The 56,606-nt window shown below is 74.7% G+C and carries 50 protein-coding genes (1 of these 50 cut by a window edge); 24 read left to right on the plus strand and 26 right to left on the minus strand.

The window, feature by feature from the left end; genetic code table 11:
• Positions 1-87: 87 nt before the first annotated feature.
• Together AB0B76_RS19060 and AB0B76_RS19065 are read left to right on the plus strand one after the other, a co-directional pair.
• The gene (locus AB0B76_RS19060) at positions 88-990 is read left to right on the plus strand and encodes a hypothetical protein (RefSeq protein WP_360376483.1); all 903 of its coding nucleotides are present in this window, start codon (positions 88-90) and stop codon (positions 988-990) included.
• A 36-nt stretch (positions 991-1,026) separates the two neighbouring features.
• The gene (locus AB0B76_RS19065; RefSeq protein WP_360376486.1) at positions 1,027-2,502 is read left to right on the plus strand and encodes a hypothetical protein; all 1,476 of its coding nucleotides are present in this window, start codon (positions 1,027-1,029) and stop codon (positions 2,500-2,502) included.
• Here the strand turns inward: AB0B76_RS19065 and AB0B76_RS19070 are convergent.
• Positions 2,478-2,975: a hypothetical protein gene (locus AB0B76_RS19070; protein WP_360376489.1), complete on the minus strand. Its 498-nt coding sequence runs from the start codon at positions 2,973-2,975 to the stop codon at positions 2,478-2,480. The genes AB0B76_RS19065 and AB0B76_RS19070 overlap by 25 nt on opposite strands.
• Positions 2,976-3,030: 55 nt before the next feature.
• On the opposite strand from AB0B76_RS19070, the gene AB0B76_RS19075 reads away from it, so the two are divergent.
• On the plus strand, positions 3,031-3,825 hold the full coding sequence (locus AB0B76_RS19075; RefSeq protein ID WP_360376491.1) for a hypothetical protein: 795 nt from the start codon (positions 3,031-3,033) through the stop codon (positions 3,823-3,825).
• Between the two features lie 4 nt (positions 3,826-3,829).
• Here AB0B76_RS19075 and AB0B76_RS19080 read toward each other — a convergent pair whose 3' ends face one another.
• From AB0B76_RS19080 to AB0B76_RS19100, 5 genes are all read right to left on the minus strand, one after another.
• Positions 3,830-5,755, minus strand: a complete 1,926-nt coding sequence (locus tag AB0B76_RS19080) for a branched-chain amino acid ABC transporter substrate-binding protein (RefSeq protein ID WP_360376493.1) — start codon at positions 5,753-5,755, stop codon at positions 3,830-3,832.
• 52 nt (positions 5,756-5,807) lie between these two features.
• On the minus strand, positions 5,808-6,335 hold the full coding sequence (gene pyrE, locus AB0B76_RS19085; RefSeq protein WP_360376496.1) for an orotate phosphoribosyltransferase: 528 nt from the start codon (positions 6,333-6,335) through the stop codon (positions 5,808-5,810).
• A 44-nt stretch (positions 6,336-6,379) separates the two neighbouring features.
• Complete coding sequence (locus AB0B76_RS19090) at positions 6,380-7,189, minus strand: response regulator (protein WP_360376498.1); 810 nt, start codon at positions 7,187-7,189, stop codon at positions 6,380-6,382.
• A gap of 247 nt (positions 7,190-7,436) precedes the next feature.
• Positions 7,437-7,679: a nickel-binding protein gene (locus tag AB0B76_RS19095; RefSeq protein ID WP_360376500.1), complete on the minus strand. Its 243-nt coding sequence runs from the start codon at positions 7,677-7,679 to the stop codon at positions 7,437-7,439.
• Between the two features lie 5 nt (positions 7,680-7,684).
• Positions 7,685-7,936 (minus strand): DUF4242 domain-containing protein, encoded by a 252-nt coding sequence (locus AB0B76_RS19100; RefSeq protein ID WP_360376503.1) that lies wholly within the window; start codon positions 7,934-7,936, stop codon positions 7,685-7,687.
• A gap of 159 nt (positions 7,937-8,095) precedes the next feature.
• Between AB0B76_RS19100 and AB0B76_RS19105 the strand changes: the two genes are divergently transcribed.
• On the plus strand, positions 8,096-8,596 hold the full coding sequence (locus AB0B76_RS19105) for a permease-like cell division protein FtsX (RefSeq protein WP_360376764.1): 501 nt from the start codon (positions 8,096-8,098) through the stop codon (positions 8,594-8,596).
• Positions 8,597-8,603: 7 nt separating this feature from the next.
• Here AB0B76_RS19105 and AB0B76_RS19110 read toward each other — a convergent pair whose 3' ends face one another.
• Together AB0B76_RS19110 and AB0B76_RS19115 are read right to left on the minus strand one after the other, a co-directional pair.
• Positions 8,604-11,123 carry a LuxR C-terminal-related transcriptional regulator gene (locus AB0B76_RS19110; protein WP_360376506.1) on the minus strand — a complete coding sequence of 840 codons (2,520 nt, stop codon included), beginning with the start codon at positions 11,121-11,123 and terminating at the stop codon, positions 8,604-8,606.
• 5 nt (positions 11,124-11,128) lie between these two features.
• Positions 11,129-11,407, minus strand: coding sequence for a DUF2277 domain-containing protein (locus AB0B76_RS19115; RefSeq protein WP_360376509.1), 279 nt, complete (start codon positions 11,405-11,407; stop codon positions 11,129-11,131).
• Positions 11,408-11,497: 90 nt separating this feature from the next.
• Between AB0B76_RS19115 and AB0B76_RS19120 the strand changes: the two genes are divergently transcribed.
• The 6 genes from AB0B76_RS19120 (at position 11,498) to AB0B76_RS19145 (ending at position 24,593) form a co-directional block, all read left to right on the plus strand.
• A complete protein-coding gene (locus AB0B76_RS19120) occupies positions 11,498-12,373 on the plus strand; it encodes a DUF4132 domain-containing protein (protein ID WP_360376512.1) in 876 nt (291 codons plus the stop codon).
• Positions 12,370-17,175: a hypothetical protein gene (locus AB0B76_RS19125; RefSeq protein WP_360376514.1), complete on the plus strand. Its 4,806-nt coding sequence runs from the start codon at positions 12,370-12,372 to the stop codon at positions 17,173-17,175. The genes AB0B76_RS19120 and AB0B76_RS19125 overlap by 4 nt, the downstream gene beginning before the upstream one ends.
• A complete protein-coding gene (locus tag AB0B76_RS19130) occupies positions 17,172-18,329 on the plus strand; it encodes an AAA family ATPase (RefSeq protein ID WP_360376517.1) in 1,158 nt (385 codons plus the stop codon). The genes AB0B76_RS19125 and AB0B76_RS19130 overlap by 4 nt, the downstream gene beginning before the upstream one ends.
• Positions 18,313-21,804 (plus strand): DUF5682 family protein, encoded by a 3,492-nt coding sequence (locus AB0B76_RS19135; RefSeq protein ID WP_360376519.1) that lies wholly within the window; start codon positions 18,313-18,315, stop codon positions 21,802-21,804. The genes AB0B76_RS19130 and AB0B76_RS19135 overlap by 17 nt, the downstream gene beginning before the upstream one ends.
• Complete coding sequence (locus AB0B76_RS19140; protein WP_360376521.1) at positions 21,801-23,675, plus strand: hypothetical protein; 1,875 nt, start codon at positions 21,801-21,803, stop codon at positions 23,673-23,675. Before AB0B76_RS19135 ends, AB0B76_RS19140 begins: the two co-directional genes overlap by 4 nt.
• Before the next feature lie 354 nt (positions 23,676-24,029).
• Positions 24,030-24,593 (plus strand): helix-turn-helix domain-containing protein, encoded by a 564-nt coding sequence (locus AB0B76_RS19145; RefSeq protein ID WP_360376523.1) that lies wholly within the window; start codon positions 24,030-24,032, stop codon positions 24,591-24,593.
• Between the two features lie 2 nt (positions 24,594-24,595).
• On the opposite strand, the gene AB0B76_RS19150 is transcribed toward AB0B76_RS19145, so the two are convergent.
• From AB0B76_RS19150 to AB0B76_RS19170, 5 genes are read right to left on the minus strand one after another with little or no spacing between them, the layout of a single operon-like run.
• Complete coding sequence (locus AB0B76_RS19150) at positions 24,596-25,222, minus strand: hypothetical protein (protein WP_360376526.1); 627 nt, start codon at positions 25,220-25,222, stop codon at positions 24,596-24,598.
• Positions 25,223-25,235: 13 nt separating this feature from the next.
• Positions 25,236-26,576 carry a UDP-N-acetylmuramoyl-L-alanine--D-glutamate ligase gene (murD, locus tag AB0B76_RS19155; RefSeq protein ID WP_360376529.1) on the minus strand — a complete coding sequence of 447 codons (1,341 nt, stop codon included), beginning with the start codon at positions 26,574-26,576 and terminating at the stop codon, positions 25,236-25,238.
• Positions 26,577-26,587: 11 nt separating this feature from the next.
• Positions 26,588-27,337, minus strand: a complete 750-nt coding sequence (locus tag AB0B76_RS19160; protein WP_360376532.1) for a succinate dehydrogenase/fumarate reductase iron-sulfur subunit — start codon at positions 27,335-27,337, stop codon at positions 26,588-26,590.
• Positions 27,337-29,280: a fumarate reductase/succinate dehydrogenase flavoprotein subunit gene (locus AB0B76_RS19165; protein WP_360376534.1), complete on the minus strand. Its 1,944-nt coding sequence runs from the start codon at positions 29,278-29,280 to the stop codon at positions 27,337-27,339. Before AB0B76_RS19165 ends, AB0B76_RS19160 begins: the two co-directional genes overlap by 1 nt.
• 1 nt (position 29,281) lies before the next feature.
• On the minus strand, positions 29,282-29,983 hold the full coding sequence (locus AB0B76_RS19170; protein ID WP_360376536.1) for a succinate dehydrogenase cytochrome b subunit: 702 nt from the start codon (positions 29,981-29,983) through the stop codon (positions 29,282-29,284).
• An 81-nt stretch (positions 29,984-30,064) separates the two neighbouring features.
• Here AB0B76_RS19170 and AB0B76_RS19175 point away from each other — a divergent pair, with 81 nt between their 5' ends.
• From AB0B76_RS19175 to AB0B76_RS19195, 5 genes are all read left to right on the plus strand, one after another.
• The gene (locus AB0B76_RS19175) at positions 30,065-30,973 is read left to right on the plus strand and encodes a LysR substrate-binding domain-containing protein (RefSeq protein ID WP_360376767.1); all 909 of its coding nucleotides are present in this window, start codon (positions 30,065-30,067) and stop codon (positions 30,971-30,973) included.
• Between the two features lie 9 nt (positions 30,974-30,982).
• Complete coding sequence (locus AB0B76_RS19180) at positions 30,983-31,327, plus strand: hypothetical protein (RefSeq protein WP_360376539.1); 345 nt, start codon at positions 30,983-30,985, stop codon at positions 31,325-31,327.
• Between the two features lie 78 nt (positions 31,328-31,405).
• Positions 31,406-32,086 carry a hypothetical protein gene (locus tag AB0B76_RS19185; RefSeq protein WP_360376542.1) on the plus strand — a complete coding sequence of 227 codons (681 nt, stop codon included), beginning with the start codon at positions 31,406-31,408 and terminating at the stop codon, positions 32,084-32,086.
• Between the two features lie 66 nt (positions 32,087-32,152).
• Positions 32,153-32,989 carry an undecaprenyl-diphosphate phosphatase gene (locus AB0B76_RS19190; RefSeq protein ID WP_360376545.1) on the plus strand — a complete coding sequence of 279 codons (837 nt, stop codon included), beginning with the start codon at positions 32,153-32,155 and terminating at the stop codon, positions 32,987-32,989.
• A gap of 105 nt (positions 32,990-33,094) precedes the next feature.
• A complete protein-coding gene (locus AB0B76_RS19195) occupies positions 33,095-34,552 on the plus strand; it encodes a sulfatase (protein ID WP_360376548.1) in 1,458 nt (485 codons plus the stop codon).
• Here AB0B76_RS19195 and AB0B76_RS19200 read toward each other — a convergent pair.
• Both AB0B76_RS19200 and AB0B76_RS19205 read right to left on the minus strand, forming a co-directional pair.
• On the minus strand, positions 34,540-34,959 hold the full coding sequence (locus AB0B76_RS19200; RefSeq protein WP_360376550.1) for a DUF2809 domain-containing protein: 420 nt from the start codon (positions 34,957-34,959) through the stop codon (positions 34,540-34,542). The genes AB0B76_RS19195 and AB0B76_RS19200 overlap by 13 nt on opposite strands.
• A gap of 26 nt (positions 34,960-34,985) precedes the next feature.
• Positions 34,986-35,699, minus strand: a complete 714-nt coding sequence (locus AB0B76_RS19205) for a hypothetical protein (RefSeq protein WP_360376553.1) — start codon at positions 35,697-35,699, stop codon at positions 34,986-34,988.
• Between AB0B76_RS19205 and AB0B76_RS19210 the strand changes: the two genes are divergently transcribed.
• Positions 35,686-36,264: a hypothetical protein gene (locus AB0B76_RS19210; protein ID WP_360376556.1), complete on the plus strand. Its 579-nt coding sequence runs from the start codon at positions 35,686-35,688 to the stop codon at positions 36,262-36,264. The two genes, AB0B76_RS19205 and AB0B76_RS19210, sit on opposite strands and share 14 nt — an antisense overlap.
• 104 nt (positions 36,265-36,368) lie before the next feature.
• On the opposite strand, the gene AB0B76_RS19215 is transcribed toward AB0B76_RS19210, so the two are convergent.
• Together AB0B76_RS19215 and AB0B76_RS19220 are read right to left on the minus strand one after the other, a co-directional pair.
• A complete protein-coding gene (locus tag AB0B76_RS19215) occupies positions 36,369-38,081 on the minus strand; it encodes an Hsp70 family protein (RefSeq protein ID WP_360376559.1) in 1,713 nt (570 codons plus the stop codon).
• Between the two features lie 252 nt (positions 38,082-38,333).
• The gene (locus AB0B76_RS19220) at positions 38,334-39,002 is read right to left on the minus strand and encodes an HAD family phosphatase (RefSeq protein ID WP_360376562.1); all 669 of its coding nucleotides are present in this window, start codon (positions 39,000-39,002) and stop codon (positions 38,334-38,336) included.
• A gap of 109 nt (positions 39,003-39,111) precedes the next feature.
• On the opposite strand from AB0B76_RS19220, the gene AB0B76_RS19225 reads away from it, so the two are divergent.
• The gene (locus AB0B76_RS19225) at positions 39,112-40,575 is read left to right on the plus strand and encodes a hypothetical protein (RefSeq protein WP_360376565.1); all 1,464 of its coding nucleotides are present in this window, start codon (positions 39,112-39,114) and stop codon (positions 40,573-40,575) included.
• Positions 40,576-40,580: 5 nt separating this feature from the next.
• On the opposite strand, the gene tsaA is transcribed toward AB0B76_RS19225, so the two are convergent.
• Together tsaA and AB0B76_RS19235 are read right to left on the minus strand one after the other, a co-directional pair.
• Positions 40,581-40,997 carry a tRNA (N6-threonylcarbamoyladenosine(37)-N6)-methyltransferase TrmO gene (tsaA, locus tag AB0B76_RS19230; RefSeq protein ID WP_360376567.1) on the minus strand — a complete coding sequence of 139 codons (417 nt, stop codon included), beginning with the start codon at positions 40,995-40,997 and terminating at the stop codon, positions 40,581-40,583.
• Between the two features lie 20 nt (positions 40,998-41,017).
• Positions 41,018-41,629, minus strand: coding sequence for a disulfide bond formation protein DsbA (locus tag AB0B76_RS19235; protein ID WP_360376569.1), 612 nt, complete (start codon positions 41,627-41,629; stop codon positions 41,018-41,020).
• An 84-nt stretch (positions 41,630-41,713) separates the two neighbouring features.
• On the opposite strand from AB0B76_RS19235, the gene AB0B76_RS19240 reads away from it, so the two are divergent.
• Positions 41,714-42,256 (plus strand): hypothetical protein, encoded by a 543-nt coding sequence (locus AB0B76_RS19240; protein WP_360376572.1) that lies wholly within the window; start codon positions 41,714-41,716, stop codon positions 42,254-42,256.
• A gap of 1 nt (position 42,257) precedes the next feature.
• On the opposite strand, the gene AB0B76_RS19245 is transcribed toward AB0B76_RS19240, so the two are convergent.
• The 4 genes from AB0B76_RS19245 to AB0B76_RS19260 form a co-directional block, all read right to left on the minus strand.
• Positions 42,258-44,564: an Hsp70 family protein gene (locus tag AB0B76_RS19245; RefSeq protein ID WP_360376574.1), complete on the minus strand. Its 2,307-nt coding sequence runs from the start codon at positions 44,562-44,564 to the stop codon at positions 42,258-42,260.
• A gap of 23 nt (positions 44,565-44,587) precedes the next feature.
• Entirely contained in the window at positions 44,588-45,706 is a 1,119-nt protein-coding gene (locus tag AB0B76_RS19250; protein ID WP_360376577.1) for a glycosyl hydrolase, read from the minus strand.
• Positions 45,703-47,652, minus strand: coding sequence for a glycosyltransferase family 2 protein (locus tag AB0B76_RS19255; protein ID WP_360376579.1), 1,950 nt, complete (start codon positions 47,650-47,652; stop codon positions 45,703-45,705). Before AB0B76_RS19255 ends, AB0B76_RS19250 begins: the two co-directional genes overlap by 4 nt.
• Before the next feature lie 353 nt (positions 47,653-48,005).
• A complete protein-coding gene (locus AB0B76_RS19260) occupies positions 48,006-49,202 on the minus strand; it encodes an MFS transporter (RefSeq protein ID WP_360376582.1) in 1,197 nt (398 codons plus the stop codon).
• A 51-nt stretch (positions 49,203-49,253) separates the two neighbouring features.
• Between AB0B76_RS19260 and AB0B76_RS19265 the strand changes: the two genes are divergently transcribed.
• Entirely contained in the window at positions 49,254-50,000 is a 747-nt protein-coding gene (locus AB0B76_RS19265) for an alpha/beta hydrolase family protein (RefSeq protein ID WP_360376769.1), read from the plus strand.
• A 7-nt stretch (positions 50,001-50,007) separates the two neighbouring features.
• Here AB0B76_RS19265 and AB0B76_RS19270 read toward each other — a convergent pair whose 3' ends face one another.
• The gene (locus AB0B76_RS19270) at positions 50,008-51,345 is read right to left on the minus strand and encodes a condensation domain-containing protein (protein ID WP_360376585.1); all 1,338 of its coding nucleotides are present in this window, start codon (positions 51,343-51,345) and stop codon (positions 50,008-50,010) included.
• 259 nt (positions 51,346-51,604) lie between these two features.
• Here AB0B76_RS19270 and AB0B76_RS19275 point away from each other — a divergent pair, with 259 nt between their 5' ends.
• Positions 51,605-52,018 (plus strand): MarR family transcriptional regulator, encoded by a 414-nt coding sequence (locus tag AB0B76_RS19275; protein WP_360376588.1) that lies wholly within the window; start codon positions 51,605-51,607, stop codon positions 52,016-52,018.
• Entirely contained in the window at positions 52,015-52,422 is a 408-nt protein-coding gene (locus AB0B76_RS19280) for a hypothetical protein (protein WP_360376590.1), read from the plus strand. Before AB0B76_RS19275 ends, AB0B76_RS19280 begins: the two co-directional genes overlap by 4 nt.
• Here the strand turns inward: AB0B76_RS19280 and AB0B76_RS19285 are convergent.
• On the minus strand, positions 52,394-53,350 hold the full coding sequence (locus tag AB0B76_RS19285; RefSeq protein WP_360376593.1) for an Lrp/AsnC family transcriptional regulator: 957 nt from the start codon (positions 53,348-53,350) through the stop codon (positions 52,394-52,396). The two genes, AB0B76_RS19280 and AB0B76_RS19285, sit on opposite strands and share 29 nt — an antisense overlap.
• An 84-nt stretch (positions 53,351-53,434) precedes the next feature.
• Between AB0B76_RS19285 and AB0B76_RS19290 the strand changes: the two genes are divergently transcribed.
• The 3 genes from AB0B76_RS19290 to AB0B76_RS19300 are packed head-to-tail and all read left to right on the plus strand — an operon-like array spanning position 53,435 to position 56,225.
• A complete protein-coding gene (locus AB0B76_RS19290) occupies positions 53,435-54,856 on the plus strand; it encodes an MFS transporter (protein WP_360376595.1) in 1,422 nt (473 codons plus the stop codon).
• 20 nt (positions 54,857-54,876) lie between these two features.
• Positions 54,877-55,623, plus strand: coding sequence for an MBL fold metallo-hydrolase (locus tag AB0B76_RS19295; RefSeq protein WP_360376597.1), 747 nt, complete (start codon positions 54,877-54,879; stop codon positions 55,621-55,623).
• Positions 55,620-56,225 (plus strand): VTT domain-containing protein, encoded by a 606-nt coding sequence (locus AB0B76_RS19300; RefSeq protein WP_360376599.1) that lies wholly within the window; start codon positions 55,620-55,622, stop codon positions 56,223-56,225. Before AB0B76_RS19295 ends, AB0B76_RS19300 begins: the two co-directional genes overlap by 4 nt.
• On the opposite strand, the gene AB0B76_RS19305 is transcribed toward AB0B76_RS19300, so the two are convergent.
• Positions 56,215-56,606, minus strand: partial view of a methyltransferase domain-containing protein gene (locus AB0B76_RS19305; protein WP_360376602.1) — the 3' portion only. The gene runs 388 nt beyond the window's last position; the window shows 392 of its 780 coding nt (coding positions 389-780); its start codon lies beyond the right edge, outside the window; it ends in the stop codon at positions 56,215-56,217. The two genes, AB0B76_RS19300 and AB0B76_RS19305, sit on opposite strands and share 11 nt — an antisense overlap.

Genomic DNA, 56,606 nt, shown 5'->3' on the forward strand with positions numbered 1-56,606 from the left:
CACGTTCGGACAACGCCGGGCACCTCCGATCATCGGAGTCGCCGCTCCCCCGCCCCGGCCGTCCGGCGTGAAGCGCTAGGGTGGCGTATGTCGATGCTCGAAACCCTGGGCGTCCTCGCGCACCGCGGTGGCCTGATCGCGCGGCACCCCGAGCTGACCGTCGGCGTGGTCGCCGCGTATGCCCGCCCGACCGGCCTGGAGCTCGAGCTCCTCGCCCGCCGCCCGCCGGACCCGCGCGGCGCCGGGCAGCGCCAGGCCGACATCCGGGCCGGGCGCACCGGTCCCCCGCCGGCCGGGCGCCGCCTGCTGCCGCCCTTCGACGAGGGCCTCGACCTGCGCGCCGGCTGGCTCGACGACACCGGGCGCGCGCACTGGGAGTTCGGCTCGCTCGAGTCGAGCGGCGACTACGCCGGGTTCCTCCTGCGCACCCGGCTGCTGTTTCCGCTGCGGTACCCGCACGTGTCCGTCGCCCTCGCCTGGCCGGAGATCGGCTTCCCGGAGACCGTCGTGGACCTCGCGCTCCCGGACCGCGCGACGGTCGAGCGCGGCACCGTGTCCATCTGGGACGCCCCGCATCACGCCTCGGACCCGCCCGCGGGCCTGTGGCACCGCGACGCGCACGAGATCCTCGACGAGCCGCACATCGAGACGGGCCGGATCGTGGCCGCGCCCCGGGTCCTGCACCGCGACCGCGGCGCCGCCGTGGTCCTGACCCGCGTGACCGCCGTCGGGGCGCTGCTGTCCCTGGAGGTCGTGAGCGTGGCGACCCGGGCCGTGCCGAGCGAGTGGGGCGCGTCGATCGCGGTGCTGCACGGCCGGGAGGCGATCCGGCTCGGTCCGAACGCGGCCTCCGCGGCGGGCGGCGCCCAGGCCTTCCAGTCGAGGGCCGAGTTCACCGTGCACAAGCCGGACCACGGCGCCCTCGACCTGCTCGTCTCCTGGCCGGAGGCGGGCCTGCCGGAGGCGCTCGCCATGGTCCCGGCCCGGTAGGCGAGTTCGGGAGCGTCCGGGGGTTAGCATGCGGCCGTGACGATGGACGCGGCGATCGCCGAGCCGGACCTCGACGAACCCCCGCGGGCCGCGGCGGGGTCGTCACCCGACCGCCGGGTGCTGGCGGCGCTGCTCGCCGTCTGTGCCGTGCCGATGGTGATCTCGGCCCTGGTGCACCGGTACACCCGGATCCCCGACGGCGACGAGCCGCACTACCTGGTCATCAACGAGTCGCTCAAGCGGTACGGGTCGATCCACGTCAAGCGGGTCTACGACAACTGGGAGTTCAAGGCGTTCCACCCCGGGCCGCTCGACGCGCACCTGGCGGCGGCGCCGCACGGGACGCTGCCCTGGCACGGGATCGGCGGGCCGCTGCTGTGGCACGTGCCGTACCTGCTCGGCGGCCGCCTCGGCGTGCTGCTGTTCATGGTCGCGGTGTCGCTGCTGACCGTCGCGAACGCGTTCTGGCTCGTGCGCGGGCTCGGCCTCGAGCGGCGGTACGCCTTCGTCACCGGCCTCGGCATCGGCCTCGGCTCCACCGCGCTGACCTACTCCGCGAAGGCGTTCGTCGAACCGCTCGCGGCGCTGGCCGTGCTCTACGGCTTCCGGGTGCTCACCAAGCCGGCCCTGCGCATGCACGACCTCGTGCTCGTCTCGGCCGCGCTCGGCACGCTGCCGTGGGTGCACAGCCGGTTCCTGCCGCTGGAGGTGCCGCTGGTGCTCCTGCTGGCATGGCGGCTGTACCGGGAGCGCGCCGGGCGGTGGCGCTGGGCGGCGCTGCTCGGGCCCCTGGCCGCGATCACCGCGGGGCTGTTCACCTACCTGTGGACCGTGTGGCACAGCCTCAACCCGTCGATCAACCAGGCCGGCGACACGTCGCTGCTCTTCGGCGCCGACCCGGCCACGAACCTCGTCGGCGTGCTGCTGGACCAGGAGCACGGCGTGCTGTTCTCGTACCCGATCTTCCTGTTCGTGCTGCCGGGCCTGGTCCTGGCCGTCGCCGGTGAGCACCGACGGCTGCACCTGCAGCTGCTCGCGGTCGTCGGGCCGTACTGCCTCATCCTGCTGACCTCGCCGGGCTGGTGGGGCGGCTGGGCCCCGCCGGCGCGGCTCTGGGCCGCGGTGCTGCCCGTGTTCGCCTTCCCGATCGGCTACGCCCTGCAGCGCGCGCACCACTGGACGCTCACGGCCTGGGCGGTGGCGTGCGTGGGCGTGAGCGTGGGCCTGGACACGCTGTGCCGCTTCAGCCCGAGCAACGGCTTCTCCGCCGACTTCGGGTACCTCGTGCCGCTGCGCGTGCTGGAGGGGTACACCGGCTGGCATTTCACCGGTTATCTGCCGGCCTGGCAGACCCGCGCCGCCGCGCCCTGGCCGTTCCTGTGGTGGGGCCTGGCCGTCGCCGCCTTCGCCGTGCTGGTGCTGCTCGCGGCCCGCCGCCGCGCCGGCCCGCCGCCGGGCCCCGGGCGCGACGGCGGGCGGGAACCTGCTCAGGCGGCGGTCGGGGCGAGGTAGGTCACGGGCCTGCCGCAGTAGCTGGGCGGCAGGGTGACGACGGGGTTGCGGCAGACCTGCACGACGACGCGGTCGATGCCCTTCTCGGCGGCGGTGCCGCCCAGGACGAACGAGAACGTCAGCGTGCCGTTGTCGGCGGTGCGGCTCTGCCGGGCCACCTCGGTGGTGCCGAGGTAGGCGACGAAGGAGACGGTGCTGGCGTAGCCGTCGTCGCGGCAGATCATGCCCGGGTCGATCGGCAGCGGCCGGTCCGCCACCTTTCCGGAGACCCCGACGCCGGGCGTCGGGAACGGGGACACGGGACCCTGCGGCCAGCTCAGGGTGCCGCTGGTGGAGCCGTACCGGCAGCTGTCGCCGGAGTCGGCGGCGAACGCCTGGCTGATCACGGCGGCGTGCGCGGCGCTCGGGAGGACGAGTGCCGCGCCGGTGGCGGCGGCGGCCAGGGCCACCGCTCTTGACATCAGCTTGGACATAGCCAGAAGTCTATATCTGTTGCCGCCGCAGCACTGCCCCGTCTACCGTCCCGTCGTGTCGACGACGTTGTGGGAGTTCCAGCAGCTGTACTTCACGGTGCGCGACGACGCCCCGATCGAATGGGGCGGCGAGGTGCTGCGACCATGGCTCGAGGCGCGCCCGCACGTGCTCGCGGAGCTGCGCGAGCTGTGCCGGCCCGACAGCCGGCGGGCCCGGTTCACGGCCGGCGGGCGGGAGTACACGCCGCTGGAGGGCCTGTACGCGCTGGGCCGGGTCGTCGACCTGCTCATCGCCCCGCACCAGCCGGTCGATTTCGCGGCCGGGGCGCCCCGGTGGGTGGAGCCGCTGCCGTCCGCGGCGGCCTGGGCGGAGTTCCGCGCCGCGATCGGCGCGGTCACCGTCGACGAGCGGGTGTTCCACCCGTTCTTCCACGAGATCGTCGAGGTGGTCCCGGCCGAGGACCCCGCGGAGCCGCCGAGCCTCGTGCGGGAGCTCTGGCCGGGCGCGCTCGTCGGCGGGATGCTGCTGGCCCGGGCGGGCGTGGCCGTGCGCGCGGGCGCCCGGCACCTCGATCCCGAGGTCGCCGCCCGGTCCTGCCTGTACTGGGCCTGGTGGCGTCGCAACCGCCCGAGCGCCGACCTGTCCCACGGCTGGGGGCACAACTCCCAGTGGGGCACGGACTTCCGCCGCGACTACGTGGCCGACGGCGCCCTGCACTACAACGTCGACGTGGTCAAGCCGTACCGGCCGGTCGGCGCCGACCTGGTGCGGTACCGCTGCAGTACCTTGACCGATCTGGGCGACCAGGAGTGGCCGTACCACACCGCCCTGACCGAGCCGGCGCCGTGAACCGTCAGGCGATCGCGGCCTTGGCCGCGAAGTAGCCGTCCGCGCCGGACTGGTAGGCCCACACGTGCAGGCCCGGGACCGCCAGGCCGCCGTTCGTGCCGAACTTGATGTGCCGGCCCAGGCCGTCGTGGTCCCAGGCGTCGACGAAGCGCAGCATCGCCGGGCGGGTCGTCTGCCCCGCGCGCAGGCCCGCCAGCGCGATCTGGGCCGCGTCGTACGCCTCCGGCGCGTAGTACTCGGGCGTCTCGCCGAAGCGGGCCTTGAACTGGGAGCGGAACGCGTCCAGGCCCTGGGTGACCGGAACGCACGGACAGGTGGCGTACGTCCCGTGGCCCGCGTCGCCGGCGGTCGTGCGGAAGGTCTCGGTGATGACCTTGTCCCCGGTCACCAGCGGGATCTGGGGCAGCACCGCGCGCAGGCGCTGCACGAACGGCGCCGTGTCGTCGGCCCAGCCGCCGAAGTACACCGCGTCGGCGCCGCTGCGGCGGACCTGGTCCACGACCGGGGACCAGTCGGCGGCGCCCTCGGTGACGGCGGCCTTCCCGGCCACGGCCCCGCCCAGCGACGTGGCCACGCGGGCCGACACGTCCGTGCCGAAGTGGGTGTCGTCGCCGATCACGAAGACGCGCCGGGCCTTCAGGGTGCCGGTGAGGTACCGCGCCGCCGCGTCGGCCTGGTCGTCGTCGCTCGGCAGGGTGCGGTGGAACACCGTCCAGCCCTTCGCCGTCAGGTCCGAGTCGCTCGCGGACGGGCTGATGACGGCGAGCCCGGCCGGTTCGAAGACCGGCACCGCGGACTCCGCCTCGTGCCCGTAGGTGGGCCCGACGACGGCCACGACGGACGGGTCCTCGACGATGACCTTCGCCGACCTCACCACGTCGCCGGTGATCGCGGTGTCGTACTGCTGCACCCGCACCTGGCACTCGTCCGGGTGCGCGGCGTTGTCCTGCGCCACCGCCAGCACGACGGCGTCGAACTCCCCGGGCCCGTCCCCGGCGGCGTCGCCGGTCAGCTCGCCCATGAACGCGAGCGTCTGCTCGCACTCGTCCGCCCCCCGGGTGCCGGAGGCCGCCGGGCTGCCGCCGCGCGGGATGAAGTCGGCGGCGAGACAGGTGGCGCCGAGCACGACGACCACGGCGACGGCGACGAGGTCCCACCGCGCGCGGCCGGGCCGGGTCACCACGACCGCGGGGTGCTCCGGCTCCGCGGGCTTCGGCGGGGGCCGGTGCCGTACCGCCGCGGCTTTTCCGGGGGTGGCCGGGTCGAGGACGGCGTCGGACAGGCCGCGCGCCTCGGCCAGGCCGGACCGCAGGCCCTCCAGGTCACCGGTGAGCTCGGACAGGCGCGCCTCGGTGTCGCCCGCCCCGGCCGTGTCGTGCATGACGATCAGCTCGGCGACGCGTACGCCGAGGCCCTCGAGGTCGAACACCGCCGCCTCGATGCGGGCCAGCAGGGTGCGCCGGGTGGTGTCGAGCCGGTCGGCCACCGCGAGCTGCTCCTCGAGCGCGTGCACCGACCGGTCGAGCTCGGCCTGCAGCGCCGCGTCGGCGGCCTCGGCGCGCCGCCGCCGGCTCGCGTCCAGGTCGCGCCGAAGCCGCTCGACCGGGATGTCGCGCTGGGAGCGCTCGACCGCCCGGGCCTGGTCGGCGAAGCGGCGCAGGTCGGCGAGGATCTCGGCGGCGTGGTCGTCGACGTCGCCGATCTGCTCGCGCAGCACCGGGTCACGCGGCGCGGCGGTCTGCTCGCGCAGCCGCGCGACGGCGGCCTCGGCCCGCTTCACGAGCCGGTCCGCGGTGACGACCTCGGCCTCGGGCGCCGCCGGTCGTGCCGTCGCGCGGCGGAAGCGGGCGGTGGCGACGAGGCGCCACAGCGCATACCCACCGGCGATGACCAGGGCCAGGGCCAGGCCGATCCCCCACGGACCGATCATGATCGCTCCAGAGACGTCTGCAGTGAAGGATGACGGTACCGCCACCGCGCCACTACCCGCCGGCGACCGCGGCCTCCAGGTCGCGGCGGGTGAGTGCCGGGCGCAGCTGCAGGCCCTCGGCCGCGAGGTTGGCGCCACCGCCCTGCTCGCGGTCGATCGCGCACACCACCGCCGCGATCTCGGCGCCCTCGGCGCGCAGGGCCCGGCACGACGCCAGCAGCGCGCCCCCCGTGGTCACCACGTCCTCGACCACCACGAGGCGGCGGCCCGCGACCGCGGCCCCCTCGGCCGCCCGCTGCGTGCCGTACGCCTTGGCCTCCTTGCGCACGAAGACCGTCGGCAGGCCGGTGAGCTGCGACATCACGGTTGCGAGGGGGATGCCGCCCAGCTCCATCCCGGCCAGGGCGTCGCACTCGGGCAGCAGCTCGGTCATCGCCGCGGCGACCTCGCGCAGCAGGGCGGGCTCGGCCTCGAACCGGTACTTGTCGAAGTACTCGTCGCTCACCTGGCCCGAGCGGAGGCGGAAGGAGCCGGTCAGGTGGCAGGTCTCGTACACGCGGCGCGCGAGCGGGCTGGTCATGCCGCCACCCTCTCATCCGGCGCGGCCGGTCCTCATCGGAATCGTCAGCACAGATTGAGCTCGCGGGCCCAGAGCTGGGCGGCGGTGCGCTGGGGCAGGCTCGACGGGGCCTGCGGGTGCACGAGGTGGTACTTGCGCCGGATCGAGCGCAGGTGCGTGTTCGCGGTGTCGATCGAGACGTACAGGCGCCGGGCCGCGGCCGCCGTCGACAGGTGCTCGCAGCCGATGAGGCGCACCACCTCCAGCTCGCGCGGGGTCAGCCGGTGCTGGCGGCGCCGGGCCACGGCCGCGGCGAAGACGCGCGCCACGGCGGCCCGGGCCTGCTCGGCGGTGAGCCCGCAGCCACGCGCCGCGCGCTCCAGCGGCTCGCCCTGCCCGAGCGCGCGCAGGACCCGCTGGTCGGCCGCGGACAGCTCGGCCCCCGGCGGCAGCGGCCGGCGGCGGACGTCGGCGTGGAGCATCGCGGCGAGCGCGGCCGACAGGTGCCGCCCGTCGGCGTCGACGACGCGGATCGCGGCGACGAGGCCGGCCGGGTCCTCGGACTTCTCGACGTACCCGCAGGCCCCGGCGGCGACCGCGGCCAGGGCCTGCTCCTCGGGCGCGTACCCGGAGATGAGCAGCACCCGCCAGCCGTGCGCGACAAGCGCAGCGACCGCCCCGGCCCCCGACGGGCCCACCCCCGGCATCACGTCGCAGACGGCGATGCCCGGCGGCCCGGACTCGACGGCGGCCGCGACGCTCGCGGCCAGCGGCCGCACAGTGAAGCCGTGCTCGGCCAGCAGCGGCGTGAGCACGGTGACGAGCGGGCCGGCGAGCAGGCGGTGATCGTCGACGACGACTACGGCCCCGGCCACCGCGGCACCACCCCGGTCCCCCGCCCCGGCGCCGCGCGCGCCCGCCGTGTCCACCCCATCGACGCCTATCGTCCCGCGCCGGGCCGCGGCCGGGCATCGGTGCGTCGGCGGATGCCATTCCGCCTCCGCGTCCGGCCGTGCCACTGCGGAACTCCCCGGGGCCGGTCCCGCAGTGGCACGGCCGGCGCGCCCCCGCCCCCTCGGCGTGCCCCCAGTGATGGCACAGGCGGAGATAGGTGCAACGTCGTTATCGCGGCAACTCGTACACCTCGGTCGCCGGATGGCCCGCCCGCTCGTGCACGCGCAGGATCGTCTCCCGGTCCGGCCCGTGGGCCAGGCGGAACATCAGGCCGGAGACGGGGTCGAGCCAGCCGCGGCCGAACCGGACCCCCTCGGCGGCCGCGTGCTCACGATCGGCGGCGAGCGCGGCGGCCAGCTCCTGCGGGGTGACGTCCGCGTAGCCGGCGTGCACGTCCATGAACGTCGCCATCCGACTCAGGAGCCTTCCTGCACCTGGTAGATCTCGTCGGCGACGAGGCCGTGGGCCTCGCGGTGGACGGCCTCGGCGGCCTCGGCCGACGGCGCCTCGGCGAGACAGAAGATCTTCCCGCGCGCCTCGTCGACCCAGTACCGCAGGTAGCTCACGTCGTACTTGGCCTGCGTCTGCAGGTCGGCCATGTGCGCCTTGACGACGTCGTCGACGGCGACGCCGCCGTCGATGCTGTGAATGTCCATGTAGAGCGGCATGTGCCAGCGCCTCCTCGATCCGATGCGGTGTCATGACCGTATGGAACCCGGGGGTACCGGCGGATCGGGAACGACTCCCCAGGTTTGCGCCGCGACTACCCGGTTTGTAACGGGACACACGGCGGATGGGGAATCGGCTATACGTGATGCGTGACCGAGATGCCCCCGATCGCCGACGTCCCCGCCGAACCGATCGCCGTCGTTGCCCCGGACCCGCCGCGGCGGCGCCCGCCGCTGCTCGTCGCGGGTGCGGCGCTCGTCCTGCTGCTCGTCGCCGGCGCCGGGTTCGCCGGCGGGTTCCTCGCCGGCCGCCCGCCCGCGGAGCGCTACCTGGTCGCGGTCTACATGAAGACCGATGCCGGCGACGCCGACAAGGCCGGCGTCCGCAAGGCGCTCGAGGGGCTGCACCCGGACGGCGCCGTCCGGTACGTCACCAAGGAACAGGCGGCCGCCAAGGCGCAGGAGACGTTCAAGGACAACGCCGAGGTCCTCAAGTACATGACCGCGGACAACCTGCCCGAGTCCTTCGAGGCGGACGTGGTGACCCGGACGATCACCTGTGCCGGGATCGCCCCGATCTGGAAGCTGACGGGCGTGGACAAGGTGACCGTCCTGCGCAAGTACCACGGCAAGGTTCCCGGCGCGCAGATCGGCTGCTGACGGGGCGTCACCCCGCCTTGCGGGCGGCCTCGGCGCGGGTGGCCACGCCGAGCTTGCCCAGCACCGCGGAGACGTGGTGGTCGACGGTCTTCACCGACAACACCAGCCGCCCGGCGATCTCGGCGTTGGTCAGGCCCTCGGCGACCAGGTCGAGCACCTGCTGCTCGCGGCGGGTCAGCCCGTGCTGGTTCGCGCGGGTCGCGGTGCGCGGGCCGGCCGGGATCGAGCGGGCGCCCGCGTCGCGCAGGCGCTGCCGGGCCACCCGCACCGCCGCGGCCGCGCCGAGGTCGCCGAAGACGGCCAGCGCGTGGCGCAGGCTGTCCTCGTCGCCGGCGCCGAGGCGGGCCAGGGCGGCGTCGTACGGGCAGCCGAGCGCCTCCCAGGCCCGGGCCGCGCCCGCGAAGTCGCCGGCCACCTCCAGCGCGAACGGCTCGGCGAGCACCCCGCGCGCCGGGCGGTCCGAGCCGGTGCGGCCCAGCCAGGTCGCGACCCAGCCGCGCAGCCAGCCGTCGGCCCGCGCAGAGGCGTCGTCGGCGAGCTCCGCCTCGGCCCGGGCGTCGGAGACCTTGCCCGCGAGCCAGAACGCCTCGGCCCGGCCCAGCCGCGCCTTGACGATCCACTGGGGCTCGCCGCAGCCGTCGGCCGACGCGGCGGCCTCGTCGAGGGCCTCCCACACGCCGTCCTCGTCGCGCCGGGCGCGGATCGTGGCGTTGACGTACAAGGGATAGATCCGGTTGATCGGGGACGCCTCCTCGACCCGGGTCAGCACCTGCCGGCACAGCACCAGGGCCTCGTCCCACCGGCCCATGCGGGCCAGCGACGCCGCCCGCTCGCCGCGCAGGCAGGTGCCGTAGGTGTCGACGTCGTGCTCGTCGCAGTACGCGATCGCCTCGTGGTAGACGGGCTCGGCCTCGCCGAAGCGGCGCGCCCGGCAGAGCAGGCCGTAGAGGTTGGTGTACGCCCGGCCGGCCTTCTCGTCGTGGCCGTGCGCGATCGCCACGTCCAGCGCCCGGCGCATGAGCGGCAGCCACTCCTCGCCCTGCATGAGCCGGGCCACCGACTCGGTGTTGAGGGTGTCGCTGAGCAGGTCGTGGCGGCCGAGCGGGGCGGCGATCGCCTGCGCGCGGCGGGCCAGGTCGGCCGCCTCGGAGTGGCGGTCGGCGAGCATGCGCTGCTTGGCCAGGTGGGCGTAGGCGCGCGCGAGCTCCTTGCCCGGGCCCAGCGGCTCCAGCACCGCGATGGCCGCCTCCGCGTCGGCCAGCGCCTCCTCGCCGCGGCACAGGCTGACCCACGCCGCCGAGCGCATCCGCAGCGCGTTGCCCTCGCGCCGGCCGTCGCCCGCCGCGCGCCACAGCACCCGGGCCCGCTCGGCCGCCTCCGCCACGCCCGTCCAGGCGTCGATCATCGACAGCTCGAAGGCGAGCGCGTCCAGCAGCCGCGGATCGTTGCCGTCGGCCCGGACCGCGCGGTGGTACTGCGCCGCCGCCTCCCGGTGCGAGCGGAGCCCGGCCGCGGCCTTCGCCGCACGCACCGCGTGGTGCAGGGCGGCGGCGCTGTCCGCGGCGGCCTCGGCGTGGTGGGCCATGCTCGCGTCGTCGCCGGACCCGAGCCGCTGCAGGGCGGCGAGCACGGCGGCGTGCGCGGCCGCGACACGATGCGGTGGCAGCGCCTGCTCCACCGCCAGCCGCGCCAGCTCGTGGCGGAACCGCAGCCCGGTGGCATCCCCGGTCAGCAGCCCCGACGCGACGAGGGCGTCGAGGGCCTCGGGCGGGGCGCCGGTCGCCGCGGCCAGCAGCCGCGGGTCGACGCGGAGGCCGATCAGGGCGGCGGTGTCGAGCACGGCCCGCGACCGCGGCTCCAGGCGGGCGGCCCGGGCGAGCACGGCGTCGGCGGCGGAGGCGGGGATGCCGGCGGTACCGTCGCGGACGAGCTCCGTCACGAAGTACGGGTTGCCGCCGGTGAGCCGGTACAGCTCGGCCGGGTCGACGCCGCGCTCCTCGGCCAGGGCCCGCACGGCCGGCTCCGACAGCGGGGCGAGGCCGATGCGGCGGGTGCCGCGCTCCGTGCCGAGGTCGCCCAGCGCGACGCGCAGCGGGTCACCCGGGGCCAGGCCGTCGTCGCGGTACGTGAGCACGGCGACGGTCCCGCGCAGCCGCCGGCCCAGGTACCGCACCAGGTCGATCGTCGCCTCGTCGGCCCAGTGCAGGTCCTCGATGACGAGCACGTCGACGTCCTTGAGCGCGCGCAGGGTCGCGGCGAAGAGGTGGTCGCGGCCGACGGTGACGTCGAGGCCGATCTCGTCGGCGATGTCGAACAGCGGGCCGAGCGGGCGCGGCGTGAACAGGCCGTCGCACATGGCCCAGACGACCCGCTCCTTCTCCCGGCCCCGGGTGAAGGCCTCGACCAGCGCCGTCTTGCCGACACCGGCCTCGCCGCCGACGAGCACGACGCGGCCCTCGCCGGCGCGCGCCTCGCGGGCGTACTCGGCGAGGGACGCCAGCGCGGAGTCCCGCTCCAGCAGGGTCATAGCGGCTACCGGTCGCGCGGGCCGTACCGCTGCTCGGCGCGCGCCCGGGCCCGGGCCGCCTCGACCTCGCGGTCGCGCGGCGGCGTGCGGGTCACCAGGCCGTCCAGCAGGGTCCGGGTGGCCTCGGTGACGGCCCGCACGGCGGCGTCGAACGCCTCCTGGTTGACCGCGGCGGGGTGGGTCATACCGGCGACCTTCCGCACGTACTGCAGCGCGGCGGCCTCGATCTCGTCCTCGGTCGCGGGCGGCTCGAAGTTGTTCAGCACGCGGATGTTCCTGCACATGACCCCTACGATGCCAGGCCCGCGAAAAAATGTCGCACCCTCTCGCTAGTGTGCCGGTCATCCGATAGACGAGGGAATGGAGCAACCCGCATGGCGTGGCTGGCGGCCGGCGGCGGCTATGAGGTGACCCTGGATGCAGGGCGCATAGCGTGCCGTAACCAGAAGGGCAAGGTGCTCAGGTCGATGCCCTCGTCGCTGCGCGACGACCCGGCGGTCGCCGGGCTGCGGCAGCTCTCGGAGTGGCTCGCCCGGCACGAGGCGGAGGTGCGCGAACAGGTCGACCTGTGGATGATCCGGTCCCTGCCCGTCCCGGCCGGGCTCCTCGCGCGGGTCTGGCCCGACGAGACGTGGCGGGCGGCACTGACCGACCTCGTGGTCGCGGTCCTCGACGACGACGGCGCCTTCGACCCCGACGAGGCCGGGTTCCTCCGCGACGCCACCGCCGACGGGATCGGCATCGTGAACCTCGACGGCGAGACGGTGCGGCTGCCGGCGCAGCGGGTCGCGGTGCCGCACCCGACGCGCCTGCCCGACCTGGAGGACCTGCGCGAGTTCGCCGCCGACCTCGGCGTCGAGCAGTCCGTCGACCAGCTCTTCCGCCAGACCTGGGCCCGCCCCGGCGAGCTGGAGCCGGGCGCGGTGAGCGTGCGCGACTACGCCGGCGGCCGCTTCGCCGAGCTGCGCCACCTGCTCGCGCGGGCCGGCTCGCTGGGCTACCCGGTGCGCGGCGGCTACGCGGTCTGCCGCGTGTTCGAGGACGGCCGCGGCCTGGAGGCCCGCAGCTGGGTCGGGGCCGACGACCCCTACTCGGAGGCGGAGACCGGCGACCTGGTGTTCGTCCACCCCGACGGCAAGTCGATCCCCCTCGCCGAGGTGGGGCCGGTCGCCTGGTCGGAAGGCATGCGCATGGCCGCGGCGCTCTACGCGGGCCGGGTCGTCGAGGAGAGCAAGGAGGAGGACGCATGAGCGAGGCCCTGCTGGACGCGGGGGCGGTGCTGCCGCTCGGGTCCGACGTCGAGAAGGACACCATCGACACGCTCACGACCCGGGCGTATGTGCATCCGGTGCTCGGCGACCGCCGGGTCGTCCGGCTCGTGCCGGGCGCGCTCGGGCCGGCCGAAGACCTCACGATGGAGTTCCTGGGCTTCGCCGCGCCGGAGACCGTCGCCGAGGTCGGCGTGGTCCGGCAGCAGGCGCTGGGCTTCCCGGCCTGGGCGCTCGTGCACGACCCCGCCAACGGCCACCACGCGCTGGCCCTGGTCAAGGACATCGAGCGGCTCGTGCGGGTCGCGAAGTCCCGCATCGGCCCGGCCCGCGACGGCTTCAACGAGCTCGGCGAGCGCCTGGCCCGCTCGGTGCCGCACTTCCTGCCGACGTTCTACGAGGAGGCGGCCCGCGCGTTCCTGGCCGCCGACAGCCAGACCTACGCGGCGAGCATGTTCGGCAAGGCCCGCGAGGCCGAGCGCACCTACGCGCTGGCGATCGACGAGGAGCGGCAGCACACCGTCTTCCTCGAGTTCGCCCTGGCCGGCGCGCTGACCGCCAAGGCCCTCGCCCAGCACGCCCGCGACCTGGCCGGACGGTGCCCGCCGGCGGTCGCCTACGAGCGGTTCCGCCGGCTGTGCCTGGAGCGGACGCTGGGCGGGATGCCGCCCTACGCGCAGATGCACGTCGACCTCGGGCGCCTGGCCAAGGCCGCGAAGCTCGGCCCGGAGGAGGACGAGGCGGTACTGAGCGAGCTGCTCGCGGCGCCGTCACTGCTGCGGGCGCCGGGCGGGTTCTGGAAGGCCTACCGGCCGGCCCTGCTGCGCATCGCCCGGCGCGACCCGAAGGTCCGCGGCCAGGTGCTGGGCATGTTCCCGCAGGACTGCCCGTTCGACGTGTGGCTGGAGATCCTGGAGGAGAGCGGGGCCACGGAGGCGCTCACCGGCGCCGCCGACCCGGTCGCCGCGGCGCCGGACGGGCCCGCGGGCTGGCTCGCCCGCGCCGACCGCAGCCGGGGCTGGCGCAAGGAGCGCAGCGCCCGGTTCCTGGCGCTGGCCGAGCGGATGGCGCCGCGGCTCATCGCCGACGGCACGCCGGTCGAGCTGGCGCCCGCGCACGGCCGCGTCGACCTCGACCTCGCCGACCTGATGCTCGGCCTGGGCGTGCCGATGGCCGAGGTCGACGAGCACGCCCGGTGCGACGTCGGCGTCTGGCTCGGCGACGAACGCGAGGGCCGCCGCGACCTGAGCGTCGCGGTCACCCACGAGCACCTCCGGCCGCTGCTGGCCCAGAGCATCGAGGGGTTCCTCCATACGTGGTACCGGGCGGAGGACGCCAAGGTCGACGCGTCCAAGGTCGCCCAGGTGGTCGCGGTGCCCGGCCTGCGCACCGCGCTGCACTGGTGGCTCGACCGGCTCGCCGGCCGGGTCGAGGCGCAGGGCCTCACCACGGTCGGGGCCGAGCTGGACCGGCTCACCCTCGTCGCCTGCCCCGACGGGCTCGCGGTCAACCCGGCCGCGATCGCGCGGATCACCGCGTTCGACCTCGGCCCGGTGCTCGGCCGGACGCTGCGGGCCGGGGTCGTCGACGAGCTCGGCTGGCCCGCGCTGGAGGCCGCGGCCGAGACGCTCGAGGCGCTGGACCGCAGCCGGCTGACCGACAACCTGGTCGTCACCACGCAGTGGCCGGCGCTGGTGCTGCGGCGCAACGACCGGGTGCTGGTCGTCGGCGACGAGGGCGTGGAGCTCGACCACACGCTGCGGGTCCCGGCCGACGAGCTGCGCTACTCGTGGAACTTCGCGGTCCGCTACGTCGACGGGCAGCTGCTGGTGAGCTGGCACCGCGACGGGGAGCGGGCCGGCTACTGGAGCGGCACCCCCGACGACGTGTTCACCGCCGCCGACGACGGGCTCACCGGGCACGGCGAGAGCTCGCTGGCCCTGGAGGGCGGCGGGCGCACCGCGGGCGGGCGGCCGCTGCGCGCCGGGGACCGCCGGGCCCAGGAGCGCGGCTCGGTCGTCAGCGACGGGCGGCACCACTGGGTGCTGCTGGAGGAGCCGGACGGCTCGATGCGGTGGTACGAGTACGACACCGCGACCGGCGAGCGGGGACGCGCCTCGATGCCGGCCTTCTTCGAGGACGGCGCCGCGGACGGCCAGCAGCTCGAGACCGCGCGCTGCCGCATCCGCCCGGCCTCGCCGCGCATGGCGGGCAGCCCGCTCGGCCACCGCGACGGGCTCGTCGGCTGGCGGGTGCGGCGCACCGACGGCGGCCAGGCCGGCGAGGGCGTCGACGGGCGGGCGTTCGCGATGGCCGACCCGCAGGCGACCCGCTCCGGCAACCCGGGGGTGCTCAGCGGCGCGATCCGCTTCCCCGGCTCCGACACGCTGCACGGCCTCTACGTCGAGCGCGCCTGGCGGGACAACAGCGTCCGCCTGTACACCCCCGAGGGTCTCTGCTTCGCCAAGGTCGGCACCACCGGCGACGCAGGGCCGTTCGCCGAGGCCACCGCGCTGGTGCCGCACGTGGCGTTCTGGCACCAGCTGCGCCCCCGCGACGAGGCCGGCTCGCACGCGCTGCGGGCGATCGGCGACGACGCGGCCGGGCGGCTGATGCAGGCCGTGGCCGCGCTGGCCGGCCCCGACGCCGACCGGGCCGAGATCCCCGACGACGCCGTGCGGGAGGCGATCCGGGCGGCGCTGCCGGAGCTGAGCCACCCGGCGCTGGTCGCCGGCGTCGGCGGGGTCGTGCGGCACGCGGCCCGCGCGGCGCTGCGCCTGGCCCGGCTGACCGGCGTCACCGCCGAGATCCTGGCCGGCGGGGCCGCCGCGGCCGCGTTCGACGACCCCGACGCCCACCTGGCCGGCGACGAGGTGCTCAACGCCGCGCTGTCCGGCCTCATCCCCGGCTGCTACAGCCACGGCCGGGAGTGGGTGAAGCACTTCACCGACGGCGGCGCCGCGCTCACCGGCGGCAAGCCGCGGAGCCCGCTCGACGCCTGGATCCGCACCGGCGACCTCGACTGGTGGGACACGCTCGGGGTGCTGCCCTCGGTGCTGCTGCGGGCGGCGTCGCCGGCCACGAGCCCCGAGCACCGCGCCGCGCTGCTCGACGCGCTCGAGGTGCTCGCCGCCTCCGGGCTGCTCGACGGCGACGGCCGCACCCGCCGGCTCACGCTCGAGCCCGACAGCGGGCGCCCGGAGATGGCGGCCGGCGAGCCCTACGCATCCGGCCCGGGCCGGGTCGTCCTGCCGTTCCAGGTCTCGGCCGAGGGCGGGGTCACCGGTATCGAGCACGCCGCCGACGGCCGGTTCGGGCCCGTGCCCGGCCACGCGATCCGCTTCGAGCGCGGGTTCGACCACCGCGGCATCGGCCGCGACGCCGTCGCCCGGTTCGTCGCCGCCGCCCGGGAGCACGGCGGCTGCACGCTGCTGCTGGCCCCGGGCACGGTCCGGGCGCTGTCGGCCGCGGCCGGGGTCAGCCTCGCCGAGGCGACGGTGCTGCTCTCCGGGGCCGTCGACGACCGGCAGTGGTCGGCGAGCAAGGCGGCCGGCTGGGAGCCGGCCGACCCCACGGTCACCGACTATGCGATCGACACCGCGATCGAGCACGTGCGGCGGGACAAGTCGCTGACCCCGAAGGGCGGCGCGCACGCGGCGCTGCTGCCCGCCGACCCGGCGCAGCTGTGGACCACCGGGCCCGACCCGGCCCGGTTCGGCGCCTGGCGGGCCGAGGCGGTCGGCGCCCGCACCCCGGTGAGCGACGAGCTCATCGCCGACTGCCGCCGGGCCGGGGTCCCGTCGGACGTGAGCGCCTCCGAGTTCCTGCACGGCGTGGCCAACCCGGGCACCTGCGCGTGGCTGCAGGCCCCGGACCGGGGCGTCGACGGCGACGACCTGCTCGTCACCGTCGCCCGCGGCCTGCCGTGGCTGGTGCGCCGGCTCCCGGCCGGCGACCCGATCCGGGCCGCCCTGCCCGGCGTGCTCGAGTCGGTGCGCCGGATCACCCGTGACCCCGCCTTCGAGCTGTTCGTCGCCGGCGGCGAGGAGGCCGCCGTGGAGAAGGCGCTCGCCCAGCTGGGCCTCGACGTCCAGCGCGGCGATGAGGAGCTCGACGCCGGCCTGTTCGTGGTCTCCGCCAAGGGCTACTGGCGCCAGGTCCGGGTCCGCCCGGCCCGCATGGACGGCCCCGACGACCCGCGGGTCGACGCGCTCATCGCCGCGCTGAGCGGGGTCCGGACGCCGATCGTGGCCCTGCGCGCGGTCCTCGGCGAGGAGATCTCGCGCTGGCTCGACGCGCCGGACGTCGAGGCGCCGCACGACCCGTCGCGCTCGGCCCCGCAGCTCGTCGCGCAGGTCGCCGAGCGGCACGGGCTCCGCCCCGACGCCGCCGCGCTCTACCTGCAGCTGCTGGCCCTGCCCGACCCCACCGACCGCAACGTGGCCGCGTGGACCGGGTGGAAGCCGGCCCGGCTCAAGGCGGCCCGGGCCGAGCTGCTCGGCACCGACCTCGTCGTGGAGGCCAAGCGGCCGCGCGCGGGCCGGTCGCTGTTCCTGCCCGGCGGGTGGCTCGCGTGGAAGGCACCGGTGCTGCCGCTGGAGCGGTGGAAGCTGCCGCTGCTCATCGGCGCCGGCGAGGACGGCACGGCGCTGGGCGCGGTCGTCCCGGCCGCCCCGGCCCCCGAGCTGTTCGGCCGGGCCTGGGAACGGATCGTCGCCGGGGACACGCCCCGCTTCGAGGAACTGCAGACCCGAGGCCGAGCCTCGCAGGGAGGACGTCGATGACCGCCACCGTGACCGCACCCCGGCAGGTCGACCCGGCCGAGCACGCGCACGCGACCGAGCTCGCGTTCCTGGCCGCGTTCGACGGCGGGGCGCGCCCGCCCGGCTGGCGGCTCACCCCGCGGGCCGTCGTCACGTTCATCGTCGGCAGCGACGGGGAGCTCGCCCTGCCCAAGGGCAAGCGGCCCGAGGGCGTGCCGGCGAAGCTGGAGATCGCGCGGAAGTTCGTCGGCGACCGGGCCCTGGTCGAGCGGTGCGTCGTCACCCTCGCCGGCGAGCGCGGGCTGCTGCTCGTCGGCGAGCCGGGCACCGCCAAGTCGATGCTGTCCGAGCTGCTCGCGGCGGCCGTGTGCGGCACCAGCGAGCTGGTCGTGCAGGGCACCGCGGGCACGACCGAGGACCAGCTGCGGTACGGCTGGAACTATGCCCTTCTGCTCGCCCACGGCCCCAGCCCGGAGGCTCTCGTGCCCTCGCCGGTGCTGGCCGCGATGCGGGCCGGGCAGGTGGCGCGGATCGAGGAGATCACCCGGTGCCTGCCCGAGGTGCAGGACGCGATGGTGTCGATCCTGTCCGACCGGCGCATCGCGGTGCCGGAGCTGTCGGGCACCGACGGCGCGACGGTCCACGCCGCGCCGGGCTTCACGCTCATCGCCACCGCCAACCTGCGCGACCGCGGGGTGTCGGAGATGTCGGCCGCCCTCAAGCGCCGCTTCAACTTCGAGACCGTCGGCCCGATCCCCGACCTGGCCCAGGAGACGGCGCTGGTCGGCCGGCAGGCGCGCGCGGCGCTGGAGCGGGTGCAGACGCCGTTCGAGGTCGACGAGGCGGTCCTCGAGGCGCTCGTGACCGCGTTCCGGGACCTGCGGGCCGGGCGGTCGGTCGAGGGCTGGGAGGTCGAGCGGCCCTCGACGGTGATGAGCACGGCCGAGGCGGTCGCGGTGGCCGCGTCGCTGGGGCTGGCCGCCGCGTACTTCCCCGGCGACCGCGACATCCTGTCCCTGCTCCCGGCCCACCTGCAGGGCGTGGTGTGCAAGGACGACCCGGCCGACGGCGCGAAGCTGCTGGGCTACTGGGACGGTGCGGTCCGCCGCCGCGCCGAGGAGGGCGCCCGCCTGTGGCGCCGGCTGTGGGAACTGCGCGATGTCCTCCAGCCCTGAGCCGGTCCCGGCCGGCGCCGACCCCGACGCCGCGCTCGCGGCGCTGGCGGGGGCCACGGTGCCGTACCTCATCGGGGTGCGGCACCACTCCCCGGCGCTGTCCGTGGTCATCGGGGAGCTGCTCGACCGGTTCCGGCCCGAGGTGCTGCTGCTGGAGCTGCCGGCGGAGTTCGCGTCGTGGCTGCGGTGGCTGGCCGACCCGGGCACGCGGGCGCCGGTCGCGCTCGCGGGCGTGCAGGGGGCCGACGGCGGCCCCGCGTTCTACCCGTTCGCGGACTTCTCGCCGGAGCTGGTGGCCGTGCGGTGGGCCGCGAAGCACGGCGTGGAGGTCGTCCCGTGCGATCTGCCGCTCGCGTCGCGCGGCTGGGACGAGGCCCGGGCGCCCGGCGTCGTGACCGCGCACGGCTCGTCGTTCGGCGACGCGCTGCGCCAGGCGGCGAGCGGGCGGCCGGACGAGGACATGTGGGACCGCGTGGTCGAGGCCCGCGCGCCCGGATCCGACCCGGAGGCGGTGCGGCGCGCGGCGCTGCTCATGGGCTGGGCGATGCGCACCGACGCCGCGACCGGCGGCGGGGTGCCCGAGCTGGACCGGCGGCGCGAGGCGTGGATGCGCCGGTGCCTGGCCGCGGCCGGCGACCGGCGGGTGGCGGCCGTCGTCGGGTCGTTCCACGCGGCCGCGCTGCTGGCCGGGGCGCCCGCGCCCGACCCGGCCCCCGGCGGGGACGGGGACGTGGTGACGTCGCTGGTGCCGTACAGCTTCGCGCTGCTGGATGCGCGGTCCGGGTACCCGGCGGGGATCCGGGATCCGCGGTGGCAGCAGTCGGTCGTCGACGCCGCGGGGCGGCCCGAGGGCGTGGAGGCCGCGGCGCTCGCCTCCGTGGTCGAGGTCTGCTCGCGGGTGCGGGCCGGCGGGCACCCGGCCGGGCCGGCCGAGGCGCGCGAGGTCGTGCGGCTCGCGTCCGACCTCGCCCGGCTGCGGGGGCTGCCGGCGCCCGGGCGGGGCGAGATCGTCGAGGCCCTGCAGAGCGTGCTCGCGCACGGGGAGGTGCTCGGGCGCGGGCGGGTCGTGGCGGCCGCGATGGAGGCCGTGCTCGTCGGCGACGAACGCGGGGCGCTGGCGGCGGGGGCGCCGCGGTCCGGTCTGCGGCCGGCGGTACAAACCCTGCTCGAACACCTGCGGCTGCCCGGGCCCGGGGCGGCCGCGAAGGATCTGCGGCTCGACCCGCTGCGCTCCGACCTCGACCGCCGGCGGGACGTGGCGATGCGGCAGCTCGCGGCGTGCCGCATCCCCTACGCCGAGCTCGCCGGGGTCGAGGGGACCGGGGGCGTCGACGCGCTGTCGACACGGTGGAACGCCCAGTGGACGCCCGGCACCGAGGCGATGCTCGACGTCGCCGGGGTGCGCGGGGTCACGCTCGCGCAGGCGGCCGAGGGGGCGCTGCGGGAGCGGCGGCGGCGCGAGGAGAGCGCCGAGGGCGCGACCGCCGCCCAGATCATCGGCGGGCTGGCCGCGGCGGCCGAGTGCGGGCTGCCGGCGCTGGCCGCCGAGCGCCTCGCCGAGGTCGCCGAGCACATCCCGGCCGGCGCCACGCTCGAGGAGCTGATGGCGGCGCTGGGCCTGCTCGACCGGCTGCGCAACGGGCACGTTCCCGGCCTGCCCGCCGCGGTGGCCGCGGACCTGGCCGACCTCGGGGGGCTGGGGGATGCGCTGGAGGCGGCGGCGGTGCGCCAGGTCGACGGCCTCGCCGGCTCCGACGACCTCGCCGACGTCCACGCGCTCGTCGCCCTGGGCCGGCGCGCCGACGCCGCCGGGGTGGGGCTGCGCCTCGCCGACGCCCTGCGCCGCCTGGCCGCGAACGGCACGCCGACGATGGCGGCCGCGGCCGGCGCGGTGGAGGTGCTGCTCGGCCTCGCGGCGCCGGACGGGCTCGGCTCGCGGGTCGCGTCCTGGGTCGACGCGGCGGTCGACGACGACGCGCGCCGGCGGCTGCTGGGCCACCTGCGGGGCCTCCTGGCCGCCGCGGAGCCGCTGCTGCAGTCCGGGCCCGACGCCCTCGACGGGCTGCTCGACCGGGTCGCGACGCTGCCCGACGACGCGTTCCTGGCCCGGCTGCCGGCGCTGCGGGGCGGCTTCCAGGCGGTGAGCCCGGCGGGGCGGGACCGGCTGCTGGCGGTGGTGCGCGACCGTCTCGGCGACACCGATCCCGGCCCCGGCTTCGGCGCCGACCCGGCCTCGCTGCTGCCGCGGCTGCTGGCGGACGGGGCCGGACGGGCGGCGGTGGAGTCGCTGGGCCTGATGCCCGCTCCGCCTGCTTCGCCGTCGCCTTCCTCTTCGTCGCCGTCGGTTTCGGCTCCGGCCGGACCCGCTCCGGGGAACCTCGCCGTGGTCGACCGGTGGCGTCTGCTGCTCGGGCGGCAGGAGCAGCGGATGGATGCGGGCGCCCGGCGGTACGCCACGGCGCTCGACGAGCTGTACGGGAAGGGGCGCGGCGAGGGCTCCGCCGCCGAGGCGGCCGGGCGGGCCGGGCGGGAGGCGCCGTTCCCCACCGTGCGGGAGTGGGCCGAGGAGCTGTCCGCGCTGTTCGGGCCGGGCGTCCGCGAGGAGGTGCTCGCCCGCGCGGCCGAGGGCGGGCGCCGCGACGCCGTCATGCTGCTCGAGCCCGACGCCGTCAACCCGTCCGTCGAGCTGCTGCAGACCGTGCTGTCGCTCGCCGGTGGCCTGCCCGAGGCCTCCCTGGTCCGGCTGCGGCCACTCGTGGCCCGGATCGTCGAGGAGCTCACGCGGCGCCTCGCGACCCGGCTGCGCCCGGCGCTGGCCGGGATCAGCACGCCGCGGCCGACGTACCGGCCGGGCGGCCCGCTCGACCTGCCGCGCACGCTGCGGGCGAACCTGGCCACCACCCGCCGCGGCGAGGACGGGCGGGTGCAGATCATCCCGGAGCGGCCGGTGTTCCGGACCCGGGCGCGCCGCGGGGTCGACTGGCGGCTCGTGCTCGTCGTGGACGTGTCCGGCTCGATGGAGGCGTCGATCATCTGGTCGGCGCTGACGGGGGCGATCCTGGCCGGGGTACCGGCGCTGACGACGCATTTCGTGGCCTTCTCGACCGAGATCGTGGACCTGACCGACCGGGTCTCGGACCCGCTCGGCCTGCTGCTCGAGGTGCAGGTCGGCGGGGGCACGCACATCGCGAAGGGTCTGCGGCACGCGCGGAGCCTGGTGACGGTGCCGTCGCGGACGCTCGTCGTCGTGGTCAGCGACTTCGAGGAGGGGTACCCGCTGGGCGGGCTGCTCGCCGAGACGCGGGCGCTCGTCGAGTCGGGCGTGACCCTCCTGGGGTGCGCGAGCCTCGACGACGCGGGCCGGGCGCGGTATTCGGTGTCGATCGCGTCGCAGCTGGTCGCGGCCGGGATGCCGGTGGCCGCGCTGAGCCCGCTGGAGCTGGCCCGCTGGGTCGCGGAGAAGGTGAAATCGTGAACGCATCCCTGCCGCCGATCGAGGCGACGGTGCTCGTGGCCGCCGTCGAGGGACTGCCCGCGCGGCTGCGCAAGAAGCTCGACGACGCCGGTCCCCGGTTCGCCGGGCTGGCGGTGGGGCGGGACGGGGAGCGGTACACCGTGGCGGTCGACGACGCCACGACCGTCACGCTGCTCGCGCCGGGCGGGGTGGTGCGCTCGGCCGGAGACGTGACGTGCACGTGCCTGCTCGCGCCGAACTGCCTGCACCGGGCCGGCATCCTGTCGAACGCGCCCGTGGCTTCCCCGGACGAACCCGCCCCTTCGCAGGACACGCCGGCGGCTTCTGAGGACACTCCGGCGGCCTCGGACGGCGCGGCTGTGGCTTCGGATGAGGCTCGTGCGTCCACTGTGGATGGTGCGTCGCCGGTCGAGGCGGGCGGCGGCGCGGACGAGCTCGGGGTCGTGCCGCGGGCGGCCGTCGAGCAGGTGTGGCGCGCGGCCGTGGCGGTGCTCGGGGGCGGGGTCGGCGGCTCCGGGACCGTGGCGCGGGCCGCGCTGCTGCGGGCGGCGCACGAGGCGCAGGCGACGAAGGTGTACCGGGCGGCGGCCGCGGCGCGCGTCGTGGCCACGCTGCTGCAGGCGGCCCGCGGCGGCGACGCGCACTACCGGCTGGCCGACCTCACCGAGGCGATGCGGGAGCTGCTGTACGTCACGCACGCCCTGCGCACCGGGGCGAGCACCGAGCTCGGCACGGCGCGGCGGCAGTACCACGTCGAGGGGAGCCTGCGCCTCTACGGCCTGTGCACCACCGCGGTCCTCGCGGGCACCGGGCACGCGGGCGTGGTCACGTACGCGGCCGATCGCCAGGGCCGGCTGTGGATGATCGCCGACGTGATGCCCGGCGACGCCAAGCGCGCGGCCCGCGGCGGCGACGCGACAATCGCCATGGGCGAGACCGCGCTCACGCACCGCGGCCTCACCCGGGCCGGGCTCGTCGTCACCGGCGCGACGGCGGCCGGGAGCCGGCAGCTCGGCGCCGGGCGCTCGGTGCGGGCCGTCACCGCCTCCGGCGCCGGGTGGCACGAGGAGCCGCTGGCCGGGCTGTGGGCGGAGCCGGTCGCGGAGCAGGTGCATCGCGCGTTCGCCGCGCTCGCGGTGCCGGTGGCCGACCGCACGGCCGGCGCCGACCTGCTGTTCCTGCGGGTGACGGTCCGCGGTACCGACGGCGACGCGGTCCTCGCCGAGCACGCCGACGGCACCCCGCTGACCCTGCGGGTCGCCGCGGACCACGCCGCGCTGGGCTACCGCGAGAACCTGCGCGTGCTCGGCCGCGCGGAGGGCCTGCGCATGCTGATGGTCGCCCGGCCCGACCCCGGCCGCCCCGGCACCGTGCTGCCGCTGGCCGTGGCCCCGGACGACGGCGAGCCGTGGCGCGTCGAGGGCCACGCCGACCTGGCGTTCGACCGGCTGCACGCCAGCCAGCTGCCGCGGATGGAGCTGCGGGAGGAGGAGCCGGCCCCGGCCGCCGGCCCCGACCCGGAGACCGCCGCGGAGGAGGTGTGGCGCCCGGCGGTCCACGACCCGGCGCTGCAGCTGCTGGCCGCCCAGGTCGAGCGCACGGTCAACGGCGGCCGCGTCATGCTGACCTTCCCGACCGGCCGCGCCCCGTCGGCCGCGACCCGCCTGCGCCGAGCGCGCCTCGAGACGGGCGCGGCGCTGCTCGACCACCTCGTGGCCGCCGCGAACGACCGCCCGCGCAACGCCTTCGGCCGCTTGGCCGACGACGACGGCACCGCGTTCGCCCAGGCCTGGCTGGCCACGGCCACGTACGCGGACGCCGCGAGCCGCGCCCTGGCCGAGGCGAGCTGGCTCCCGGCCGCCCCGCCCTGACCCGGACGGACCGACGCCCGGCCCGGCCTGTCCGATCCGCGCGGCCTGTCCGATCCGCGCGGGCAGGCCAATCCGCGCGGGCTGTCCGATCCGCGCGGGCAGGCCAATCCGCGCGGGCAGGTTGGTCCGCGCGGGCAGGCCGGTCCGCGCGGACCGGAGGGGTCACTCTGACCCAGGTCGGCCCGATGCTCACCGGCCGCCGCGACCAACGGGCGGGCCGGTGCGGGCCGACCGGGTCCGCGCGGACTGCAGGGCCACTCGGACCCGGGCCGAGCCGACGCCCATCGCCCGCCGTCGTGATGCGCCACGTCGCGCCCCCATGACACCAGGTGACGACGGCTATGCTTGGAGGCGATGTCCCGCTGGAAGCCTGACGCCGCCGGTCGCCTCGTCGCGGCGGCCCTCGAGCTGTTCGACGAGCAGGGGTACGACGCCACGACCGTGGCCGAGATCGCCGCGCGCGCCGGGCTGACCAAGCGCACCTTCTTCCGCCACTTCACCGACAAGCGCGAGGCGCTGTTCAAGGGCTCGGAAGAGCTGGAGCAACTCTGGCTCGACGGCGTCGCCGGGGCGCCCGCCGGGGCCGGGCCGCTCGCGACCGTCACGGCCGCGTTCGACCCGGTCGCCGCGATGTTCGCGCAGCGCCACCACTTCGCCCGCCTGCGCGCCGCCGTCATCGTCGCGAACCCGGAGCTCCAGGAGCGCGAGCTGATCAAGCTCCAGCGGCTGGCCGGCTCGATCAAGGCGGCCCTGGTCGAGCGGGGCGTGCCCGAGAACGCCGCGATCCTCGCCGCCCAGTCGGGCGTGACCGTCTTCCACGTGGCGTTCGCGCGCTGGGTGCGGCAGGACGACCCGGCGGCCTTCCGGGCGTTGCTTGACGAGTCGCTCGAGGAGCTGCGCGCGATCAGCCGGGCCTGAGGTCAGGCGGGCGGCGCCACCCGGAAGCCCTGGACGCGGACGGCCAAGGCGTCCAGATCGCCGTCCAGCTCCTGCACGCCGAAGCCGAACAGCATCCGCATCGCCCCGTCGCCCAGCTCGATCGGGTGGAAGGGCAGCGGGTAGTCGCCCTCGTCCGGGTCGGGCGGGACCGGGTGCTCGCCCGCCCAGAACGGCCCCTCGAAATCGTATCGCTCGCCGATGTCCTCCAGGACCCCGTCGTCCGGCGAGAGGCTCAGGGCGCGCACGAGTACCCCGTCGTCCCAGACGGCGAAGCCCAGCCAGTCGACGACCGAGTGCATGCCGAACAGGATCGTCCGCCGGCCGGCGCCGAGCCCGAGCAGGTGGGCGTCGAGCCGGGTCGGGTAGTCGAACGCGAGGCGGCGGTCCAGCAGCACCGAGGCGGCGGGCCGGACGGTCGCGTAGGTGACGTCCACCGGCGGGTACGTGTCGAGCAACGAGCTGTCCTCGGTGGGGTCGCGCCGCACGTCGTACCCCGGGAACGCCCTCCGGACGAGCTCCTCCACCGGCGCGTCCGGCCCGGGATCGGCCCGCAGCGCCTCCGTCAGGTTGCCGTCGGAGAACGCGAGTATCGCCGCCTTCGATCCCATGCGGCCATGTATATCAAGCGCCGCCCAGGGCCGAGGCCTCGACGGCCGCGACGAAGGCCTTCGCGCGGGCCTCGTAGTTGTCGTACCGGCCGTAGCTGGGCGCGGCCGGGGACAGCAGGACCACGCCGCCCGGCGGGATCAGCTCGCGGGCCCGGACCACGGCGGCGGGCAGGTCCGCGGCGACCTCGCGGCGGACCGCGGGCAGATCGCCGACGACGTCGAGGATGTGCTCGCCGCTGTCCGGGATGGCGATGAGGGTCACCGGCACCGCCTTGTCGCGCAGGTAGTCGCGCAGCGGGGTGTAGTCGATGCCGCGGTCCTGGCCGCCGACGAGGACGGCCAGGGGGCGGCCCGCGTACGCCTCGATGGCGTGGATCGTCGTCTGCGGCGCGGTCGAGAGCGAGTCGTCGACGAACTCGACGCCCGAGGGGTCGGCAATCGGCGTCAGGCGGTGCGGGAGCGGGGCGTAGGAGCGCAGCCCCTCCTCCAGCGCCGAACGCTCCGCGACCACGTCGACGCCGGCCGCCTCGAGGGCGGCGAGGGCCACGCAGAGATTGCCGGTGTTGTGCGTACCCCGCAGAGGAAAGGCATCGCGCGGGAAGAGCCGCTCGCCGTGGCGGACGATCCAGCCGTCCTCGTCCCAGTTGTGCACCGGAACCAGGGGCAGTCCCGGGCGCGCGGCCAGTTCGGCGGACAGGGTCGGGTCGGCCGCGTTGTAGACGACCGCCTCCGGGCCGTGCATGGCGATGTTGAGCTTGTGCGCGTAGTACTGCGACGGCAGCCCGTCGCGCGTCCAGTCGAGGTGCTCCTCGAACAGCGACGTGATCACCGAGACCCGCGGCGAGTCCTCGAGGTCGGCGCACTGGTACATCGAAAGCTCCAGCACATACCGCTCGGCGGGCGGCAGCGACAGCACCGCGATGCCGATGTTGCCGCCCAGCTCGTTCGGGCGGCCGGTCGCGGTCAGCAGGTGCGAGATGAGCGTCGTCGTGGTGCTCTTGCCCTTGCTGCCGGTCACGCCGATCGTCTGCCGGGCGTGGTCGGCCATCCACAGGGCGGTGCCCCCGGTGATGGAAACGCCCCGGCGCCGCAGCTGCTGGATCCACGGGTTCGACTCGCCCACGCCCGGCGAGCGCACGAGGACCTCGACGCCCTCCAGCGCCGGGCCCATCGCCTCGCCCTCGAAGAGCGGGACGGCCCCGTCCCAGGCGCGGGCGGCCAGGAACGTGGCCTTGTCCTGCACGGCGACGAGGGACGCGGGCCCGGCCGCGGCGATCGCCGCGAGCGCGGCCATGCCCTCCCGGCCGGTACCCCAGACCGCGACCCGCCGCCCGGCGAGCTCAGACAACTGCATGAGTCGGTACTTTATCCGCGCCGGCCGGTCGCCGCCTTGCGGTAGTCGCTGTTGAGCCGGCCGATCAGGGTGAGCGGGATGCCCTTGGGGCAGACCGTGGTGCACTCCCCCGCGTTGGTGCAGCCGCCGAAGCCGGCCTCGTCGTGCGCGGCGACCATGCCCAGCACCCGCGAGTCGCGCTCCGGCTGGCCCTGCGGCAGCAGGCCGAGGTGGCCGACCTTGGCCGCGGTGAACAGCATCGCGGAGCCGTTCGGGCACGCGGCCACGCAGGCGCCGCAGCCGATGCACGTGGCCGCCTCGAACGCGGCGTCGGCGTCGGCCTTCGGCACCGGCGTGGCGTGCGCGTCGGGGGCGGCGCCGGTCGGCGCGGAGATGTACCCGCCGGCCTGGATGATCGAGTCGAACGCGCCGCGGTCGACCACGAGGTCGCGCACGACCGGGAAGGCCGCGGAGCGCCAGGGCTCCACGTCGATCGTGTCGCCGTCGCGGAAGTGCCGCATGTGCAGCTGGCACGTCGTGGTCGCCTTCAATGGGCCGTGGGCGACGCCGTTGATCATCATGCCGCACATGCCGCAGATGCCCTCGCGGCAGTCGTGGTCGAAGGCGATCGGCTCCTCGCCGTCGACGATGAGCCGCTCGTTGAGCACGTCGAGCATCTCCAGGAAGGAGGCGTCCGGCGAGATGTCCTTGACCGGGTACTCCTGCATCTTCCCGCGGGCCGAGGGGCCGGCCTGGCGCCACACGCGCAGCTTGATGTCCATTACTTGTAGCTCCGCTGGGTCGGGTGGACGTACTCGAACTCGAGCGCCTCCTTGTGCAGCACGGGCGGTTCACCGGTACCGGCGAACTCCCAGGCGGCAACGTAGGAGAACTCCTCGTCGTGGCGCAGCGCCTCCCCGTCCGGGGTCTGGCTCTCGGCGCGGAAGTGCCCGCCGCACGACTCCGCGCGGTGCAGGGCGTCGATGCACATGAGCTCGGCGAGCTCGAAGAAGTCCGCGACCCGCCCGGCGCGCTCGAGGTTCTGGTTGAGCTGCTCGCCGGTGCCGGGCACCTTGACCCGGGTCCAGAACTCCTCGCGCAGGGCCCGGATCAGCGACACCGCCTTGGTGAGGCCCGCCTCGGTGCGCTCCATGCCGCAGTACTCCCACATGATGTGGCCGAGCTCGCGGTGGAACGAGTCCACGGTGCGGTCGCCGTTTATCGACAACAGGGTCGAAAGCCGCTCTTCCACCGCACTGCGCGCAGCCACCACGGCCTCGTCGTCGGCCGCGACCGCCGGGAAGGGGCCCGCGGCCAGGTAGTCGTTGATGGTGTTGGGCAGCACGAAGTACCCGTCGGCCAGCCCTTGCATCAGCGCGGACGCGCCGAGCCGGTTGGCGCCGTGGTCGGAGAAGTTGGCCTCGCCGACGACGAACAGGCCGGGGACGTTGGACTGCAGGTCGTAGTCGACCCAGAGCCCGCCCATCGTGTAGTGCACGGCCGGGTAGATGCGCATCGGGGTGACGTAGGGGTCGTCGCCGGTGATGCGCTCGTACATCTCGAAGAGGTTGCCGTACTTGGCCTCGACCGCGGGCCGGCCCAGCCGGGCGATGGCGTCGGCGAAGTCGAGGTACACCCCGAGCCCGCCGGGACCGACGCCTCTTCCCTCGTCGCAGACGTTCTTGGCGGCCCGGGAGGCGATGTCGCGGGGCACCAGGTTGCCGAACGACGGGTAGATGCGCTCGAGGTAGTAGTCGCGCTCGTCCTCGGGGATGTCGGCCGGGGCGCGGTGGTCGCCGGCCCGGACCGGCACCCAGACGCGGCCGTCGTTGCGCAGCGACTCGCTCATCAGCGTGAGCTTGCTCTGGTGCGTGCCGGACTCGGGGATGCACGTCGGGTGGATCTGCGTGTAGCAGGGGTTGGCGAACAGCGCGCCCTGCCGGTGCGCGCGCCACGACGCGGTGACGTTGCAGCCCTTGGCGTTCGTGGAGAGGAAGAAGACGTTGCCGTACCCGCCCGAGGCGAGCACCACCGCGTCGGCGAGCTCAGTGGTGATCTCGCCGGTGACGAGGTCGCGCACGACGATGCCGCGGGCCCGGCCGCCGGCCACGACGAGCTCGAGCATCTCGTGGCGGGCGTGCATCTCCACGTTGCCGGCCGCGATCTGGCGCTCCAGGGCCTGGTACGCGCCGAGCAGCAGCTGCTGGCCGGTCTGGCCGCGGGCGTAGAAGGTGCGCGAGACCTGGGTGCCGCCGAACGAGCGGTTGTCGAGCAGGCCGCCGTACTCGCGGGCGAAGGGCACGCCCTGGGCCACGCACTGGTCGATGATGTTCACCGAGACCTGGGCGAGGCGGTACACGTTGGACTCCCGCGCCCGGAAGTCGCCGCCCTTGACCGTGTCGTAGAAGAGCCGGTACACGGAGTCGCCGTCGTTGCGGTAGTTCTTGGCCGCGTTGATCCCGCCCTGGGCCGCGATCGAGTGCGCGCGGCGGGGGCTGTCCTGGTAGCAGTACGACCGGACCTTGTACCCGGCCTCGGCCAGGGTCGCCGCCGCGGAGCCGCCGGCCAGCCCGGTGCCGACCACGATCACGGTGAGCTTGCGCTTGTTGGCCGGGTTGACGAGCTTGGCGCCGAACTGCCGCCGTTCCCAGCGGGTCTCGACGGGCCCGTCCGGCGCGGCCGTGTCGGCGATCGGGTCGCCCTCGCTCCAATATGGAAGGTTCATGTCAGGACACCAGCCCGGTCAGAACGGCGAACGGTACGGAGAGGTAGCCCACGACCAGCACCAGCGACAGCACCAGGGCGACGGCCCGGGCGGTGCGCTCCCCGCGCGGGGACTGCTGGCCGAGGGTGCGCAGCGCGGAGAAGATCCCGTGGCGCAGGTGGAAGCCGATCGCGACGATCGCGAGCGCGTAGAACAGCGTCACGTACCAGCGGCCCGGCGCGAAGTCGGCGACGACGTTGGCGTACGGGTGCTGCTTGTCCCCGACCGGGTTCACCGTGCCGGTGGTCAGGTCGAGAATGTGGAACACGACGAACAGCAGGATGATCACGCCGCCCCAGCGCATCGTGCGGGCCGCGTAGCTGCCCTGGACCCTGGGCCGGTGGGCGTAGCGGACGGGCCGCGCGGCGCGGGCCCGGCGGGCCAGCACGACGGCGGCGAAGATGTGCGCGAGCACGGCGGCGGTGAGCCCGCCGCGCTGGAGCCACAGGTACCAGGTGCGTGGCAGCAGCGGCGTGCCGAGGTCGCGCAGCCAGTGCGCGTAGTGGTCGAACGCCTCGGCCCCGACGAAGATCTTGAGGTTGCCGGCCATGTGGGCGAACAGGAACAACACCAGCAGGATGCCCGTACCCGCCATGAGGATCTTCAGGGCAATCGAGGACCGTTTTCTCCGGACTTTTACCGGCCTGGTCCGTTCTGCCGCCATTACCGCCACTCCGCCGACGCTAGGTTCCCGGCGCGCGATTCGTCCAATGCATGAATCCCGCAGCGGCGATAGCCATAGGCTATTGAGGTGCAGCTACAACAGCTTCGATACTTCGTAACCGTCGCGGAAGTACGACATTTCACCCGCGCGGCGGAGCAGCTCGGTGTGAGTCAGCCGACACTGAGTAAACAAATTCACACCCTGGAGTCGGCCCTGGGCGCCCCGCTGTTCGACCGCTCCCGCGGCGGCGTGGCCCTCACGACCGCGGGCGAGACCCTGCTGCCCCGCGCGCGCCGGGTCGTCGCCGAGGCCGACGGCGCGCGCGACGCCGTCCAGGAGGTGGTCGGCCTGCGCCGCGGCCGGGTGCGGGTGGGCGCGACGCCGAGCCTCTGCACGTCACTGGTACCGCTGGTGCTGCGCGAGTTCCACGAGCGGTACCCGGACATCGAGCTGCACGTCGACGAGGGCGGCTCGCAGGACCTCGTCGCCGCGCTGGTCGCGCACGGCCTGGACCTGGCGTTGATCGTCGAGCCGGCGCGCGGCACCGACCCGGCCCTGGAGACCGTGCCGGTGCTGCGGGAGAGCCTCGTCGTGGCCTCGGTCGCGCCCCTGCCGGCGCGCATCGCGCTGGCGTCGCTGCGGGACACGCCGCTGGTCATGTTCCGCACGGGCTACGACCTGCGGGACACGACCCTGGAGGCCTGCCGGCGGGCGGGGTTCACGCCGCGGTACGCGGTCGAGGGCGGCGAGATGGACGCGGTGCTGGCCTTCGTGGAGGCGGGGCTGGGGGTGGCGCTGGTGCCGAGCATGGCCCTGGTGAACCGCCCGCTGCTGAACGCGGCGCCGCTGGTCGCGCCGGGCGTGCACCGCACGATCGCGCTGGCCCAGCGCCGCGAGTCGGTCCTGCCGCACGCGGCCCAGGCCCTGCGCGCAACCCTCCTGACCCACGTGGCGAAGGGCCCCCTCCCCCTCGGCGTCCAGCCCCTCTAGTATGGCCATGTGGCCATAGACTCGAATCGAATCGACGAAGTCACCGGTTTGACGGTCGCCGAGATGGAGGCCGCGGCCGAGGATCTCTACGCGCACCGCGATCAGGTCGCCGGTGAGGTCGTGCCCAGCGAGCCGGCCCCGGAGATCCGCTCGGTCGTGTCGGTCCGGTTCGGTCGCGGCGAGCTCGACAGCATCGCCGCCGCGGATGCCGCCGGGTTGCCGCTCTCGACCTACATCCGCAACGCCGCGCTCGCGGCCGCGGTGCCCTTCGACCTCGAGGCCGCGCGGCGTGAACTGCGCACCGCGCTGCGCGCGATGGGCGAGCTCGACCGCAATCTCGGGTCCGCCGCCTGACCGATCTTGTGGGGCGCAGGTCACGCTCCGGATGCGGGGTCGCGCGCGAAAGCCGTGGACCGGCAATACTTGTCGATCGTGGAGACTGCACGCAGCGATCGGACGCGAGCCTGGCTCGCCGCGCACGAGCTGGACACGGACGGTGACCCCGATGACGCCGCTCGCGATCTCATGCCCGAGATCCGCGGCGACCAGGCGCTCTCGCCCGCCGACAAGCTGGAGATCGGCCTCGGCCTGCTGGAGATCCTCGACGCCTACTGGGTGACCGTCGAGCTGCGCTGGTTCGTCAACGCCGCCGACGACGAGGAGCTCTGGGCCGCGCACTGGGAGGCGATCCGCGCGCACCTGGAGCAGCCGCGGCCCAGCGAGGCGGTGCTGTACTCCCTGTGGGTCGACTGGTTCGAGGACATCGCCACCGTTGAGCGCGCGTTCACCGCCGTCCTGGCCCGCGACACGGACCGGCTCGGCGAGGAGGACGAGGCGCTGCAGCGGCGCGCGGCGGCGGTACTGAAGGTCAGCGGGCCCGTGCCGTGGAAGCTCAAGTATCCGGTCTACACCGCGGCCGCCGAGCACGAACGGCTGCGCCGGGCCGTGTTCAGCGGGGTGCTGTACAGCTTCCACGACGTGTACGGCTCGCTGGAGATCGGGCCCGCGCTCGAGCTGCTCGACCGCCTCGGGCTGCCGGAGGAGACCGAGCACCTCACCGAGCTGCGCGAGGAGCTCGCCGCCGGCCACGCCAACCAGCACCACCGCGACTGAGAACGTCCTCAGCCGCGTCCGGTAAGTTGCTCTGCGGCTAGTCGGGCGCGGCGAGGAGGAACGGCGTTGCAGATCTGGGAAGCGATCGTGCTGGGCGTCGTGGAGGGCGTGACCGAGTTCCTTCCGGTGTCCTCGACCGGGCACCTGACCATCACCGAGAAGCTTATGGGCATCCCGATCGACGACAAGGGCGTCACGGCGTTCACCGCGGTGATCCAGGTCGGCGCGATCCTCGCGGCGGTCATCTACTTCCGCAAGGACATCATCCGGTTCGTCGTCGCGCTGTTCAAAGGCGCGTTCAAGGCCGACCAGCGCCACGGCGAGGACTGGCGGATGGCGATCAACGTCATCGTCGGCTCGATCCCGATCATCGTCGTCGGCCTGCTGTTCAAGGACTACATCGAGGGTGTACTGCGCAGCATGTGGTTCGTGGCCGCGGGCCTCGTGCTGTGGAGCATCGTGATGACGCTCGCCGACCACCTGGGCAAGCAGCAGCGCGGCGAGGCCACGGTGACCTGGAAGGACTCGCTGATCATCGGCCTCGCGCAGTGCATCGCGGTCATCCCGGGCGTGTCGCGCTCCGGCGCCACGATCAGCATGTCGCTGTTCCGCGGCCTCGACCGGGTCACCGCGACCCGGCTCTCGTTCTTCCTGGGCATCCCGGCGCTCACCGCGGGCGGCCTGCTCGAGGCGGTCACCCGGGCCAAGGAGATCGGCGACACCGTGGGCTGGGCGGCGACCGGCGTGGCCACCCTGATCAGCTTCGGCGTCGCCTACGTCAGCATCGCCTGGCTGCTCAAGTACGTCGCCGGGCACACCTTCGCGGCGTTCGTGTACTACCGCGTCGCCGTCGGCGGGATCATCGTCGGCCTCCTGTGGGGCGGCGCGATCACCGCGACCTGAGCCGGCGTTTTCTACCGCGTTTCCCCGGCGAAATAGGGCGCCGCGGAGTTTACGCAATCCGAACCGCGCGCTTACCCATTGACGGGCATCAGTGGGTACCGATGAATGATGCGCAGACTGCCCACCCTGATCGCCGCCGTGACCGCCGCCGCGCTCGCCGCGGCCGCGCTCACCGGATCGGCCGCTCCGGCCGCGGCGCCCGCCCCGCCCAACGTCGTCTTCGTGCTCGTGGACGACCTCGCCTGGAACCTGGTGCAGTACATGCCCCAGGTTCAGCGCCTGCAGCGCGACGGTACGACGTTCACGAACTACACCGTCACCGACTCGCTCTGCTGCCCGTCCCGCTCGTCGATCTTCACCGGCAAGTTCCCGCACGACACGGGCGTGTTCACCAACGAGAACCCGGACGGCGGGTTCGGCGTGTTCCGCGACCGCGGCAACGAGCAGCACACGTTCGCGACGGCGTTGCAGGGCCGGGGCTACGCCACCGCGATGATGGGCAAGTACCTCAACGGGTACCTGCCCAAGGACCTCTACCAGCCGCCCGGCTGGAGCGAGTGGGACGTGGCCGGCAACGGCTACGGGGAGTACAACTACAACCTCGACGAGAACGGCAAGCTCGTCCCCTACGGCAACGCCGACTCGGACTACCTCACCGACGTCGTCAGCGCCAAGGGCCAGGCCTTCATCCGGCGCTCGGCCGCGGCCGGGCAGCCGTTCCTGCTCGAGATCGCCACGTTCGCGCCGCACGGCCCGTTCACCCCGGCCCGCCCGGACCTCGACAAGTTCCCGGGCCTGACCGCGCCGCGCGGCCCCGCCTTCGACACCCTGCCGACGGACGCGCCCGCGTGGCTGGCCGGCAACGGCCCGCTCACCGCGGCCGAGCTGCAGAAGATCGACGCCGACTTCCGCAAGCGCGCCCAGGCCGTGCAGGCCGTCGACCGGATGATCGCCGGGCTGCGCCAGACCCTCGCCGACGCCGGGGTCGCCGGCAACACGTACGTCGTGTTCAGCTCCGACAACGGCTTCCACATGGGCCAGCACCGGCTCGTGGAGGGCAAGCAGACCGCGTTCGACCACGACGTGCGGGTGCCGCTGGTCGTCGCCGGCCCGAGCGTGACCGCCGGCATCGAGCGGCCGCAGGTGGTACAGAACATCGACCTCGCCCCGACGTTCGAGCGCATCGGCGGGGCCCCGGTCGCCGCCGACGTCGACGGCCGCCAGCTCGTCACGCTGCTGACGGGCGGCACCACCGCCGAGTGGCGCACCGCGTCACTGGTCGAGCACCACGGCCCGGGCACGAACGCCGACGACCCCGACGTGCAGGACGCGCGCAACGGCATGCCGACGACGTACTCGGCGATGCGTACGGCGACGTACACCTACGTCGAGTACACCGACGGCGAGCGGGAGTACTACGACCGCGGTTCGGACCCGAACGAGCTTCACAACGTCGCCGGCACGCTCCCGGCGGCGCGGCTGGCGGCGCTGCACGACGCCCTGACGGCGCTGGTGGGCTGCCACACCGGGGCGGCGTGCTGGAGCGCCGGTCACGTCGCCTGACGCCGGCTCCCCCTGGTCCTCGCCGCGAGCTCGGCGAGGACCAGGGGCACGATCCCCGCGGGATACCACGCCATATCGATCCAGTCGAAGGCGTCGCCGAGGGTCAGGCGCAAGAGGATGTTGTACCGGCTGAGCTCGTGCGGAACGCCGGTGAGCTGGAACAGCTCCACGGCCCAGCAGAAGGCCAGGGCGTACGCGCCGGCGGTCAGCGGGCGGCACCTCGGGGCGATGAACACGACGGCGGCGTAGACGGCCGACGCGTACAGGGCGGTGCCGCTGTCCTGCTGCAGCGCGCCGTTGCTGTAGAGCGTGCCGCCCGCGAGCGCCCGGATGCCGAAGGCGAGGGCGAGGGCGGCGACGGCGGTCACGACGGCGGCGATGCGTACGGCACGGGTGGTCTCCAGCACCCGCGGATGCTACCCGGTCGCGCCCGTCAGCAGGGGCGGCTGCTCGCGCTGGTGCTGCCCCAGATGCGGTACTCGCCGCCGGGCTGGGTCAGCGAGTACGTGACGTCCCAGCGCGTGCACGTCTCCGACTCGCGGCCCTTGGGCCCCTTGCCGGCCTGCTGCTGGCTGCGGAACGTGACCCGGGCCTGCAGGCTGCCGTGCCCGGTCGGGTCGGAGCCGAGCGCGAGCAGCAGGATGTCGTCGTCGGTGCTCGTGGAGATGCCGTCGCTGAAGCGCTTGACGGCGTTCGTGTCGCCCTGGTTGATGGAGCCGCCCGGGTCCATGACGTTGAGCGCGGCGCCGGCGTCGCGGGCGTTGACGGCGGCGTAGTACTTGTCGAAGACCGCGGCCACGGCGGGGGCCCGCGCGGGGTCGAGGCTCGGGTCGAGGCGCACGGCACCGACGCTCGCCGGCAGCGTGGGCGCGGCGGCGGTGGTGGGCGCGGCCGTGGCCGGCGCCGCGGTGGTGGGCGCGGGGGCCGTGTCCGTGTGCGCCGGCACGATCGGGTTGCCGGTGCCGGCCGGCCCCGCGGTCGGGCTCGCGTCGCCGCCGCCGGGCATCCAGCGGTCCCGCAGCACGAACGCGACGGTGCCGCCGGCCAGCAGCAGTACCACCGCCACGATCGCCGGGAAGATCCAGACCGGCCGGTGCCGCGGAACCGGCGTTCCCGACGGCGGCTGCTCGTTCGTGACCCACGGCACGGGCGCCGGGCCGAGGGCCGGGCCGGCCCCGGGCCAGTTCTGTGCCGCGAGGTCACCCGGGTTGCCGGGCGCGCCGGACGTCGGCCAGTTCTGCGCGGCGGCCTGGGCCGGGTCGACCGGCGGCCCCGACGAGGGCCAGTTCGGCGCGGGCTGCCCCGACGCGGGCCAGTTCGGCGCCGGCCAGTTCGGCGCCGGCTGGTTCGGCGCCGGCTGGTTCGGCGCGTTCTGGTTCGGCGCGTTCTGGTTCGGCGCGTTCTGGTTCCAGGCGCTCTGGTCGAGCGCGGATGGGTTCGGCGCGGGCTGGTTCGCGGCCGGGAGAGCCGGGGTGGTCGCGGTGGCCGGGGCGGTCGGCGGGGCGCCGGAGGGCGACCACGAGCCGAACGCGTCGGCGGGGGCGGACGCGGGCCAGGAGACCGGCGGGTCGGCGGGCAGCGTACCGGGCGGCGGCCACCCGCCGAGCCCTCCGGCCGCCGGTCCGGACGCCGGGCGGGCCGCGCCGCAGGAGGCGCACACCGCAACGTCGTCACCGTTGCCGGTACCGCAAACCGCACACTGCCACATGTAGTCAGACCGAACCGTACGTCGCGTGCGGATGCCATCGGCACATCGCCCGGCATCGTCCGCCGTTCGTGCCGGGCTCGATCGACAGTAGCGCCCCCGCGCCAGGGTTCAGGCCGTGATGCGGAAGGAGGCGGTGGCGGACTTCCGGCTCGTCCGGCCCACGAGCTGGACGACGACCGCGCCCGCCTTCGTGCCGGCCGGGGCCACCGTCACGCTCGCCTCGGCCGTGCCCCCGTCGTCGGCGGTCAGGGTCGTGAGCAGCTTGGTGCCCGCCCGGGCCTCGACCTTCTCCCCCGCCGCGAAGCCGTGCGCGGTCAGCTTCACCGCCACGCCGGCCTTGCCCGCGTTCGGCTGCAGCTGCACCGTCGCCGGCACGCCGGCGGAGGCCGGCGGCGACGACGGCGGCGGCGCCGGCGGTCCGGCCGCGGCCGACGCGCTCGGGGTCGCCTCCGGGCCGAAGAGCGCCGCCCGGCCGTCCTGCAGCAGGCCGCGGCCCCACGGGGTCAGCACCATGATCAGTACCCACGGCAGCAACGGCAGCGCCGCGAACCGCAGGCGCCGCAGCACCCGGCGGCGCGGCTTCGGCGGCGCCACGACCGGCTCGTCGCCGGCGGCGGAGTCGGTGGCGGAGTCGGTGGCGGAGTCGTCGTCGCGGGGCATGAGGGACTCGTCGCCGTACACCGCCACATTGCCCTGAATCGTCACGCCCGGTCCGATGATCACCGAGGGGCGGCGGGCCGGCGGCGGAGGGGAAGCAGGAGGAGGACTGACCGGCGCGACCGGAAACGCGCTGACAGGAGCCGCCGGCGGCACCGGAAACGCGCCGGTCGAAGGGGGCGGCGCCGCCGGGTGGCCGCCGCCGTAGACGGTGCCGCTCGCGGTGTGGTCCGACGGGGCCGGGAGCGCCACCGGCCGCGCGGGCGAGCCGTTGGCCAGCAGGAGCGCGCCGAACGCCACGGGAAGTTCGGGCTGTTCGGGTACCACCGGAGCCAACCCGAACCGCGCGTGCAGCCGGCTCGCCACCAGCGGCAGGCGGCTCGAGCCGCCCACGAGCACGATCACGTCCAGCCGGGCCGGCGGGATGCCCGAGCGCTCGAGGACCCGCCGGGTCTCGTCGACGGCGCGGTCGACCAGCGGCCCGGCGACGCGGTCGAGCTCCTCGCGCGTGAGGTGGGTGGCGCGGTCGAGGCCGGGCACGTGCAGCGGGGCGGACGCGGCGCGGGACAGCATCTCCTTGGCCTGGCGCACCTCGGACCACAACGTGCGCCGGTCGCGCAGCTCGCCGGGCGTGCGCGGCGCGGCCAGGCGGCGCCACCGCTCCGGGTCGGCCGCGGCGACCAGGTGCCCGACGTGCCCGACCAGGGCGTCGTCGACGTCGGTACCGCCGAGGTCGGCCAGCCCGCCCGTGGCCAGCACACGCAGCGCGGGGGCGGCGCCCGTGGCCTCCACGACGGTGACGTCGAGGGTGCCGCCGCCGAAGTCGAACACCACCGCGCAGCGCCCGGGGGCCAGGCGGCCGCCGAGCGCGCGGACGCAGTACGTCGCGGCCGACACCGGCTCGTCGACCAGCGTCACGCGGCCGAGCCCGGCGCGCGCGGCCGCGTCGAGCAGCACCGCCCGGCGCGTGTTGCCCCAGTCGACGGGGCAGGTCAGCACGGTCGCGCCGGCCACCGGCACCCCGGTCTGGGCGGCCTCGGTGGCGGCCCGGCGCAGTACCGCGGCGAGCAGCTCGGCGACGGGCAGCTCGCGGTCGCCGAGCAGGATGACGCCCTCGTCGACGCGGCCCTTCGGGTTGGGCTCGAACCGCGCGGCGTCGGTCATCAGGTGCCGCTCGGCGTCGCGGCCCAACGAGCAGCGCCCCGGACGCGTCGGCGAACACCGCCGAGGGCAGCACCGGGCTGCCGTCGAACAGCAACGGCCGGGGCGTGCCGTCGCCGCGGTCGACCACCGCGACGGTGTTGGAGGTGCCGAGGTCCACCGCGAACCGGAAAGGCATCGCGGCATCCTATGGCAGCCGCTCAACCTCCGGGCGAGTCCCACCACCGCGGGGCGCCAGCAGCGACCACAGCCGGTTCATCGCGGCAGCCGAGCGAGCACGTCGTCCAGCGTCACCCCCGCGGCCGTGCTCAGCACCAGGCCGGCGGCGGTGAAGCGGGCCGGGTCGGCGTACGCGTTCGGGATCGCCACGCAGCGCAGGCCCGCCGCCCGCGCCGCCGCCGCGCCGTGCGGGGTGTCCTCGAACGCGACCGCCCGCGCCGCCGCGATGCCGAGCCGCTCCAGGGCGAGCCGGTAGACGGCAGGGTCGGGCTTGTGGGCGGCGACCTCGTCGCCGAACGCGCACGCCTTGAAGCGGCCGAGGTCGCCGGTGCGGCCCAGGTGCTGCTCGACCCACGAGCGCGGCGAGCTGCTGGCCACCGCCATCGGCAGGCCCAGCTCCTCGGCCCGGTCGAGCCACGCGCCGGGGCCCGGGGCCAGGCCGAGCGCCGCGTGCATGGCGTCGCGGTGGGCGGTGCGGCGCGCGTGGCTGGCGGCGCGGTCGTAGCCGGGCCCGGCGGCCGCCCCGAGCTGCGCGTATCTGGCCTCGGTGAGGTCGCCGCCGTGGTCGGCGAAGAACCCGGCCTCGTCCAGCGCCAGGCCGTGGTGGCGCCACTCCGCGCGCCAGCACTCCAGCAGCGTGCTCTCGGTGTCCATGAGCAGGCCGTCGAAGTCGAACACCAGTGCCTCGATGCCGGGGAGCAGCATGCGGCGACGGTACGACCGCCACCGCGGCGGCCCTATGATCGCCGTCACGTCCGGCAGTCGGCCGCTCCGCCGATGTCGCCGGAGGCTCGCATCCAGTACGGTGCGCTGCGTGGAAGACGGGGATCAGACGGAGCCGGCCGCACCGGCGGTGACGGCCGAGCCCGCGGCGGCGAAGATCCCGCAGCAGCGCGGCCCGGACATGCTCCAGCCGCCGCTCCCGGACGAGCCCACCGCGCCGCCGCCGCTCCCGGACGCGCCGCCGCATCCCCTGGACGCGCCCATCGCGCCGCCCATGGCCTGGCCGACGCCGAGCACCGGGCCCGCGCCGTTGCCGCCGGCCACGGCGAGGCGCCGCTGGCCGCTGGTCTCGGGCCTGGTCGTCGCGGCCGGGCTGGTGCTGGCGCTCATCGTGTGGATCGCCGCGCAGGGCCCGAGCGGGCAGACCGTCGCGCTGCCCGGCCGCGGGCTCCCCGTCCGCTCCGGCGCGGCCGCCGCGGCCGCGCCCCAGACCACCGCCGGCGAGCTCACGGTCGCCGACAAGATCCGCGGTCAGCTCGCCAAGCAGGCCAAGGCGCTGCTGGCCGGGGACCGCGACGGCTACCTCGCCGGGGTGGCGGCCAACCTGCGGGACGGCTACATCAAACGGTTCGGCTCGCTGCGGGCCATGGGCGTGGGCGGGTGGACGCCGAACCTCGTCGACAAGCCCAGCCAGGGCGCCGACGGCAGCTGGGACGTGATCGTCGAGTACGACTACTGCCTCGGCCAGGGCTGCACCCCGCAGTCCTCCCAGGTCGTGCAGACCTCGTGGAGCATCGCGGGCGACCAGGTGACGGTCACGAAGTACACGCAGGGCACCGACCCGTGGGACGCCTCCGCGCTGCAGGCGCTCACCGGCCGCCGGGCCATCGTGGCCGGCTCCGGGGCCACCGCGAGCAAGCTCCAGCGGGTGCTGACCGCCGCCGACGCCGCGGCCGACATCGCCGACCGCTACTCGCACTGGGGCCCGGCGCCGAAGTGGTACATCGTGTACGTCGCCGCCCCCAGCGAGTGGAACAGCTGGTGGGACAACACCGACCTCGGCCCGTTCTACGACGGCTACTCCAAGGGCGCGCAGGGCGTGGTCATCCAGTCCGACGACGCCGGCGGCAGCTACCTGAAGAACCTGCTCACCCACGAGCTCGGCCACGTCGTGACGATCGGCGACACCTACGGCAGCGCCGATCAGTGGTGGCTCACCGAGGGCATCGCCGACTACATCTCCGACCGCGACGGCCAGACCACGCGGGGCCGCCTGCCGTCCGTGCGCCAGTTCGTCAGGCAGGGCTGGAACGGCTCGATCGCGCTGGGCCCGCCGCCGGCGAGCGCCAAGGGCCAGGAGATCGACGCGCGGTACGGCATCGCGCTGCTCGCCGTCACCTGCCTGGCCAAGAAGTACGGCGAGGGCAAGATGCTGGACTTCTTCGGCGGCGTGGTGCGCAACAAGGAGTCGCTCGAGTCGGCCTCGACCGCCTACCTGGGCACCGCCTGGGCGGGCGTCGCGTCGGCGTGCGCGAACGAGATCCGCAACGCCTGAGCGCCTCAGCGCTCGTCGACGCCGCCGAGCACCGGCTTGACGTCCAGCACCGGGGTGCCGTCGATCGCCTCCAGGCCCGAGACCCGCACGCGCAGCCCCTCGACGGCCAGGATCACCGCGCCGTGCAGGCCGATCGGGTTGGGGCGGTCCGGCGCGCGGGTGCTGAACACGCCGGTCTCCGGCCGCCCGAGGTCGCCGCGCGGGCGCACGGCCAGCACGTCCCGGTCGGCGCGGTGCAGCCAGGTGAGCAGCAGCACCCGATCGCCCGGGCGCAGGTCGGCCAGGGCCGGCCCGACCCGCTCCGCGAAGACCACCCACGCCTCGGGCGCGTCCTCGTCGCCCTGCCGCGGCGCGCCCGCCCGGTCGGTGAGCGGCGACTCGACGCGGCCGACCGGCCGGACAACGAACCCGTCATGCTCCATACCGCGGACCCTACCGAACCTCAGTCGACGGTGGGTGACACCCGGTTGCCCCGTTTGAGCTCGTAGAACCCGGGCGTCGTCACCATCAGCAGCAGGCCGTCGAAGAGCCGCCCGGCCGCCTCGCCGCGCGGCACGGGGGTCACCACCGGCCCGAAGAACGCCGAGCCCTCGATGTGCAGCGCCGGCGTGCCGAGGTCCTCGCCGACCGGGTCCAGGCCCGCGCGGTGGCTGGCCAGCAGCTCCTCGTCGTGCTCGGCGGAGTCCGCGGCCGCGGCGAGGTCCGGGTCGAGGTCCAGCGCGGTCAGGGCACGCCGGAAGAGGTCCGCGCCGATCGGCTCCTTGCCGTGGTGGATGCGGGTGCCGAGCTCGGTGTACAGGTCCCGCAGGACCGGGGGGCCGTAGCGCCGCTCGGCCGCGACCAGCACGCGGACGGGGCCCAGGGTGTCGGCGAGCCAGGTGCGGTACCAGTCCTCGAGCCCTTCCCGTTCCCGGTTGAGCAGCCACAGGCTCATCACGTGGAAGCGGGCCTCGACGGGCCGGACCTGCTCCACTTCGAGCAGCCAGCGCGAGGTGTTCCACGCCCAGGGGCACTTCGGGTCGAACCACATGTCCACGATCGTCACGCCCACCATTCAAGCCGAGCCCATTGGCCCACGGAAGTTCCAATTCGCCGACACATCGACTGGGCCAAGTGGGCACTTCGGTACGATCCGCCGGTGGGCGACTACTTTCAGGTCATCGCGGACGTCGACGCCGGCGGGGACGAGGCGCCGCGGCTCGCCGCCGGGCTGCTGACGTGGCTGGTCGCCGCGGGGATCGTGGGCGCCGAGCGGACCGACTGCGTGCTCGGCGCGCCGCTGGGCAACCCGCCCGGGCCGCGGTACGAGAGCGCCGTGACCGCCCCCGACGAGCGCCTGCGCACCAGGTGGACCAACGGCGTCGAGGTGTTCGCGGGCGCCACCGTCGTCGACGCCGGCCAGGGCGCGGACGACGATCCCCGCTGCCCGCACTGCGAGACCGGCGACCCGCAGTGGGACGCCGTGCAGGCCGCCATCGCACCCTGGCCCGCGGGCCGGCCCGGCGACGTCACGTGTGTCGGATGTGGACGGACGACGCCCGTCGGGGACTGGGTGCCGTGGGCCTTCGCCCGCGTCGGCGTCCGGTTCTGGAACTGGCCGCCGCTGCGCGCGGAGTTCGTGCACGAGACGGCCCGCCGCCTCGGCGGCCACCGCGTGCGGGTCGTCGACGGGAAGCTGTGACTCAGCCGGTGTACCGGAAGGCCTCCGCGGTGAAGGTGCCGTTGAGGTTCTTCTCCCCGTTGTAGCCGCCGACGGCGTAGACGACGCCGTCGGAGACCGCGACCGCCTGCCCGGCCCGCGGGACGTCCTGCTTGGGCAGCGTCGCCGCCGCGCCGCTCTTCTCGCACCACCAGCCGAACGCCTTGGCGCCGTTGTTGCCCCCGAGCACGCACAGGCCGACGTTGGTGATGGACATCGCCGCCGCGCCCTCGCGCGGCGCGTCCATCTTCAGGTGGTCGCCGGTCATCTTGCGGTCCTGCATGATGTCGATCGAGTCGAACGTGACGGTCTTCTGGTCCCCGTCCTGCCGCCGGCCGCCGATGAACCAGATCCGGCCCGCCCGGTCGGTGGTCGAGGTCAGCTTCTCGCGCTTCTCCGACAGCTGCCCGATCGTCTTCCAGCCGGTGTCGCCCAGGGCCCAGACGGTGTCGGTGGCGGCCCCGCCGGAGTCGGTGCCGCCGGCGTAGACGATGCCGTTGCTGTCGTAGACGGCCGTGCCGGAGTTGCGCCTGGCCGGCAGCTTCGGCCCCTCCTCCCACTTCGAGGAGCCGTCCTTGAGCTGCCACACCTCGTCGGTCGCGCCGCCTTTCGCCAGCCCGCCGAGCACCCAGATGCTGCCCGCGCCGTCGAGGACCACCGACATGTGGCTCAGCGGCCGCGGCAGGCTCGGGCCCGAGGTCCAGCTGCCGCTGCTGAGGAGGTAGACCGAGACCGCGTCGGTCTGGTGCCGCGGCTCCTCGGCGGTGAGGCCGCCGATCACGTACAGCTTCCGGTTGGCGACCGCCGCGCCCGCGCCCTCGATGGCCACGTCGCTGGGCAGGTTGGGCAGCTTGTCCCACTTGCCGACGACCTGCTGGTCGGTCTTGTCGTCCGTCGTGTAGGTCTTCAGGGCGAAGAAGCCACCCACCCCCAGCAGCAGCACCGCCGCCACCCCCGCGACGAGCGCCAGCCGCCTCCGGCCTCCCGGCGGCGGGGGCGGCGGGGGCGGCACTGAGTCCACTGTGGACGGAAGCGCGGGGTACACGGCGGGCGAGACCGGGGCCGAGGGCATGGGCGAGCCCGAGACCGGCACGGCCGACACCGGGGCCGGCATCGCCGAGACCGGATACGGCATCGACTCCGTGCCGCCGTAGACCGTTCCCGACGGCGGGGCGCTCACCGGGACCGACGCGGTGCCCGTCGCCACCGGCACGCGGCCGTCCGCGGTCAGCTCCGACGGGTGCACGACCGCGCCCTCGGCGACCGGCAGCTCCGGCTGCTCCAGCACGGTCGGCACCACGCCGAGCTCACGGTGCAGCATGCGGGCCACGAGCGGGACGCGGGACGAGCCGCCGACGAGCAGGATGCCGGCGAGCCGGCCGGGCTCCAGGCCGCAGTCGCGCACGACGCGGGCGGTCTCGGCGACGGTACGCGCGATCATCGGCCCGATCTTCTGCTCGAGCTCGTCGCGGGTCAGGTGCAGGGCCGCCTCGACGCCGGGGACGCTGACGGGCGCGACGGTGGTGCGCGAGAGCATCTCCTTGGCCCCGCGGATGTCCTCCCAGAAGAGGCGGCGGTCGCGGCGGTCCTGGGCGGTGCGCGGGTCCTGCAGCCGGCGCCACACGTCGGGCTGCGACTCCTGCAGCACCTCGCCGAGGCGCTCGACGAGCGCCGCGTCGAGGTCGAGGCCGCCGACGTCCTCGAGGCCGCCGGAGCCGATGACGGTGAAGCCCTGCGGGTCGTTGCGCACCACGGCGATGTCGATGGTGCCGCCGCCGAAGTCGTAGACGACGAGGGCCTCGCCGCGGGGCAGCGGGTGGTTGAGGGCGCTGATGAAGTACCGTGCCGCCGCCACCGGCTCGGGGAGCATGCTGACGTCGGTGAACCCCGCGGCGAGCGCGGCGTCGTGCAGCGCCTTGCGCCGGGTCGAGCCCCAGGACGCGGGGTAGGTGAGCACGATCGGCGGCGCGTAGCGGGTCACCTCGGCGACGCCGACCGCGACCGCGCGCAGCACCGCGGCGAGCAGGTGCACGGTCGGGATCTCGGCGCTGCCGAGCAGCACCGACGGCTCGTCGATGCGCCGCTTCGGGTTGGGCTCGTAGCGGCCCGGGTCGAGCTGGGCGAGGCGCTGGGCGTCGCGGCCGACGGCGAGCTGCCCGTCGTCGGTCATGAACACCGACGACGGCATGAGCGGGGCGCCGTCGAACAACACGGGCCGGCGCCGCCCATCGGGCGAGCGGATCACGGCGACCGTGTTGGACGTGCCGAGGTCGATGCCGACGACGTACACGACGCTTGCTCCTCTGTTCGTGTTCAGTTCCGCACCGGGATGAGCCGGCGCGGGGTCATGTCGGGGTCCCACTTCGCACCGAAGTAGGGCTGGGCGACTCCCTTGGCGAACGCGGCCGACGCGGCCGGCGACGCGGCGATGCGCCAGTCCGTCTCCTTGACCGACTCGTACCAGAGGAAGCCGATGATCTCCGGGTGCTGCGGCAGCGTCTGCAGCAGGTCGGTGATCCAGTCGGCCTTGCGCCCCTGGGCGTCGGTGGCGGCCGTCTCGGTGACCACGACCGGGCGCTTGCTGAGCTGCTTGATCTCGGTCAGGGTGGGCCGGTAGATCTGGTCGAAGGTCTGGTACGTCTCCATGCCCGCGGTGCCGTAGTAGCCGGACAGGCCGACCCAGTCCACGTAGTCGTCGCCCGGGTACAGCTGCGACAGCGGGGTGGAGTTCTCGTAGACGACGTTGGGGCTCCAGACCCAGACGACGTTCGCGGCGCCGAGCCGCGCGAAGAGATCGTGCACGTGCCGCCAGGCGGCCACGTAGTCGCCCCGCCGGTTGCCGTTGGCGGACTCGCCCCACGGGTACCAGTAGCCGTTCATCTCGTGCGCAAAGCGGATCGCCACCGGGTAGCCCAGCGCCTTGATGCCCTGCGCCCACTCGGAGATGTACCCGTCGTAGTCCCCGCCGCTGATCTTCGCCAGGCGGTACTGCGGCTGGGTCCCCCGGTCGTGGTCCTGCTTGGACTCGGCGCGGTAGTCCCACGGTTCCCAGCCGAGCATCGGCAGCATGCCGCGGTTGACGATCCGGTCGAAGGGCTGGCGGTCGAAGTGCTTCTCCGCACCCCAGCCCGACGCGAACATCATCACCTGCGGGCTCTTGCCGGCCGCCCGCACGAAGCCGTCGTAGGCGGTAAGGTCGCCCGGGCCCTTCTCGGTGAAGACGCCGAAGAACGCGGTGCCCGCCTGCGGGAAGACCTGCGGGCGCCGGCCGGGCGCGCTCGGCGTCGGCGAGAAGCTCGGCACCGGCTCGGCGAGCTGCGCCTGCCAGCTCGCCGTGGTGCTCGTCTCGGCCTCGACGCGCGGGGCGACGACGAAGACGTACCCGCCGATGAGCACGAGCGCGGCGAGCATGAGGCGGGGCAGCGTGATCACGCGGCGCTCCCCTGCGGCACGTGGTGGGCCTCGAGGTTCTTGTTCGGCAGCGGGTACCCGGCGTGCGACACGGCCGGGAAGCCCCGCACGGTCGGCAGGTCGTCGATCGCGGCCGCGCTCGCGGCGGTCGCGCGGACGGTGACGACGAGCCCGGCGGTCACCGGGTCCTCCACCGGCTCCTCGACGCCGCGGTCGCGCAGGTAGGCCGCCCACGCGACAAGGGGCGGGACGATCCCGACGACGACACTGACCGAGGCCCAGAAGCGAAGGGCGATGGAGTCGTACCCCATGATCCCGCTCGTCGTCAGCAGCGCCGCGCCGACCAGGGCCCACACCGCGTGGGTCCGGAACGTCCGGGGCCCGTCGACGCTGCGCAGCCGCCCCTTCGCCGTCACCGCGTAGGCCAGCGGCCGCCGGGCGAGCGCGGCGAGGCCGGCCGCGGCGTAGACGGGCACCGCGAAGAGCGCGAGCAGCATGCCGTGCACGCCGATCTCCCGGCGCTCGTGCCGCGCCAGGTTGAACCGGCGCAGCCACAGCCACAGCACCGCCCAGCTGCCCATGCTGGCCGACCACAGCCCGAGCCACCACTGCCACTCGATCGTCGCCGCGTTGATGCCCAGCCCGAGGTACGTGCCGGTGGCCACGATGCCGGAGACCGCCGACAGCGCGACGCTCGGGTAGTAGGACTGCACCAGCCAGTAGCACAGCCGCTGGCCGCCCCGCAGGTGCTTGAGGTGCGGCCGGGAGCGGCGCAGGAGGATCTCCCACACGCCGTACGCCCACCGCTTCTGCTGGTTGAGGTAGTCGGTCCAGCTCGTCGGGCCCTCGCCGACCGCGACGACGTCGGGCGTGTACACACCCTTCCACCGCCGGTCGGTGAGCGGGTTCTTGGCGCCCATCACGACCATGCTCGTCAGGTGGTCCTCGATGATCGAGTCCTGGTACCCGTCGATCAGCCCCCACGCCAGCGGCCGGTAGAGGTGGTTCGTGCCGATGAGCAGCGGGGCGTCGAGCCCGTTGCCGCCGCGCTCGATCAGGCCGGAGAAGAGGTACTGCTGGACGGACGCGCCGTGCACGACCCAGTTGTCGTACATGTTGCCGTACACCTGCGGCGCCACGACGAACGCGACGTCGGGGTCGCGGAAGTAGCCCAGCGTGCGCTCCAGGAAGCTGGGCAGCGGCACGTGGTCGGGGTCCATCTGCGCGACGACGTCGTAGACGTGCTCGTGCGTGGCCCGCCAGGCGTTGTGGTTGCCGGACTTCGTCTTGGCCCGGAACGCGCCGTGCTCCTGGTTGAACTCGGGCCGCCCCTTGCGGCTGAAGTGGTGCACGCCGAGCCGCCGGCACATGGCCTTCACGCGGGGGTCGTCGCCCTCGTCGAGGATCCAGAGGTCGACCTGCCCGTCGTAGCGCACCTGCTGCATGGCCCGCAGCGACCGCTCCACGACGTCGATGGGCTCCTTGGCCGGGACGATGGTGGTCAGCATCGCGATGCGCAGCCCGCGCTCGGGCACCATCGGCACCGGGTCGCGCGCCTTCCAGGCGAACACCCACACGGCGAAGTTCTGCAGCATCCGCACGGCCTCGACGAGCACCACGAAGCAGAACGCGACCCGCGCGACGATGATGCTCGGCCGCGTGTCGTCGCCCGCCGTGCCCGGGATGTGCTCGGGCAGCAGCAGCCAGCCGACGAACACCAGGCCGGTCAGGAAGTTGAGCCCGATCAGCAGCGACAGCATGACCCGCCGCCAGGCCCCGCCGACGTGCCGGAACACCACGGGGTGCTGCGCCTTCCGCGGCATCGTCAACGGCCCGGCCAGCTCGTTGCAGTCCTCATAGGCCCGGTGGGTCTCGGCGAGCTTCGCCTGGGACCGGACCCGGCGGCGCTCGGCCCGGCCGGGTTTGACGGGCTTGATCCCGGCTCCGGGCGTTGCCGATGGGGGCACGACGGTGTCCAGCAACGACCCGGCCTCCGATCTTCACGTGGCGTTCCGGTGTAAAGGGAGCCTGGGCCGCCTGAGCTGCTTCGGCAATGCCGATGGTAGGCACAGAATGCGATCACGAGGACCACCCGAACGGGCCGTCATCAATCGCGCCGCATGATCGTTTCCGCAGGTGAAAGCCCCTGCCGTGCCTCCCCGCGGCACCCCGGAGCCCCCCGGATGTAACGGATCCGACAGCCTCTTTCCGGGTCACTTTCTTGAACCGATCCATTGCCGCCGGAAATACCCCGGGTTCTGTCGAAAAGCCGACATCGGGCAACAGTTGCAGGGCGTATCAAACCCGGCCGGGCCGCATCTTATGTTGAATACCCGCCGGCGAGCGCCGCCTCGGCCGGCCGGCGGCGGGTCCGGGTCAGGCGCGGCTCGGCGAGGAGCAGCGCCACGGCCACGGCGGTGATGAGCGCACCCGCCAGGGCGACGCTGCGGACGCCCGCGTGGTCGATGATCAGGCCGCCGAGGAGCGAGCCGGCGGCGATGCCCACGTTGAACGCCGAGCTCCCGCCGGCCGAGGCGAGGTCGGTGCTGCCCGGGGCGACCAGGAGGATGCGGTTCTGCACGGCCGCGGCCATGGCGCTGTACGCGAAGCCGTTGAGGGCCAGCGCCACGACCGCGGCGGCCTTCAGCGTGCCGAGGCTGTAGAGCAGGAGCAGCGACAGGGCGATGAGGGCCATCGGGGCGACGAGGGCCAGCCAGGGATACCGATCGAGAAACCGCCCCACGGCGATGGTGCCCAGGAATCCGGCGGCGCCGGTCACCAGCAGCAGCGGCCCGAGCGTCGCGGCGGCGAACCCGGTGACGTCGAGCAGATAGGGCGTGACGTAGGTCTGTGCGGTAAGCGCGCCGGTCACCACGATCGCCGTGGACAGCACCAGCAGGACGTAGCGCCGCCGCGAGGGCGCCGCCCCGCGCGATGCGGCGTCGGCCTCGGGCGGGGCCGCCGGCACGAGCGCCACCACCACGGCGCAGGTCGCGACGCCGACGACGGCCATGACCAGGAACGCGAAGCGCCAGCCGGCCTGCTGCCCGAGCCACGTGCCCAGCGGCACGCCGAGCACCGGGGCCAGGGCCGCCCCGATCGACATGCGGGCCACGGTGCGGCCGCGCTGCGACGGCGGGAAGAGGCCGGTCGCGGTCGAGGCGACGATCGACCAGAACAGCGCCTGGGTGAGCCCGACGAAGAGCCGCGCGCCGAGCAGCACCTCGTAGCCGGGCGCGACCGCGCTGACCAGCGTCGCGGCGGAGAACACGCCGAGGGTGACGCCGAGCAGGAGCCGTTTCGGCACGCTCCGCGTCACGTGGGCGAGCGGCAGGGACATGAGCACGACCACCGCCGCGTAGCCGGTCATCAGCAGGCCGACCTGCGACTCCGAGCGGTGCAGGTCGTCGGCCATGAGCGTCAGCAGGCCGACGGGCAGGACCTCGGTGGTGACGAACGTGAAGGTCGAGATGGACAGCGCGGCCAGGGCGAGGTTCGCACGTCGCTGTTCGAGCATCGGCGCTCCCCCGTCCCGATGATTCCGGTCAAATACCATGCAATCATGACGATGGCTCGGCTGCGCTGCGATTTCTCCTCCGACGTGCTCGGGGTCGGCACCTCGATGACCGTGCTGCTGCCCCAGCCGGAGCCCGGCGCCCGGGGCGAGCTCGCCACGCTCTACCTGCTCCACGGCCTCAGCGACGACAGCACGGCCTGGACCAGGTACACCGCCCTGGAGCGCTACGCCGACGAGCGGCGGCTCGCCATCGTCATGCCCCAGGTCGAGCGCAGCTTCTACGCCGACGAGGCCTGGGGCCGCCCGTACTGGACCTTCGTCGCCGACGAGCTGCCGCGGGCGGCCCGCGGCCTGTTCCGCCTCTCCGACGACCCCGCCAAGACGTTCGTGGCCGGCCTGTCCATGGGCGGCTACGGCGCGTTCAAGCTCGCCCTCCGCCACCCCGACCGCTTCGGCGCCGCGGCCAGCCTCTCCGGCGTCCTCGACGTGGCCACCCGGGCCCGCGAGCTGCACAAGCCGGAGGACCCGCGCATGTGGGAGCGCATCTACGGCGACCCGCCCACCATCGCCGGCACCGACGACGACCTGCTGCACCTGCTCGAGAGCGTCGAGAACCCGCCGCCGCTGTTCATCGCCTGCGGCACCGAGGACGTCCTGTACGAGTCGAACGTGCACTTCCGCGACGCCTGCGCCGCGCGCGGCATCCCGCTGAGGGCCGAGTTCTCCCCCGGCGCGCACGAATGGTCGTTCTGGGACGCGAAGATCCGCGACGTGCTGGCCTGGCTGCCGTCGGCGTGACCCACGCTCACGGAACCGGCAACGCCGGGGCGGCCGGGTTCAGGGCGGCGGTCACCGTGAAGTGCTCCATCTCCTCCAGCAGGCGGTGGACGGACTCGACCCGCAGGTAGGCCGTGTCCACCTCCGTGGTGATCTGGATCGTGCCGGGGACGTCGTCGATGTTGAGCATGAGTTTCTCGTTGAAGTACGGCAGCGGGGATTCGCGGAGGCAGGTCGTCTGCGGGCGCAGCGCCAGGATCGCCGGTCCGTCCGGGGCGGACTGCGGCGCGCGCAGGGCCAGGCGGCGCTCGTTGTAGAAGACCTGCAGGTCGATCGGCTCGCCGCGGTCCTTGGCCACCCGGTCGATGAGGGTCTGGCGCGTCGCGGGGTCGTAGTAGGCGTACTTCGACGCGCTCAGCGAGGACCGGCGGGCGCGCAGGACGGCCTCCTCCGCGGTGATGTCGCGCGGGTCCAGGACCACCAGGCCGTTCTGGGAGAACGGCGAGACCACGTCGGCCAGGCCCGGGCGGAAGCGGTTGCCGACGATGACCTGGGTCGCGAAGGGGGCGGCGCCGACCACCCGGGTGAAGGCGACGGCGTACGCGGCCAGCAGAACGGGGGCGGTGTCGATCGACAGGAGCGCGGCCAGGCGTTCGCTCGCGGCGTGCAGGGCGGCGGAGGTCCACACGAGCTGGCGGAAGCGGGGGGCCTGCGGCTCGCGGTAGCCGTCCGGGAAGCGCTGCGGGGGGATCGTGCGCAGCTGGGACTCCCAGTGGCGCATGGCGTTGGCGGTCTGGCGGGTCTCGGTGCACTGCTGGGCCGCGACCTCCAAGGGGCCGGTCGCCGGCGCCGCGCCGAGCTCGTGGTGCCCGGGCAGCTCGCGGATCATCGTGGCCAGGCCTGTCGCGTCGGTGGCGATGTGGCAGACCTCGACCAGGACGTGGGTCACCGGGCCGCCGGCGCCGGAGCGGACCACGGCCATGCGGATCGGCCACTCCGTGGTGTAGTCGAAGGTCCGGGACTTCCAGGCGGCGAACACCTCGGCCGCCAGCGCCGCCGCCGCGGGCGGATCGGTCCCGGCGGTGTGGACCTCCAGGTACGCCTCGCCGCTCGCGAAGACCTCCTGGGTGGTCGTGCCGTCCGGGGCGAAGCGGAGCAGGGTGCGCATCGACGGGTAGCGCGTCATGAAGAAGCGGAGCTCGCCGGCGAAGTCCGCGACCGTGCGGCCGTCCTCTACCGGGACCACGCCGCCCATGCTCATGGAGCTGCCCATCTCCCGCATGGCCTGGAAGACCTGCTGCTGGCCCCACGTCAGGCGGCCGCGGCCCGCGCCGCCGGCCTCGAAGGTCACTGTGATGCGTTCCATGTCTGGCGATCGTTCGCCCAGACATTGATGTAGGCAAGAAGACTAATGGATGGACGCACGGGGCTGACCGACCGAGTTCGAGGTTGGATAAAGCCTCAGCCAGATCCTCGGGGTGGCCCTGTCCAACGAGGGCCTCGCTCCCCGGCGAGCTGCTGCGGCAGGCCGACACCGCGATGTACACCGCGAGGAAACGCCGCCGGACGGGCGCCTGCCAAATCTATGAGGCGGCATGAACTACGATATCGTATAATCCGATCTCGTGGTATTCCTCCTGCTCGACCTGCAGCGCGCCACCCACGCCACCCTCCAGCGGCTCACGACCGACCTCGCCGACCTGCGGCTCGCCCCGTCCGAGCTCAACGCCCTGGCCAACCTGGCCCGCCACCCCGGCGGCGCGACGGTGTCGGAGCTCGGCGCGGCGGCCGGCACCCGCCCCACCACCCTCACCGGCATCCTCGACCGCCTGGAGCAGCGCGGCCTGCTGGCCCGCGGCCCGCACGAGCACGACCGGCGCACCGTCGTCGTGCGGCTCACCCCGGACGGGTCGGCGACGGCCGACCGGGTGCTCGCCGCCCTGGCCGACCTGGAGCGCCGGGCCCTGGCGAGCCTGCCGCCCGGCGCCGCGGACGATGTCGCGGCGGTACTGCAGGCGCTCACCGAGGCCGCGCGATGACCTCCTTCGAGGAGCTGTTCGCGACCGTCACCGCCGGGCCGGGGCGCTTCGGGCACCGCGAACATGTGCACCTGACCTGGCTCGCGATCCGCCGGGTGGGCCCGGACTCGGCGGTCGCGCTGGTCAGCGACGGCATTCGGCGCACGGCCCGGTACGCGGGGCAGCCCCGCAAGTACCACGTCACGATGAGCCGCGGCTGGGTCGAGCTGATCGCGGCCCGCATGACGCCCGGTGACCCCGACTTCGACACCTTCGCGGCGCGGCGCCCGGAGGTGCTCGGCAAGCGGCTCCTGAGCGAGCACTACCGGCCGGGCACGCTCGCGACGGAGGCGGCGCGGACCGGCTGGGTGCCGCCCGACGCGAAGCCCTTCGAGCTCATTGATGCACCGCCGCCACCTGCTTGACGTGGCGCAGGGCCGGCACCGACTCGAGGCGCTCCACGCCCCGCAACGGGCCGATCCGGTGCGTGATGTACGTGTACAGCTGCGCCATGTCATGGCAGATCACGGTGGCCAGGAGGTTGGTCTCGCCCGTCGTCGCGGCCACGAACACCGCCTCCTCGTGCCGGGCCATCTCCTGCCCGACCGCGGCCAGGTGGGCCGGCGCGACCGTCAGCCAGAGCAGGAAGCGCGCCGGGTACCCCAGCAGCGCCGGGTCCATCTCCACGTCGAAGAAGACGGCCCCGGTCGCGCGCAGGTGCTCCAGGCGCCGCCGCACCGTCGACTCCGACCAGCCCGTCTCCGCGGCCAGCTGCGGGTAGCCGAGGCGGCCGTCGCGGTTGAGCGCGGCCAGCAGCGGCCGGTCCTCCTCGGCCAGGACGGCGGGGGTGCCCGGCGGCGGGCCGGACGGGCGCAGCCGCCGCACCTGTTCCGGGGTGAGGGTGATGGTGCGGGCCTCGCCGCCGACCGGGCCGCCGGCGAAGTGGTGCATGAGGCAGTGGGCCCGGACCGAGACGATGCGCGGGGTGCGCGGCAGCTTCTGCAGCAGCAGGGTCTCGCGGTCGGCGGTGCCCGGGTTCTGTACGACACAGGTGACCTCGGTGCCGCCCGAGCCGAGCGTCACCCAGGTGGTGTCGGGGCGGCGGGCCAGGGCGTCGGCGATCGGGCCCGCGCTGTCCGGCGTGGTCTGCAGGCGGATCGTCCACATGTCGTAGCCGAGGCGCACGCCGTCGGGCAGGGCCGCGACGCGCAGGCCGGCGTCGCGCATCCGGCGGTACCGCCGCGCCACCGTCTGGTCGGAGACGCCCAGGACGTCGGCGAGCACGCTGAACGAGACGCGCCCGTCGAGCCGCAGCGCGTCGACGATTCCGTGGTCCAGGGTGTCGACTTCCACCACCTCACGGTAGCTCAGGTCGGAATCCGCCGCGAAGGGCCGGAAACCTACCGGCAAAGCGGCGCGCACCGCACATTCGTCGGCATGCACAAATGGTCTGCTCTCACCGCCGTCTCCATCGGCACGTTCATGCTGCTCGTCGACGTCACGATCGTGACCGTCGCGCTGCCCGCCGTGGCCCGCGACCTCGGGGCCACGCTCGGCGGGCTCCAGTGGGTGCTCGACGGGTACGCCCTCGCGCTCGCCGCCGTCCTGCTCGCCTCGGGCGCGCTGGCCGACCGGCACGGGCGCCGGAAGGTGTACCTCGGCGGCACCGTCCTGTTCGCGGCCGCCTCGCTGCTGTGCGCGGTCGCCCCCGACGCGGGCCTGCTGATCGCGGCCCGGTTCCTGCAGGGCCTCGGTGGCGCCGCGATGTTCGCCACCACCGTCGCCATCCTCAGCGTCGCCTACTCCGGCAAGGACCGCGGCGTCGCCTTCGGGGTCTGGGGCGCGGTCAACGGCGCCGCCGCCGCGGCCGGGCCGATCGCCGGCGGGCTGCTCACCGAGCACCTGGGCTGGCGCTGGATCTTCCTCGTCAACCTCCCGGTGAGCCTGGTCGCGATCTGGTTCACCCTGCGCGGTGTCACCGAGTCCCACGGGCGCGCGAGCACCGGCAACAAGCTGGACCTCGCCGGCACCGTCACCTTCACGCTCAGCGCCGCGGCCGTCACGTTCGCCCTGATCCGCGGCGGCGACGCCGGCTGGGCCGCGCCGAGCACCCTGGCCGCCTTCGCCCTCGCCGCCCTGGCCCTGGTCGCGTTCATCGCGGTCGAGCGGCGCACCGACCACCCGATGCTGGACCTGCGCCTGTTCGCCCGGCCGTCCTTCAGCGCCCTCATGGCGGCGGCGGTACTCGCCCAGGCCGCCGCCTTCGCGTACCTGCCCTTCACCACGGTCTGGCTGCAGCAGTTCCTCGGCAAGGGCCCGGTCGACGCCGGCCTGCTCGGCGCCCTGCCGATGAGCGCGGCCGCGTTCGTCGCCGCGGCGTTCGGCGGTCGGTTCCTGCAGCGGGTACCCCCGCGCTGGAGCATCGGCACCGGCCTGCTGCTGATCGGCGCGGGCGCCCTGCTGCAGGCCCGGCTCACGCCGGCCTCGACCGGGGCCGCGCTCATCCCCGGCCTGATCGTCGTCGGGCTCGGCGTGGCCGCGGTGCTGCCGACGATGGCCTCGGCCGCCCTGGCGGCGGTGCCGAACGAGCGCAGCGGCATGGCCGGCGGCGCGGTGAACACGTTCCGCCAGCTCGGCTTCGCCCTGGGGGTGGCCGTGTTCGGCTCGATCTTCGCCCACCGGCTCGCGGGCCGGCACGCGCCGACCGACGCCGTGAACCACGTGGTCGCCGTGGCCGGCTTCGTGGCCCTGGCCGCCGCGGTCCTCGTGCTCCTCGTGGTGCGCACGGGCCGCCCGGCCTGGGAGGCCCCGGCCGCCCCGAAGGCCGCGGAGCACCCGGTCGTCGGCGAATCGGTGTAGATCGCGCCCATAATGGCGGGATGGACGTCACCTGGTGGGGGCACGCGACCGTGGCCATCCGCGAGCGCGGAGTCACGATCCTGACCGATCCGGTGCTGCGCGACCGCCTGGCGCACCTGCATCGCCGGCGGGGGCCCCGGCCGCAGCTGGACCGGGCCCCCGACGCGGTCGTCGTGTCCCACCTGCACTCCGACCACTGCGACCTGCCGTCCCTGCGGCCGCTGCCGCCGTCCACGCGGCTGATCGTGCCGCACGGGGCGGCGGCGTTCCTGCGCTCCCGGCTCGGCGAGCGCGACTTCGTCGAGCTGCGGGCCGGGGAGGAGACCAAGGTCGGCGACGTGACCGTGCGGGCGGTGCCGGCCGCGCACGACGGCGGCCGGACGCCGAAGTCGCGCATCCGGGCGGTGGCCCTGGGCTACGTGGTCAGCGGCGACCGCTCGGCCTGGTTCGGCGGCGACACCGGGCTCTTCGACGAGATGAAGGAGCTCGGCCCGGTGGATCTGGCGCTGGTACCGGTCTGGGGCTGGGGCTGGACCCTCGGCCCCGGCCACCTCGACCCGGGCCGCGCCGCCGAGGCGATGCGGCTGGTCGAGCCCGGCCAGGCGGTGCCGATCCACTGGGGCACGCTGTGGCCGATCGGCTGCGGGCGGGTGCGGCCCGACCGTTTCCACCGCCCCGGCGACGAGTTCGCGGAGGCCACCCGGGGCACCGCCCCGCGCACCGACGTGCGCGTGCTCGCACCCGGCGAGAGCCTGACCGTTTCGTGATCACGCTCGGGGGCCTGGCCGCCGCGGTGGCGATCATGTTCGGAATCGTGGCGGCCGGCTCGATCCTCCCGGTCCTGCCGACCGGGGCCGCGGTGAGCGCGACGGCGGTGCTGGGCGCGCACTACAGCCCCCTGGCCGTGCCGGTCGTGATCGCGGCCGGCGGCCTGGGGGCCTACCTCGGCGACGCCGTCACCTTCGCCATCTGCCGCGCCGGCGGGGAGGCGCTCACCCGGCGGCTGCGGCTGCTGCGCCAGCCGTGGAAGCTCGCCGGGACGGTGCGGGAGCGGCTGCGCCGGCGGCCGGTGACCGCGCTGCTCGTGTCGCGGCTGGTGCCCGGCGGCCGGATCCCGGTGCTGCTCACGGCCGCGATCGTCGGGCTGTCGTGGCGTGCCTTCATCGTCTCCAACGTCGCCGCGTGCCTGCTGTGGTCGGCCACCTACTCGGCGATCGGCCTGCTCAGCCGCAACGTCTTCCCGCAGCCGTGGCAGGGCGTGGTCTGCGCGATCGTCGTCGTGCTCGTCGCCGGGCAGGTCGCGGGCCGGGTGGAGAAGCGCCGTCAGGCCCGCGCCGGCAGGGACTCGGGGGCGCAGGTCACGCCGTAGCCTCCACGTAGATCGTCTCGTCGTTGCGCAGCACCTGGTCGAGGTCGGCCACGTCCGGGCGGGCGCCCTCGCGGTAGGCGCGCACCGCGATCGCGTCCTCGCCGAAGCCGGCCGCCGTCAGCGCGTAGCGCAGCTCCTCGAGGTCGTAGAGCCAGCGGTGGCCGTACACGTAGAACAGCTGGTTGAACATGAACGCCCCGCGCGCGGGCATGGCGGGAGCGACCCCGGTCAGGGCCCGGTTCATGCGCCGGCGGTGCTTGCCGAAGAAGCCGTCGTGGCTGACGTAGCTCTCGGCGTACACCTTCAGGTCGGGCGTGGTGATCCGCAGCAGGCCGCCGGGGCGCAGGATCCGCCGGACCTCGCTCAGCCAGGCGATCCCGG

This window comes from Dactylosporangium sp. NPDC049140 (assembly GCF_040648435.1).

Coding starts and splice junctions, on each gene's coding strand:
- AB0B76_RS19195 (WP_360376548.1), top strand. CDS start 33,095: ATGATGCGCAGACTGCCCACCCTGATCGCCGCCGTGACCGCCGCCGCG.
- AB0B76_RS19100 (WP_360376503.1), bottom strand. CDS start 7,936: ATGCCGCTCTACATGGACATTCACAGCATCGACGGCGGCGTCGCCGTC.
- AB0B76_RS19295 (WP_360376597.1), top strand. CDS start 54,877: ATGGACGTCACCTGGTGGGGGCACGCGACCGTGGCCATCCGCGAGCGC.
- AB0B76_RS19235 (WP_360376569.1), bottom strand. CDS start 41,629: ATGGTGGGCGTGACGATCGTGGACATGTGGTTCGACCCGAAGTGCCCC.
- tsaA (WP_360376567.1), bottom strand. CDS start 40,997: ATGGAGCATGACGGGTTCGTTGTCCGGCCGGTCGGCCGCGTCGAGTCG.
- AB0B76_RS19135 (WP_360376519.1), top strand. CDS start 18,313: ATGTCCTCCAGCCCTGAGCCGGTCCCGGCCGGCGCCGACCCCGACGCC.
- AB0B76_RS19070 (WP_360376489.1), bottom strand. CDS start 2,975: ATGTCCAAGCTGATGTCAAGAGCGGTGGCCCTGGCCGCCGCCGCCACC.
- murD (WP_360376529.1), bottom strand. CDS start 26,576: ATGCAGTTGTCTGAGCTCGCCGGGCGGCGGGTCGCGGTCTGGGGTACC.
- AB0B76_RS19160 (WP_360376532.1), bottom strand. CDS start 27,337: ATGGACATCAAGCTGCGCGTGTGGCGCCAGGCCGGCCCCTCGGCCCGC.
- AB0B76_RS19265 (WP_360376769.1), top strand. CDS start 49,254: ATGGCTCGGCTGCGCTGCGATTTCTCCTCCGACGTGCTCGGGGTCGGC.
- AB0B76_RS19215 (WP_360376559.1), bottom strand. CDS start 38,081: ATGACCGACGCCGCGCGGTTCGAGCCCAACCCGAAGGGCCGCGTCGAC.
- AB0B76_RS19150 (WP_360376526.1), bottom strand. CDS start 25,222: ATGGGATCGAAGGCGGCGATACTCGCGTTCTCCGACGGCAACCTGACG.
- AB0B76_RS19060 (WP_360376483.1), top strand. CDS start 88: ATGTCGATGCTCGAAACCCTGGGCGTCCTCGCGCACCGCGGTGGCCTG.
- AB0B76_RS19270 (WP_360376585.1), bottom strand. CDS start 51,345: ATGGAACGCATCACAGTGACCTTCGAGGCCGGCGGCGCGGGCCGCGGC.
- AB0B76_RS19165 (WP_360376534.1), bottom strand. CDS start 29,280: ATGAACCTTCCATATTGGAGCGAGGGCGACCCGATCGCCGACACGGCC.
- pyrE (WP_360376496.1), bottom strand. CDS start 6,335: ATGACCAGCCCGCTCGCGCGCCGCGTGTACGAGACCTGCCACCTGACC.
- AB0B76_RS19110 (WP_360376506.1), bottom strand. CDS start 11,123: ATGACCCTGCTGGAGCGGGACTCCGCGCTGGCGTCCCTCGCCGAGTAC.
- AB0B76_RS19125 (WP_360376514.1), top strand. CDS start 12,370: ATGAGCGAGGCCCTGCTGGACGCGGGGGCGGTGCTGCCGCTCGGGTCC.
- AB0B76_RS19170 (WP_360376536.1), bottom strand. CDS start 29,983: ATGGCGGCAGAACGGACCAGGCCGGTAAAAGTCCGGAGAAAACGGTCC.
- AB0B76_RS19105 (WP_360376764.1), top strand. CDS start 8,096: ATGCCCCCGATCGCCGACGTCCCCGCCGAACCGATCGCCGTCGTTGCC.
- AB0B76_RS19290 (WP_360376595.1), top strand. CDS start 53,435: ATGCACAAATGGTCTGCTCTCACCGCCGTCTCCATCGGCACGTTCATG.
- AB0B76_RS19080 (WP_360376493.1), bottom strand. CDS start 5,755: ATGATCGGTCCGTGGGGGATCGGCCTGGCCCTGGCCCTGGTCATCGCC.
- AB0B76_RS19120 (WP_360376512.1), top strand. CDS start 11,498: ATGGCGTGGCTGGCGGCCGGCGGCGGCTATGAGGTGACCCTGGATGCA.
- AB0B76_RS19130 (WP_360376517.1), top strand. CDS start 17,172: ATGACCGCCACCGTGACCGCACCCCGGCAGGTCGACCCGGCCGAGCAC.
- AB0B76_RS19095 (WP_360376500.1), bottom strand. CDS start 7,679: ATGGCGACGTTCATGGACGTGCACGCCGGCTACGCGGACGTCACCCCG.
- AB0B76_RS19220 (WP_360376562.1), bottom strand. CDS start 39,002: ATGCTGCTCCCCGGCATCGAGGCACTGGTGTTCGACTTCGACGGCCTG.
- AB0B76_RS19115 (WP_360376509.1), bottom strand. CDS start 11,407: ATGTGCAGGAACATCCGCGTGCTGAACAACTTCGAGCCGCCCGCGACC.
- AB0B76_RS19145 (WP_360376523.1), top strand. CDS start 24,030: ATGTCCCGCTGGAAGCCTGACGCCGCCGGTCGCCTCGTCGCGGCGGCC.
- AB0B76_RS19280 (WP_360376590.1), top strand. CDS start 52,015: ATGACCTCCTTCGAGGAGCTGTTCGCGACCGTCACCGCCGGGCCGGGG.
- AB0B76_RS19260 (WP_360376582.1), bottom strand. CDS start 49,202: ATGCTCGAACAGCGACGTGCGAACCTCGCCCTGGCCGCGCTGTCCATC.